This window comes from Achromobacter semiaridum (assembly GCF_053543755.1).
This window is the reverse complement of sequence record NZ_JBLVOL010000066.1, coordinates 25585-82553: the sequence shown is the minus strand read 5'-3', so window position 1 is coordinate 82553 and position 56969 is coordinate 25585. Positions and strand designations below refer to the sequence as shown.

Genomic DNA, 56969 nt, shown 5'->3' with positions numbered 1-56969 from the left:
GAAGGCGTTGCCCACCTTGAGCGAATCATTGATTTGCGCGGTGGTGGACAAGTCCAGCAGTACCTTGGCCACCTGACGGTCGTGGCTGCCCAGGTTGACGCCGCCGATCAGGTCGGCCGCGTTTTCCTTGTCGGCCATCCAACGCGCCTGCGCGCTGGATGCGCCGCGTTGCGACAGCGCAAACACCGACGAGCCGTTGGCCGACGGCTTGACCCAGGCATCGGCGTGGATCGAGATGAACAGGTCGGCATGTACGCGGCGGGCCTTTTGCACGCGCACGTGCAGCGGCACGAAGTAATCGTCGTCGCGGGTCAGGTAGGCGCGCATGTAGGGCTGGCTGTCGATCAGCGCTTTCAGGCGCCGGGCGATGCGCAGCACCACGTCTTTTTCGCGCAGGCCGCTGCTGCCGATGGCGCCAGGGTCTTCGCCGCCGTGGCCGGGGTCCAGTGCGATGGTCAGCATGCGCTGCTTGCCACGGCCGGCGGTGGCCGGGGGCGACTTGGGCGCGGTGGGCAAGGGCGGGGCGGGCTGTTGGCCTCGCACGCGCGGCGGTTCGGGCGGGTCGGCGCGCGTAACCGGGTTGCGCTGGATGTCTTCCAGGATGCGCGCCAGGGGGTCGTCGACGTCCGGGCCGCTTTTGTTCAGGATCGCCACCAGCGGGTCCTGGGCGATCTTCGGGTACAGGTCCAGCACCAGGCGGTACTGGTAGTCGGCCACGGGCTTGAGCGTGAATACCTGCGGCGCCACGGGCTGCTTCAGGTCGAACACCAGCCGAACCACGTTCGGGCGGTTCTGGGCCACGCGCAGGCTTTGAATATAGGGATCGTCGGGGCGAACCTTGGAGACCAGATCGTTCAAGGCCGCGCTAAGGGTCAGTCCCTCGATATCGACGACCAGCCGATGGGGATTTTCAAGCGTGAATTGTTCCGCCTTCAGCTCGCTATCGAGCTCCAGCGTGACCCGGGTGTATTCGTCGGCCGGCCAGGTGCGGACAGCCAGGATCGTTGCCGCCTGCGCCAGGCGCGGCAAAACCGGCAGGACGAGCAGAGTGGCGGCGACGCTGATCAGGCGTCGTCGGGTGGCGCCTGCCGAGGGAAGGGCGCCGTCTTTGGCGGGGGGACAATCGCGTTCAACCATGTTTGTCCTCGTGCGGTGTACGCGGTCAGGGTGGCGTCGCGGCCCTCATCGGCATAAGCCAGGGAAATCAGCAAGTCGGGCGGGGGCAAAAGGCCCTCGGCCCGCTCCGGCCATTCGATCAAAACCACCGCGTCTTCACGCAGTAAATCCCGAAATCCTGCGTCCAACCATTCGCGCGAATCACTAAATCTATAAAAATCAAGATGATAGAAGTATAAGTTAGAAACTTTATAGGATTCAAGCAGCGCGTAGCTGGGACTTTTGATTCGACCGGTGATGCCGCATTCCCGCAACAGGGCGCGTGTGAAGGCCGTTTTACCCGCGCCAAGGTCGCCTTGCAGGTGTATGCAGGCGCCGGCGGGCGCGGTCTGTCCCCCGGAAACCAGAGGGGCAAGCTGCCGCGCCAGCGATTCCGTGGCGGCTTCGTCGGGCAGGTGCAAGGTCAGGCTGCAAAGAGGGGCGGACATGGCGCGGGGCGAGTGGTAAAAAACGGTGAAGGGATTACGGATTTCCGCAATTATAGGAATGCGGGTTTCTGCTAATCTTATTAGTGATTGTCATTCTCAATAAGTCGCTTGCGGCCGACGCCGCGCTTTGCGACTGTCAGCCGCCACGGGAGTTGTACGCGCCATGAAGACCCGCATCGAAAAAGACACGTTTGGGCCTATCGAGGTCCCCGAGGATCACCTCTGGGGCGCCCAAACGCAACGTTCGCTGCATTTTTTCGCGATTTCCACGGAAAAGATGCCTGTCCCGCTGGTCAACGCCATGGCGCGCCTGAAGCGCGCGGCCGCCAAGGTCAATGCCGAGTTGGGCGAGCTGGACCCGAAGATCGCCGACGGCATCATCCGCGCGGCCGACGAAGTCATCGCCGGCAAGTGGCCCAACGAATTTCCGCTGTCGGTCTGGCAGACGGGCTCGGGCACGCAAAGCAACATGAACATGAACGAAGTGCTGGCCAACCGCGCGTCGGAACTGCTGGGCGGCGTGCGCGGCGAAGAGCGCAAGGTGCACCCGAACGACCACGTCAATCGTGGCCAGTCGTCCAACGACACGTTCCCGACCGCCATGCACGTGGCCGCCGCCGTTGAAGTCGAACATCACCTGCTGCCTTCGCTGAAGCAATTGCGCGCCACGCTGGCCGAGAAAAGCGCCGCGTTCTATGACATCGTCAAGATCGGCCGCACGCACTTGCAGGACGCCACGCCGTTGACGCTGGGCCAGGAACTGTCCGGCTATGTCGCCCAGCTGGATCTGGCCGAACAGCAGATCCGCGCCACGCTGCCCGGCCTGCATCAGCTGGCCATCGGCGGCACGGCGGTAGGCACGGGCCTGAACGCGCATCCCGAATTCAGCGCCAAGGTGTCGGCCGACCTGGCGCATGCCACCGGCACCGCCTTCGTGTCGGCGCCCAACAAATTCCAGGCGCTGGCCTCGCACGAGGCCTTGCTGTTCGCGCACGGCGCGTTGAAGTCGCTGGCGGCGGGGTTGATGAAAATCGCCAACGACGTGCGCTGGCTGTCCAGCGGGCCGCGTTCGGGCCTGGGCGAAATCAGCATTCCGGAAAACGAACCGGGCAGCTCGATCATGCCGGGCAAGGTCAACCCCACGCAGTGCGAAGCCATCACCATGCTGGCCGCGCAGGTCTTGGGCAACGACGTCGCCATCAATATCGGCGGCGCCAGCGGCAACTTCGAACTGAACGTGTTCAAGCCGCTCGTGATCCACAACTTCCTGCAATCGGTGCGCCTGCTGACGGACGGCATGGCCAGCTTCAATGCGCACTGCGCGACCGGCATCGAGCCGAACCACGAGCGCATCGCTGAACTGGTCGACCGGTCACTGATGCTGGTGACGGCGCTGAACCCGCACATCGGCTACGACAAGGCCGCGCAGATTGCCAAGAAGGCGCACAAGGAAGGCTTGTCGCTGAAGGAGTCGGCGCTGGCGCTGGGTTACGTGACCGAAGCGCAGTTCGCCGAATGGGTGGTGCCCGGGTCGATGACCAACGCGCGCAAGTCCTAAGCGCCCTGGCCCAAGCCTGGGCCAAGCTTAACCCTGAGAAGGCTGCCATCCCGGCAGCCTTTTTTCGTCGGGTCAGGGCTGCCCGGCCAGCAGCAGCCACATCGGAATCGTGACCGCCGAGAACAGCGTGCCCAGCGAAATCAGCACGGCCACCATGCGCCCGTCGCCGCCCATGCGCATCGCCAGCACATAAGCGGCGGACGCCGTCGGCAGGGCGGCGAACAGCAGCAGCATGCGCGCTTCCAGCGGCGGCAGGCCCAGCAGCAGCGCCACGCCCAGCGCCACGGCGGGCAGGGCGACCAGCTTCACGGCCAGCATCCAGGCAATCAAGGTGCCGTAACCCTTGCCGCCTTCCCAGGCCAGGCTGGCGCCCACGCAAATAATGCCCAGCGCCAGGGCGGCGGCGCCCAGGCGTCCCAACACCGTGTCGACGGGGCCGGGCAGGTGCAGGCCCGCCAGATTGCACGCGAGGCCCAGCAGCGTGGACACGACCAGCGGGTTGCGCGCCAGTTCGCGCAGCAGATTGCCGCCGTTGTGGCGCGCCAGGCCGTAGACGGCGGCCACGTTGGCCATGGGCACGGCAAAGCCGATGATCAGCGCCATCACCGTCTGGCCCTGCGTGCCGGCAAGACTCGCCGACAGCGCCAGGCCGATATACGTGTTGAAGCGATATCCGCATTGGGCCGACGACGCCAGTCCCACCGCCGACGGCCGCAACACCCAGCCGGCCAGCCACGACATTGCCACACCCGCCACCACCACCGCCGCCGTGGCCTGTAGCAACATGGCTGCGTTGCCGGCGGTGATGGGCGTGCGCAGAATCGATTGGAACAGCAGCGCGGGGAACAGGACGAAGTAGACGAGACGCTCGGTGCCGGCAAAAAACTCGCGCGAAAAACCCAGCTTGTGACGCAGCGCCCAGCCGAGCGCTACCAGCATGAAATCAGGGAAAACCAGAAAGGCGACCGACATGAGGAAAGGGTGTTTTAACAGCGCGTTGGCCGGGGATCGGCACGCTATGCGGGTGTAAGCATTTGCTGCTATTCTCCGTCATTCTGGCGGGCGCGTCTGCCACAAGCACCTTATAAAAGCAGCGCCACACACGCTGCACAGAAGCAATGCGCTCCCACCGTTATCTGCTGGCCCGTCCACAGGCGGAGACCATCTCAAAACGGTCCGTTTACATACGGGCTCGCACTCTTGGAGGAAACACACCTATGAATAAAGTTCGCTCCCTGGCCGTGGCTATCGCTTTGGCTACCGGCGCCGCCGGCACGCTTGGCGCCTCTGTTGCGCATGCCGCCGACAAGTACCCCAGCAAGCCCATCCGCGTGATCGTTCCGTTCGCGCCCGGTGGTTCCACCGACATCATCGCGCGCCTCGTGACGCAACGCATGAGCCAGGAACTTGGCCAGCCGATGGTCGTGGAAAACAAGGGTGGCGCGGGTGGCGCCATCGGTGCCTCTGAAGCCGCGCGCGCCGATGCCGACGGCTACACGCTGTCGATCGCCACGGTCTCCACCATGGCCGTCAACCCGGCCTGCCGTCCGAAGGACCTGCCGTACGACCCGATCAAGGACTTCCAGCCGGTCACCAACTTCGCCAACACGGCGAACGTGGTTGCCGTGAACCCGAAGTTCCCGGCCAAGGACTTCAAGGGCTTCATCGAAGAACTGAAGAAGAACCCGGGCAAGTACTCGTATGGCAGCTCGGGCACGTGCGGCGTGCTGCACTTGATGGGCGAATCGTTCAAGATGGCCACGGGCACCGACATCGTGCACGTGCCCTACAAGGGTTCGGGCCCGGCCGTGGCCGACGCCGTCGGCGGCCAGATCGAAATCCTGTTCGACAACCTGCCGTCCTCGATGCCGCAGATCCAGGCGGGCAAGCTGAACGCCATGGCCATCGCCTGGCCCGAGCAGATTCCCGCCGTCAAGGGTGTGCCCACGTTCAAGGACGCCGGCTTCCCGGTGCTGAACCAGCCCGTCTGGTACGGCCTGCTGGCCCCCAAGGGCACGCCGATGGACGTCGTGAACAAGCTGCGTGACGCTGCCGTCGTGGCCCTGAAGGACCCGAAGGTCATCAAGGCGCTGGACGACCAGGGCTCGGCGCCGTCGGGCAACACGCCTGAAGAGTTCGCCAAGGAAATCAAAGAGCAGTACGACTGGGCTCAAGACGTGGTGAAGAAGCAGAACATCAAGCTGGATTGATGCGGCTTGGGGGCTGGCCGCCAAGCCGGTCCTTGATGCTGAAATGAAAACGGGCGCCCGACAGGCGCCCGTTTTTTTATGTCGCGGCGTGATGCGGCCCACGAGGCATGCGGTACGCGCGCACGGGCGCGATGCCGCGACGCCGGGCCACTACGACGCTACCCCGCTACTGCGCCCCATCCAGAGACGCCACGCGGGCGGCGCAGGCCGCGCGCAGCCGCTCGATCAGGTCGCCATGCAACGCCGACAACGGGTCCTGGTTGCGCACCATGATGCTGATGGGCACGCGCAGCGCTGGCTCCAGGCGGCGCAGGTGCATGCCGGGGCGCAGCATGGCCTGCGCGGTGATGGCGTCGACGATAGCGTCGCCGCAACCGGCGTCCACCAGCGCGCAGGCCACGTAATGCGTCTGCACCTGGATGGAGACCTGCGGCGCCAGCCCCTGCGCGTCCAGGGCCATTTGCAGCAACGCGCCAGATGCGTCGCCCGCATCCAGCACGATCAGCGTTTCAGCGGTGGGATCGGCCAGCTCGGCCAGGCGCATGGGCCCCGTGGTCGGCCGGCGGCTCAGGTGCACAAGTTCGGTGTGGCCCAGGCCGGTGCGCGTCAGGCCCGGATAGTCGTTGGTGTCGAAGGTAATGGCCAGGTCCAGTTCACGCGTCAGCAGGCCCTGCACGAGTTCCGCGCTGTGATGGGTGTGGATGTCGAACGTGATGCCGGGCTGCGCGTCGCGGCTGTCGCGCACCACGCCGGGCAGCAGGCCTAGGCCCAGCGCGGGCGCGCAACCCAGCCGCAAATGCCCATGCGGCCGGTCGCGCAGGTTGGCGACCAGCCGGCGCACGCTGTTCAGATCCTGGTTCAGCCGGGCGACCTCTGGCGTCAGGATCTCGGCTTCTCGCGTGGCCACCAGCCGGCCCTTGACGCGATCAAACAACTTGAAGCCCAGCTGCGCCTCGGCATGCGCCAGCAGCTTGCTGGCGGCCGGCTGCGAGATATGCAGCGCGGCTGCGGCCTCGGTCAGGGAACCGGTACGACGGATCGCTTCGAAAATTTCGATGTGGCGCAGGCGCATGGCAGGACGGGATAGGGGGCGGGAACCGGAACCGCGATTCTAAGCGGTTGACGGGGCGCGACCCGCTGGCCGATCATCATGAACGCCTGCCGGACCCCCCGGCGCCACCCTGGAGCTCATCATGCGCGCTTGCCGCCACGCCGCCGCCATCTTGTTTGCCGCCACCCTGGCCGCCAGCGTGGCCCCCGTTCCGGCCGCCTGGGCCCGCACGCCGGCCACCGAAGACATCAACCCCGAAGCCGCCAGCGGTGCCCAAGCGCGCAAACTGGTGCGCGCCTCGCATTACATGATGGTGTCGGCCAACCCGCTGGCCACCGTGGCGGGCGACGCCATGCTGCGCAAGGGCGGCTCGGTGATCGACGCGGCCATCGCGACGCAGCTCGTGCTTAACCTGGTCGAACCGCAATCGTCCGGCATCGGCGGCGGCGCGTTCATCGTGTGGTATTCAGCCAAGTCCGGGCGCATCCAGACCGTCGATAGCCGCGAAACCGCGCCCGCCGCCGCGCGCCCCGACCGTTTCCTGGACGCCGACGGCAAGCCGCTGCCGTTTGCGCAGGCCGTCAACAACGGCATGTCGGTGGGCGTACCGGGCTTGTTGCGCGGCCTGGAGCTGGCCCACAAAGAAGCGGGCGTGCTGCCCTGGGCCGACCTGTTCCAGCCCGCCATCGACCTGGCCGAACAGGGCTTTGCCGTGTCGCCCCGCCTGCACACGCTGCTGGCCGGCAACAAGGCGCTGCCCACGCAGGCCGCCGCCGCGGCGTATTTCTATGCGCCCGATGGCACGCCTTGGCCGGTAGGCCATGTGCTGAAGAATCCTGAATTTGCTCGCACCTTGCGCGCCGTGGCCCAGCAAGGCGCCGACGCTTTCTATCAAGGCGACATTGCGCGCGACATCGTGGCTGCCGTGCGTGGCCACGCCAAGCCGGGCGACCTGACCCTGGCGGACCTGGCCAACTACCGCGCCAAGACGCGCGACCCGGTGTGCGGCCCGTATCGCGGCTACCAGCTGTGCGGCATGGCGCCGCCCAGCAGCGGCGGCATCGCGGTGTTGCAGATGCTGGGCGAGTTGGAACAGTATCCGGTTGCCACCTACGCGCCCGGCTCCACGCAGGCCGTGCATTATTTTTCCGAGGCGGGCCGACTGGCCTTTGCCGACCGCGACTTCTACGTGGCCGACCCGGACTTCGTCAACGTGCCGGTGCGCGCGCTGCTGGATCCGGCCTATCTGCGCGCGCGCGGGGCGTTGATTCAGCCCGACCGCAGCATGAAGGTGGCCCTGCCCGGCGACCCCGAAGGCAAGCTGCTGACCCTGGGCCGCGACAACGCGCTGGAAGTGCCGTCCACCAGCCATCTGGTGGCGGTGGACGCCAAGGGCAACGCGCTGTCCATGACGACGACCATCGAAAGCGAATTCGGCAGCAAGATCTTCGTGCGCGGCTTTTTGCTGAACAACGAAATGACGGATTTTTCTTCGTCGTTCAAAGACCCCGAAGGCCGGCTTGTGGCCAACCGCGTCGAAGCGGGCAAACGCCCGCGCAGTTCGATGGCGCCGATGATCGTGCTGCGTGACGGCAAACCCGTGATGCTGGTGGGATCGCCCGGCGGCAGCGCCATCATCAACTACGTGGCCAAGACCATCGTGGGCGTGCTGGATTGGGGCCTGGACATGCAGGCCGCCATCGCGCTGCCCAACATGGGCAGCCGCAACAAGGAAACCGAACTGGAAAAGGGCACTGCGCTGGAAGCGTTGGCGCCCGCGCTGGAAGCGATGGGCCACCCGGTGCGCATCACTGAATTTCCCAGCGGCATCCACGGCATCGTGATCGATGCCAACGGCTTGCAAGGCGGCGTGGACCCGCGCCGCGAAGGCTTGGCGAAAGGAGGTTGACCCCGAAAGGCCGGACAACGGCGGGCGCGCGATGCGCACCCGCCTCGTCAGTCCAGCAATGCGGGGGCGATCCCGCGATGCCGCATCCACTCCAACGATGCCGCATCAATCCAGCGACGCCGGGTCGATCTCCATGCGCGCTTCCTTGCGGTGCGCCATGTACGTCACGCCCCACATCACCACGCCCAGCAACAGCAACCAGCCCGCCACCTGATATTGGATGACGTCGCGGCCGGTCAGCGGCGTGACCATGAACAGGCAGGCCGCCGCGCCCAGCCACGGCACGATGCGGTTGATGGTGAAGTGCTGATGCTTGACCTTATCGCGGCGCAGGACCAGCACCGCCACGTTGACGAAGGCGAACACGCCCAGCAACAACAGCGCCGTGGTGCCGCCCAACGCGCGGATGGCTTCGGAGTCGGCCAGCGAGACCAGGATGATCAGGCCGAAGGCCAGCACGGTCGTGAACAGAATGGCCGTCCACGGCGTCTGGTTCTTGCGATGCACGTGCGCCAGAAAGGCCGGCAACACGCCCTGACGCGACATGCCGTATAGCAGGCGGCTGGCCATCATCATGTTGATCAGCGCCGAATTCGCCACGGCGAACATCGAGATGATCGGCATGATGTACTCCACCGGCAGGCCCGGCGCGGCGCGCTTGACCACCAGCACCAGCGGGGTCGAGCTCTTGGCCAGTTCGCCCACCGGCACCAGCGCCACCGCGCAGATCGACACCAGCACGTAGATCACGGCCGTAATGCCCAGCCCCGTCAACATCACCTTGGGAAAGATGCGGCTGGGCTCGTGCGTTTCCTCGGCCATGTTGACCGAATCCTCGAAGCCGACCATGGCGAAGAACGCCAGCGCGGTGGCCGACGTCACGGCCAGGAACACGCTTTTATCTTCGGGCGTGTCGAACGCAATCACGCGCGAGAAATCCGCCTGCCCACCCGCGATGGCATAAAAGCCCAGCAGGATCACCATCAGCAGGCCCGTCAGCTCGATCAGCGTCAGCACCACGTTAGCCTTCACGCTTTCGGCCGCGCCGCGCAGGTTCACCAGCATCACCACCAGCATGAAGCCCAGCGCGCCGAACGTAATCCACGTCTTCTCGGCCTTGATGCCGAACGCGGCGAACAGGTTTGCGGCGAAAGCCTGGGACGCCGTGGCCGCGGATGTCAGCCCCGAACACATGACGGTGAAGCAGACGATGAAGGTCAGAAAGTGCACGCCGAACGCCTTGTGCACGTACAGCGCGGCGCCGGCCGCCTTGGGGTATTTCGTGACCAGTTCCAGGTAGGACAGCGCGGTCAACAGCGCGATGGCAAACGCCACCAGGAAGGGCAGCCAGGCGGCGCCGCCAACTTCGGCGGCGACCTGGCCGGTCAATGCATAAACGCCTGTGCCCAGGATGTCGCCAACAATGAACAGCAACAGCAGCTTGGGGCCCATCACGCGCTTGAGCGGCGCGTTTTCCGATTGCGATGGGGCTTTTACATCGGTTGTAGCCATCTTCTTTTTCTCCTCTTTCTTTAACTCGCGGGAGGCGACCCGAAAAGTCTAAGGGGAGGACGTAGCAGCCGATGCTACAGCGGTGCAACGAAATGTCTTAGTTGTTGGTATTCGTTGATGGCGCCTCTTGCAGCGCGGGCGGCAGCTTGCGCAAGGTGGCGGGCGTGCGCGACAGCTTGATGGGCGAACCCACCCCTTTGTAGTCGCCCTGTTCCACCAGCATGCCGCGATGGCGTGTGTGCGGATGCGCCAGCGCCTCGTCCACCGTCTGCACCGCCGCGGCGGGCACGCCGGCGCGCAGCAAGCGGTCGGCCAAGGGCGCGGCGTGTTGCCGCGCCAGCAAGGCCGACAGCGCGTCACGCAAGGCCTGGCGGTTTTGCAGGCGGTCGGCGTTGGTTGCAAAGCGCGGGTCGGCGGCCAGTTCCGGCGCCTCCAGCACCTGCGCCATCAACGCGAATTGGCGGTTGTTGCCCACGGCCAGGAAGATCGGGCCACTGGCGGTGGGCAGGGTTTCGTACGGCGCGATGTTCGGATGCGCATTGCCGCTGCGCTTGGGCACCTTGCCGCTGTAGAAGAAATTGGCGGCGTGCGGATGCAGCAGCGACAGCGCGCAGTCGTACAAAGTGATGTCCAGGAACTGGCCCAGCCCGCTGCGATGGCGTTCGTTCAGCGCCAGCAGGATGGCGACGGCGGCGTTCAGACCGGTCACCATGTCCACCACCGGCAAGCCCACGCGCGTGGCGTCGCCGTCGGCTTCGCCGTTCACGCTCATCAGGCCGCACATGGCTTGCGCGCAGGCGTCGTAGCCGGGCAGGCCGCCCAAGGGGCCATCGGCGCCGAAGCCGCTGACACGGCAATGCACCAGCTTGGGAAACGCCTGGCTCAGCGTGTCAAATCCCAAGCCCCATTTTTCCAGGGTGCCGGGCTTGAAGTTCTCGACCAGCACGTCCGCGTCCGCCAGCAGATGGCGCAGCAGTTCCTGACCGGCCGGTTGCGACAGGTCCAGCGTCATGCCTTCCTTGTTGCGGTTCACGCCGATGAAGTACGAGGCCGTGTCGCCCAGGAAAGGCGGCCCCCAGCCGCGCGTTTCGTCGCCGCCCGGTGGCTCGATCTTCAACACGTCGGCGCCGTGGTCGGCCAGGATCTGCGTGCAATACGGGCCGCCCAGCACGCGCGACAGGTCAATGACTTTGCAGCCGGCAAGCGCGCCGGCGTTCGGTAGGGTAGGGGCCATGGATGTCTGCTTCAGTCGATGGAAACGTTGGCGCTCTTGATCAGCTCGCGCCACTTGGGGACTTCGGTGGTGATGAAGGTGGCCAGCCCTTGCGGCGTCTGGTCCTGCGCGGCAACGATGCCTTGCGAACGCAGCGTCTGTTCCACGGTCGGGTCGGACAGCGCGGTCTTGAACGCGCGGTTCAAGGTATCGACCACGTCGGCCGGCGTGCCCTTGGGCGCGACGATGCCGAAGAAGACGCTGACGTCGTAGCCCGTCAGCCCTTGCTCGGACAAGGTGGGCAGGTCGGGCAACGCGTCAGAGCGCTGCGCACTGGCCAGGCCGATGGCGCGCAGCTTGCCGGCCTTGATGTAGGGCAGCGCGGTCAGGATGTCGGTGAACGACATCGACACCTGCCCGCCAAGCAAATCGTTCAGCGCCGGCCCCGTGCCCTTGTACGGGATGTGCATGATCTTGGTGCCCGCCATCTGGTTGAACAGAATGCCGGCCAGGTGCGACGACGCGCCGTTGCCCGACGAGGCGTAGCTGAGCTTGTCCGGATTCTGCTTGGCGTAGGCGATAAGTTCCTGCGCGTTGTTCACCGGCACCGACGGGTTCACAACCAGGATGTTGGGCAGGTGGCCCAGGCGGATGATCGGGGCGAAGCTGGTCTCGGGGTTGTAGCCCTGCCGCTTGTAAAGGCTGACGTTGATGGCCAGCGGGCCGGACGTGCCGAACAGAATCGTGTAGCCGTCCGGCTTGGCCGACGCCACGTATTCCGAGCCGATGTTGCCGCCCGCGCCGCTGCGGTTTTCGACGATGACGTTCTGCTTGAGCGGTTCACGCAGCTTTTCGGCCAGGCGGCGCGCCATGGCGTCGGTGGGCCCGCCCGGCGGGAACGGCACGATCAACGTGATGGGTTTGGCGCTGGGGTAGGCGTCGGCCGCCAGCGCGGGCGCGGCGGGCGCCACGGCGGTGGCCACGGCTAGCAGCAAGGGGGCAAATAGGCGTTTCATGGTGGTGTCTCCTGTGAGGGGGGCGCGCCGGCTGTGCCGCCGGCGTCGCGGGTTACAGCGCGTATTGCAAGATGGCTTGGCAGGCGGCGCTTTCGTTAGGGGGAATGGCGTAGGGGTCGCGCGGCGCCAGGCGGTGCAGCAGCACCTGGTCGGCCAGTTGCGCGCGGCTTTCCATGCCGGCGCCCGTGGCTTCCCAGCGCAGCGCGGCCATGGACACGGCGTGATAAAGCAGGGACGCCGCCTGGCGGGCCAGTTCGGCGTGGTCCCCCATGGCGGCGTGCTCGGCCAGCGCAAAGGTCTTGGCCAGCGCATCGGACTGCAACGCGGCCAGCGCGGGCGGGCAGGGCGCGCCATCGGCCAGCAGTTGGTCGATGTGGCCGCGCAGCGCGGGCAGTGAATTTTCTTTCTTGATGGCGCGCAGCACATCCAGCGCGACGATGTTGCTGGTGCCTTCCCAGATGGAACCCAGGTGCGCATCGCGCACCAGGCGCGGCTCGGTCCATTCTTCGATATAGCCGCAGCCGCCGCGCACTTCCATCGCGTCGCCCGTCACCTTGCGCGCATCGCGGCAGGCGCGGAACTTGATCAGTGGGGTCAGGATGCGTGCCAGCGCCGGGTCGGCCGTGCCCTGGTCGGCGTCGGCCAGCGCGCGCGCCGTCTGGAACATGACGCTGCGCGCCTGCTCGGCCCATACCGTCATCTTGACCAGCTGGCGCTGCATCAGCGGCATGTCGACCAGCCGCTTGCCGAAGGCACGGCGCTGCTGCGATACGAAGATCGCTTCGGTCACCGCGCGGCGCATCAGCCCGGCCGCGCGCATGCCGTTGGACAGGCGCGAGTTATTGATCATGTCGGCCATGTGCTTGAAGCCCCGGCCGCGCTCGCCCACCAGCCAGGCCACGGCGCCTTCCAGGCGGATTTCACCGCTGGCCATGGAGCGCGTGCCCAGCTTGTCTTTCAGGCGCAGGATGCGGTAGTGGTTGTGGCTGCCGTCGGCCAGGTCGCGCGGCAACAGGAACAGCGAGACGCCCTTCAGGCCGGGCGCGGTTTCGCTGCGCGCCAGCACCATCGCGAAACCCGCGTCGGGATTCGAGCAAAACCATTTGTCGCCATGGATGCGCCAGGTGCCGTCCGCTTGCAGGTCGGCGGTGACTTCGGTGGCGCTGACGTCCGAGCCCGCGCCTTGTTCCGTCATGAACATGGCGCCTTGGCGCAGCGCGTCGAAATCCTGCGTGGTGACCTGCGGCAGCACGCGTTCGACCAGCGCCGGGTCGCCGAACTTGCGCAGCGTGCGAGCCAGCGAATCGGTCATGCTGACCGGGCAGCACAGGCCGAATTCCGCCTGCACGAACAAATGGCTCAGCGCGTACTTGGCGGCGGCCGGCATGGGCTCGGGCCAGCCCAGCACGCCGCCGCGATGCGACAGCGCGGCCAGGCCGAATTCGCTATAGGCCAGCCGTTCCAGTTCCACATAGGCGGGGTGCTTGTCCACCCGCGATTCGTCCGCGCCGGCCCGGCTGCGCACCGACAGCGTGGGCGGATGCTTGTCCGCCGTGGCGGCCAGCTCATCCATGACGCCACCCGCCAGGCCGCCCAGGCGTTCCAGGTGGGGCAGCAGATGGGCGTGCAGCGGTGCGGGCAGGTAGCGCTGGCTGAGGGCGGCGGCGTAGGGGTCGGCGGTGAACAGGTTCAGGCCGCGCGAATCCGGGACCGGAGTGGAGGCGGAAGTGGCAGCCAGACCGGAGGCGGAAGCAGAAGCAAAAGCAGAGGCGGAAATACGGGGGCGGGCAGTGGCGTCCATGGCGGCATCCTGCGAAAAATCGGGAAGATGGCCGATGTTGCGCGGGTGGATTAATCTATGCAAATACCGTTTTGGTGTAGAACAATCCATAAAAAATATAGATAGGGGGAGACCATGGATCTGGATCCGCGCCTGTTGCGCTACTTCATCGCGGTGGCCGAAGAACGCCATTTCAGCCGCGCCGCCACCCGCCTGCATATCTCGCAGCCGCCGCTCAGCTACGCCATCCGCCAGCTGGAAGACAACGTGGGCGCGCGCCTGCTTGCCCGCACCAGCCGCCATGTGGAACTGACCGACGCCGGCCACGTGCTGTACCGCGAGGCGCTGACACTGCTGCGGCAGGCCGAGGAAGTGCGTACGCTGGTGCGCCGGGTAGACGCGGGGCTGCGCGGGCGGCTGCGCATCGGCTTCGTGGGGTCGATGCTGTATCGCGGCCTGCCGGTGCTGCTGAACGCCATGCGCGCCGAACTGCCCGATGTGGAGCACGTGCTGACGGAGCTGAATTCGCACGAGCAGATTGAAGCCGTGCGGCGCGGCGAGCAGGACCTGGGGTTCATTCATGCCAACCCGGTGCCCGATGAAGTGCTGGCGCGCGACCTGATCGCGGAGCCCTTCGTCGTGTGTCTGCCGGATTCCCATCCGCTGGCCACGCGCGCGTCCTTGCGGCTGGCCGATCTGGCGCGCGACGACTTTGTCTTCTTCGCCCGCGCGGCGTCACCCAGCTATTACGAAACCGTGTTGTCGATGTGCGTGGCGGCGGGCTTCATGCCCGTGGTGCGCCACGAGGTGCGGCATTGGCTTAGCGTGGCGTCGCTGGTGTCGCAGGGGCTGGGCGTGTCCATCGTGCCGTCCTGCCTGTCGCGCAGCGGGCTGGCCGGCACGCGTTTCATTGCGTTCGATCACGAGGCGCGCTCGGTCAGCCAGGTGATCTGGCAAGCCGGCGCGCAGTCGCCTTTGCAGCGTCGGGCCATGGCGCTGGTGACGCGGCAATTTCCGCCGCCTTCGGGCCAGCTGGCAGCGCTTGCCCCGGACGGCGCCGCGGCTAACGAGCAGCTTTAGCGCTGGATCAGCCCGCCTGTCCGGGCCTGGCCAGGCTTAGCGGAACACGACGGTCTTGTTGCGGTTCAGCAGGATGCGGTGTTCGACATGGCTGCGCACCGCGCGCGACAGCACCAGCGATTCGATATCGCTGCCCACCTGGGTCAGGTCGGCCGCCGTCATGGTGTGGTCCACGCGTTCGATGTCCTGGTCGATGATCGGGCCTTCGTCCAGGTCCGACGTCACGTAGTGGGCGGTGGCGCCGATGATCTTCACCCCGCGAGCATGCGCCTGGTGATACGGGCGCGCGCCCTTGAAGCTGGGCAGGAAGCTGTGGTGGATGTTGATGGCGCGGCCGTTCAGCGCGCGGCACATGTCCGCCGACAGGATCTGCATGTAGCGGGCCAGCACCACCAGATCGGTGTTGGACTGGTCGGCAATCTGCAAGACCTGCTTTTCCTGCTCGGCCTTCGTGTCGGCGGTAACGGGCAGGTAATGGAACGGGATGCCGTAGGACGCCGCCAGGCTGGCGTAGTCGTTGTGGTTCGACACGATGGCGGCCACTTCGGCGTGCAAATGCCCGCTATGCACGCGAAACAGCAGGTCGTTCAGGCAGTGGCCCTGCTTGCTGACCATGATCAACAGGCGCTGCTTGCGGCGCGCGTCATGCAGTTTCAGGTCCATGCCGTAGTCCGCCGACAGCGTATCCAGCCGGCCGCGCAGGTCGCCGGGGTTCACGGCCACGGGCAGGTCAAAGTGCACGCGCAGGAAGAACTGGCCCGTTTCCTCGTCGCCGAATTGCTGCGAATCCAGGATGTTGCAACCCAATTCGAACAACAGGCCGCTGACGCGGTAGACGATGCCGGTGCGGTCGGGGCAGGACAGGGTCAGGATGTAGTCGTTGTGCTGCATGGTGCGGGAATAGGCCGAGGTAAGGATAAGGGGGGTGGGCGGAATCAGGCGGTCAGGCGCGCCAGGGTTTCTTCCGCCAGGGCCAGGCTGGAGGTCAGCCCGGGGGATTCAATGCCGAACAGGTTCACCAGGCCGGGCACGCCATGCACGGCGGGGCCGGCAATGACGAAGTCGGCGGCGGGTTCGTGCGGGCCCGAGATCTTGGGCCGGATGCCGGTGTAGCCGGGCGCCAGCGCATTGTCCGGCAGCGCCGGCCAGTAGCTGCGCACCGCGTCGTAGAACACTTCGGCGCGGGCCGGGTCCAGCGTGTAGTCTTCGGTGCCGATCCATTCGGTATCGGGGCCGAACTTGGCCTGGCCGCCCATGTCCAGCGTCAGGTGCACGCCCAGGCCGGCATGTTGCGGCACAGGGTAGATCAGGCGCGTGAAGGGCGCGCGGCCGGCCAGCGTGAAGTAGCTGCCCTTGCACAGGTAATCGGTCGGGATGGTGGCGGGCGGCACGCCGTCAAGGCGGCGGGCCAGCGCGGGCGCTTGCAGCCCGGCCGAATTGATCAGCACGTTACAGGTCAGCGTCATGGCTTCGTCGCCGCCGAATTGCAGCTCGAAGCCGCCCTCGGGGCGCACGCGGCCGGACACTAGGGGCGTATGGAAAACACACTGCGCACCGGCGTTTTCGGCGTCGCCCTGGAATGACAGCATCAGGGCATGGCTGTCGACGATGCCGGTGGATGGCGACACCAGCGCGGCCGTGCATTGCAGCGCGGGCTCCAGGCGCATGGCTTCTTCGCCGGAAATGAATTGCAAGTCGTCCACGCCGTTGGTGCGCGCGCGCTGCGCAATGCCTTCAAGTTGGGCGGCCTGTTCGCGGTTGGTGGCTACGATCAGCTTGCCCAGGCGCTTGTGCGGCACGCCGCGTTCGGCGCAGTACGCGTACAGCAGGTGTTTGCCACGCACGCACAGGCGCGCCTTCAGGCTGCCCGCCGGGTAATAAATGCCGGCGTGGATCACTTCGGAATTGCGCGAGCTGGTGCCCGTGCCGATGGCTTCGGTGGCTTCGGCCACCAGCACTTCGCGGCCGGCCTGCGCCAGCGAGCGGGCCACGGCCAGCCCTACCACGCCCGCGCCGATGACGACGCAATCTACGTCCACGCTCATGGCGTCTTCCTTTCGGACCGGCTGCCCGCGGGCGTCAGGTCAAAGCCGCCGGCGTGAAAGACCAGCGGCGGTTCGTTGCTGTGGCCGCAGCGTTCCACTTCGCCCACCATGATGATGTGATCGCCTTCTTCGTAGCGGCTGCGGTTGCGGCATTCGAACCAGGCGGCGCAATGGCCGTCCAGCATCGGCGTGCCGCCCGGCGCGTAATGCACCGTCAGGCCGGCGTAGCGGTCGGGCGTCTTGCCCGTGGCGAAACGGCGCGCCAGCGCGATCTGCTCGGCGCTAAGCACGTTGACCACGTAGCGTTCGCACTGTTCGAACGCCGCCAGCGAGGACGACGTGCGCGACAGGCTCCACAGGATCAGCGGCGGGTTCAGCGATACCGAATTGAACGAGCTGACCGTCAGGCCAATGGGGGCGCCATCAAGCCCGGCGGCCGTCACGACCGTTACGCCCGTGGCGTAGCGGCCCAGCGCGGTGCGGAAAAAAGCGGCGTCAAAATCAGGGGAGGAGGCGGGCATGCAATCGGTAATTGGGCGGGCGCGCAAACGCGCCCGACATCAGGGCGACAGGCGTTCGATCTTCCAGGCCGGGCCGTCGGCGACATAGCGCAGGCGGTCGTGCAGGCGCGACGGCCTGCCTTGCCAGAATTCGATGGCGGTGGGCTTCAAGCGGTAACCGCCCCAGTGCGGCGGGCGCGGGGGCTGATCGCCAAAGCGTTCGCGGAAGTCCTTTTCACGGGCTTCCAGCGCTTCGCGGGTAATGGGCTGGCTCTGGGGGGACGCCCACGCGCCGATGCGCGATCCGGCGGGGCGGCTGTGATAGTAGGCGTCCGACTCTTCGGGGGCCACTTTTTCCACCACGCCTTCAATCCGGACCTGGCGTTCCAGCGGCTGCCAGAAAAACAGCAGGCTGGCGCGCGGCTCGGCCAACAGGTCTTGCCCCTTGCGGGACTCGTAGTTGGTGAAGAACGTGAAGCCGCGCTCGTCAAAACCCTTGATGAGGACGATGCGGGCGCTGGGCTGGCCGGTTGCGTCAACCGTGGCCAACGTCATCGCGTTGGGCTCGGGCACCTTGGCGGCCAGGGCTTCGTCGAACCAGCGGGAAAATTGCTCGAACGGCGAGGCGGCGGCCTGGTTTTCCAACAGGACGTTCTTTTCGTAGCTTTGACGCAGATCGGAGACGGACATGAGGATGGGGATTCAGGGTGGATAACAGGGAGTTTATACCGCCCGCACTACCACCCGCCCTTTGACCCCGCGCAGACCTCGGGATGTTTCCTGCCCGGGCGCGCCCTGGCCACGCTTCGGGCCACCTGTCAGGCCGCCCTTCAGGTGCCTTCAGGAGCTTTCAGGCGCCTTCAGGCCCCTTCAGGCAGCCTGTGTCCGTCTTCTTCCAGCAGCCGCGCGACGGCGTCCAGCCGGGCATCGTGGATGCCCGCCGCTCGCAGCGCCTGGGCCGTCTGCACCACGTATTCCGTGCAGGGGCCGTAGCGGCCGGCCGCCCGGCGCACGATGGCCAGCAGCTCGTCCTGGGGCAGCGCGCGGATGTATGCGGGGTTGTCACGGTTCATGATGAACACCAGCGCGCGGACGGTGCCGGCGTCGGTGGTGCAGTTGATCCAGCGGGGCAGGTAGGCGCCCGTGGACATCTCGCGTTCCCACAAGGCAGGGAAATACGTGGGCACCTGGTCGCCCGCCAGGCGGTAGACGACGCCGCGGCAGGAGCCGCCCCGGTCCAGCCCAAACACCAGGCCGGGGCATTCCGGCGTGCCCCGGTTGACCCGCGACCACAGGCACAGCGCCCGGTGGTGGCCGCGCAAGGTCGCCAGCCGGCGCTCCATGAAGTCAAAGTCCGGGCGCCAGATCAGTGACCCATATCCATATACCCAGACGTCGTCCCCTGCCTGCCAGTGGCGCAGCGCGTCGTCCAGCGAGGCCTGTCTTTCTTCGGGCGTCCACAGGCGAAATGGCAAGCTGGCGCCGGCGACGCCGGGGGCGGAGGGAGGGGACTGCGTGTTCACTTAAGGCTTCCGGTCAGACTCGAGCGGGGGATTTCGATTGGCCCACCCGCCCGCCATCAGGGCCAGCGAATAGGCCCAGAACAGGGGGGCAACGCCAATTACCGCACCCAGCGCGCCGAAGGTCAACGGCAGGGACACCTGAGAACCGTTGATCAGCGCCATGCGCAGGCCCACGGCTTCGGCCGCGCGGCCGGGCGGGCAATGCTGGTGCAAGAGCGACAGCATACTCGGTTGGCAGCAGCCCAGCGCCAGCCCAAGAATAAACGACAGCACGATCAGCACGGTAACGTCGGTGAATAGCGGGTAAAGCATGAAGTCGATGGCGGCCGTGGCCATCGCCACGCGCACCAGCGTCCACGAACGCACCCGGCGCATGATCAGCGGCAATACCAACCGGATGACGAACGTTGCCGCCGCGAAGGACGCCAGAATGACGCCGATGGTGGTGGCGGACAGCCCGATCGCCACGCCGAAGATCGGCACCACGAAAAGATGCGTATCCCAGGCGCCCGACAAAATCGTGTTGACCATCAGGATGCGGCGCAACGCCGGCACCGCCAGCAGTTCCGTCACGCGGCGGCGCTGCGCTTCCTTGGCGCCGGACAACTGCGAATCCACCGCCTTTAACTGGTGGCGCAAGGCATACAGCCCGATGCCGGACAGGATCGGGCCCAGGGCCAACAGGCCGAACGCGGTCCGCGTGCCCAGGTTGTCGATTGCCAGACCCGCAATCAGCGGCCCAGAAAACCCGGAACCGGCCAGGGCCAGCGACATGAAGGAAAAATTGCGCAGCCGCTGCGCCGGCTCGGCGTGGCCCAGCAGGTCTTGCGTGGCAACCTGGTGCAGCATGAAACCGATGCCGATACAGCAGGACGCCACCAGCAGCGCCGTCTGGGTCTGGAAGATAAACGGCAAAGCGGTGCCGATGGCGACCAAAGACGTGCCGATGACCAGCGGGCGCACGATGCCCACGCGATCCACCCAGCGGCCCGCACGCACCGAAAACAGCATCGGCAGCACGGCAAACACCGCCACCAGCGTGCCGACCTTGAAGGTGGACAGGCCCATTTGCAGCGCGGTCAGCGACACGGTGATCCGGCCGCCCGTCAGCGCCACGTGGTTCATCATCGCCAACAGACACAGCAGGACCGCCCCGGAAAATTCCGGGGAACCAGAGGGCAAGGAGGGGGATCTGTTGGAGGTAGACACGGCGTTAACTGCAATCATTCTGTGCGGATCGTCGGTCTATGTCGAGGCGCGGTTATTTTGCGGCGCGGCAAAATGTTTCAGGCGGCGCGAACAAGATAGCGGCCATCTAGCGGCCAAGTCGCGGCCTTACGCATCAAGATGCGGCACGTTGGCCGCACGATCCGGGCAGGCGTGGCGCGGCGGTTTCGTTCCTGCGCCGTCGCCGTTGTATCGTTCACGCAACGGAACAATCATTCATTCCGGTGTTCAGACTGGAACCCGCTTTACTGTTTTTCACCGTTTCGCCGCAATCGGTCATCGCAACACACCCTTGCCCCGTTTAGGATGGCGGCCCGGCGTGGCGCGATGGCGTGGCGCTGCGATGGCGTGGCGTTACGTTATGGCCGCCCCGCCGGTCACTCATTCTCAGGTGCAATGAAAAAGTCCCGCAGTAAGTTCAAGCGTTATGCGTTGATCGCCGTCGTCGTCGTGTTGGGGGGGCTGGCGGTGCGCGCCATGTTCTTCTCGGCCCCGCCGCCGCCCACCTTCGCCGCGGCCGAGGTCACCCGCGCCAACCTGGAAGACAGCGTACTGGCCAGCGGCACGCTGGACGCCATCGAGCGCGTCAGCGTCGGCGCGCAGGCCACCGGCCAGCTCAAATCCCTGAAAGTGCAACTGGGCGACCGCGTCAAGAAAGGGCAGCTGGTTGCCGAAATCGACGACCTGACCCAGCAGAACGATTTGCGCAACGCCGAAGCCGCCCTCCAGACCCGGCGCGCCGAACGGGCAGCCAAGGTCGCGATGCTGAAGCAGGCCGAACTGGCGTTCAAGCGTCAGCGCCAGATGCTGGCCGCCGACGCCAGTTCGCGCGAAGCCTATGAATCGGCCGAGGCCACGCTGGGCGTGACCCGCGCCGAGATCGCGTCGCTGGATGCGCAGATCGCGCAGGCCGAGATCCAGGTGGACACGGCCAAGGTCAACCTGGGCTACACCCGCATCGTCTCGCCCATCGACGGCATGGTGGTGGCCGTGGTGACCAAGGAAGGGCAGACGGTCAACTCGATCCAAAGCGCGCCCACCATCATCAAGGTGGCCCAGGTGGACACCATGACGATCAAGGCGCAGATCTCCGAAGCCGACGTCACCCGCGTCAAGCCCGGCCTGCCCGTGTACTTCACGATTCTTGGCGAGCCCGACCAGCGCTATCACGCGACCTTGCGCGCCGTGGAACCCGCGCCCGATTCCATCCAGAAAGACGACGCCACCACCTCGCTGACCGCGTCAAGCGGCAGCTCGACCACCGCCGCCGTCTACTACAACGGCCTGTTCGATGTGCCCAACCCCGACGAAAAACTGCGCATCTCGATGACCACGCAGGTCTTCATCGTGCTGGGCGAGGCGCGCGACGCCGTCGTGGTGCCGGCCTCGGCGCTGGGCAAGCGCGGCGAAGACGGCCGTTATGCCGTGCGTGTTGTTTTGAAGGACAACAAGACCGAGGTGCGCCACGTCAAGATCGGCATGAACAACAACGTGCAGGCGCAGGTGCTGGAAGGGCTGGAGGTAGGCGAGCGGGTCGTGTCGGCGGATTCCGCCCCGGCCGCCGCTGCCGCGCCGGGGGCCTGACATGAGCGGTCCGCTGATTGCGTTGTCCGGCGTACGGCGTGAATTTCCCGCCGGCGACCAGACCATCGCCGTCCTGAAAGACGTCAACCTGACCATCGAGGCCGGCGAGATGGTTGCCATCGTGGGCGCATCCGGCTCCGGCAAATCCACGCTGATGAACATCCTGGGCTGCCTGGACCGCCCCACCCGGGGCGACTACCGCGTGGGCGGCCGCGGCACCGGCGAGCTGGGTCCGGACGAGCTTGCCGAACTACGCCGCGAACATTTCGGCTTTATCTTCCAGCGCTATCACCTGCTGTCGGACCTGACCGCGCAGGGCAACGTCGAAATGCCCGCCGTGTATGCCGGCAAGCGCCGCGAGGCCCGCATGGACCGCGCCGAACAACTGCTGGCGCGGCTGGGCCTGGCTGACCGGTCCGAGCACCGGCCCGGACAATTGTCCGGCGGCCAGCAGCAGCGCGTGAGCATTGCGCGCGCGCTGATGAATGGCGGCGACATCATCCTGGCCGACGAGCCCACCGGCGCGCTGGACACGCACACCGGCCAGGAAGTGCTGCGCATCCTGGAAGAGCTGAATGCGGCCGGGCACACCATCATCATCGTCACGCACGACATGAACGTGGCGCGCCACGCGCAGCGCATCATCGAGATCAGCGACGGCGAAATCGTGGCGGACAAGCGCAACCCCGACGCCCCGCACCGGGACGCCGCGCGCGATGCACCCCCCGAACTGCCCAAGCGCCCCGCGTGGCAGGCGTACCTGGACCGCTGCGGCGAAGCCTTGCGCATGGCGCTGTTGTCCATGAACGCGCACCGCCTGCGCACCTCGTTGACCATGCTGGGCATCATCATCGGCATTGCCGCCGTGGTGTCGGTGGTGGCGCTGGGCGAAGGGTCGCGCCGCAAGATCCTGGAAGACATCAGCGCCATCGGCACGAACACGGTGGAAGTCTTTCCCGGCAAGGACTTTGGCGACGAAAAGGCCGTCAACATCCGCACGCTGGGCGCGGCGGACGCCGACGCCCTGGCGCGCGAGCCCTATGTGGACAGCGTCACGCCCGAGGTCGCCACCAGCAACACGCTGCGCTATCGCAACGTGTCGGTGAACGGGTCGATCCAGGGCGTGGGCGAACAGTACTTCCGCGTGCGCGCCATCAAGCTGGCGCAAGGCAAGTTCTTCGACGAGACCAGCGTGGTGCGCCGCGCGCAGGAAGTGGTGATCGACGAGGGCACGCGGCGCGCGCTGTTCGGCTCGCACACCGAGCCCATCGGGCAGGTGGTGTTCCTGGGGTCCATGCCCGCGCGCGTGATCGGCGTGACCGCCAAGAAAGATTCGGTGTTCGGCAACAACGAATCGCTGAACGTCTGGATTCCCTACACCACGGCCTTGTCGCGTGTGCTGGGGCAACAGCATCTGAAAAGCATCACGGTGCGCGTCAGCGACGCCACGCCGCCGGCCGCCGCCGAGAAATCCATTGAACGGCTGCTGATGCGCCGCCACGTCGTGAAGGATTTCTTCGTGTTCAACACGGACGCCATCCGCAAGACCATCGAGCGCACCACGGCCACGATGACGCTGCTGGTGTCACTGATTGCGTTGATTTCGCTGATGGTCGGCGGGATCGGGGTCATGAACATCATGCTGGTGTCCGTCACCGAACGCACGCGCGAGATCGGCGTGCGCATGGCGGTGGGCGCGCGGCGCAGCGACATCATGCAGCAGTTTCTGATTGAAGCCGTGCTGGTCTGCCTGATCGGCGGTGCGGTGGGCATCATGCTGTCGCTGGCCTTGGGCGTGCTGGTGTCCAAGGCCACGGGCGGCTCGTTCCAGATGATTTATTCCACGGCATCGATGGTGGCGGCATTTACGTGCTCGACGCTGATCGGTGTGCTTTTTGGCTATTTGCCGGCGCGCAACGCGGCGCGCCTGGATCCCGTCGAGGCCTTGGCCCGGGAATGAGGACGATGAAAGCGGTTTCCCCGATTTGCAAACCCGTCGCGCTGGCGCTGCTTGTTGCCCTGGGCGGATGCGGCAGCCTGCTGCGCAGTGACTACGAGCCCCCCATGACCCAGACGCCCGCCGCCTGGACCCACGGCGGCTTGGAAAACCTGCACGCGCCCCTGGCCCAGGGCGGCCAGTGGTGGCGCAACTTCAACGACCCGGTGCTGAACGGCTTGATCGACGCCGTACTGGCGCGCAACAACGATCTGGCGGCCGCCGCGATCCGCGTGCGCCGGGCGCAATACCAGGCCGGCTTGACCGAAGACCAGTTGATGCCGCAACTGGGCGGCGACGCCAGCGTGACGCGCAACCGCAACCTGTATGGCGACCGCCTCATCACGCGCAACAACCAGGCCCAGCTGACGGTCAGCTACGAAGCGGACCTGTGGGGCAAGCTGTCGCGCCAGCGCGATGCCGCCCAGTGGGAAGCGCTGGCCACCGAGCAGGACCGCCAGTCCGCCGCCTTGTCGCTGGTGGGCACCACCGCCACGCTGTATTGGCAGACGGCGTTCATCAACCAGCGCATCGCCAGCAGCGAGGAAAGCATCGCCTACGCACGCCGCACGCAGGACCTGGTGCGCGCGCAGTACGCAGCGGGCGGCGCGTCGGCGCTGGAACTGGCCGAAGCCGAACAGACCGTGGCCAGCCAGCAGGCGGCGCACACGCTGTTGGTGCAGCAGCGCGTGGAATACACCAACGCGCTGGCCATCCTGTTCGACGGCCCGCCCGACCGCAGCATGGCCAACCCGCCGCGCCTGCTGCCGTACCCGTTGCCCGAGGCCCGCGCCGGCGTGCCCGCCGATTTGCTGGGCCGTCGCCCCGATCTGCGCGCCGCCGAGCTGCGCCTGCGCGAGGCGCTGGCCACCGTGGACGCCACCCGCGCCAGCTTCTATCCGCCCGTGACGCTCACGGGCGCGGTGGGCAGCGCCAGCCCCACGCTGTCCAACGTGCTGCAAAACCCCGTCGCCGCCTTGGGCGTGGGCCTGACGCTGCCGTTCCTGCAATGGAATCAGATGCAGCTGAACATCAAGATATCCAAGGCCGACTACGAAGAGCGCGTTGTCAATTTCCGGCAGACGCTGTATCAGGCCATGGCTGACGTGGAAAACGCCTTGTCGAACCGGACGCAGTTGAGCTTGCAGGCCGAGCAGCTGGCGGTGTCGCTGCGCGCGGCGCGCGATGCCGAACGCCTGTATGAAGTGCGGTACCGGGCAGGGGCGGTGTCGCTCAAGGACTGGCTGGACGCGCAGGAAAAGCGCCGCACCGCCGAGATCGCGCGCGATGAGAACGGCTTGAACCGCCTGGTGAATCAGGTGACGGTGTACCGGGCGCTGGGCGGGGACGATCAGACTCAGGCTCAGGCTCAGACTCAGGCTCCGGTTCCGGCTCCGGCTCCGGCTCCGGCTCCGGCTTTGGCCCGGCCCTTGCCCTAAAATAGCCGCCATGGACTTTCCCGACCCCACCCCAGCCCCCGCCGCCGACCTGGACCGCCGTTTCGGCGGCCTTTCCCGTTTGTACGGCCCGCAAGCGCCCGCGCACTTGCAGCGCGCGCACGTGGCCGTGGCCGGCTTGGGCGGCGTAGGATCGTGGACGGTCGAGGCGCTGGCGCGTTGCGGAGTGGGCGCCTTGACGTTGATCGACCTGGACCATATCGCGGAATCCAACGTCAACCGGCAATTGCACGCGCTGACGTCCACGCTGGGCAAGTCCAAGGTGGACGCAATGGCCGAGCGGGTGCTGGAGATCAACCCCGAATGCCGGCTGACGCGGGTGGATGACTTCGTGTCGCCCGAGAACGTGGCCGAGGTGCTGCCCGGCCCCTATACCGTGATCATCGATTGCACCGACCAGGCCGCCGCCAAGATCGCGATGATCCTGCACGCGCGTGCGCTGGGCGTGCCGATGCTGCTGTGCGGCGGCGCGGGCGGCAAGACCGATCCGCTGGCGTTGCGGGCAGGGGATTTGTCGGCGGCGGTGAACGACGCCTTGCTGTCCAAGCTGCGCAACAAGTTGCGCCGCGAACACGGGTTTCCGCGCGCGTCCGACCAGAACGGCAAGGCGCTCAAGCGCGTGCCGAAGATGGGCGTGCATGCGCTGTGGTTCGACCAGCCGGCCATTTTGCCCGACGCCTGGACGCGCCCCACTGAAGGCGAGGACGATGTCGGCGCAGCCGGTCAGGCGGTGGCCCCGCAAGGCTTGTCTTGCGCGGGCTATGGTTCGGTGGTCACGGTGACGGCGGCCATGGGAATGGCGGCGGCCAACGAAGCGTTGCGCATGGCGATCTGAACGCGGCGTTACAGCGCCACGAACACCATTCCGTCCTCGATCCTGACCGGATAAGTGGCCACGTTCTCGCGCAAGGGCGAACACAACGCCCGGCCGTCGCGCACGTCGAAACGCCCCTGGTGCAGCGGGCATTCAATTTCATGGCCGGTTAGAAAACCGTCGCACAGACGGGCATTGCCGTGCGTACAGAGGTTGTCGGTGGCGTAGACCTGGCCGTCCACGCCGTACAGCGCAATTTCGCGGTCGCCGGCCTGCACGGCAATCACGTCGTCTTCCGGCACATCGGCATGGGCGATGGCCTGGATCCATTGGGTAGTCATGGTCATGGCGGTGGTCCTGTCCGGTCAGATGGGGTAGATCAGCGAATTGGGCACCAGCTCGCTGTCGAAGATGCACAGGCGCGATTCAAACTTGAGGCCGTCCGGCGTGTCGCGCACCACGTCCAGGTAGCGGCCCACGTTGAATACCGTGGTCAGCTGGTCGGGCTTGGTGCGAAAGACGGCGTAGTTGGCTTCGGATTCGATGCGGTCGCCCTGTATGGACAGCACGCGCGGCGCGCCCACGACATGGCGCTGGTAGTACGGGTCGTGAAAGATCGTTTCGGTGGCGCCGTAAATGCGGTCTTTCAGCATGCCCCGGCTTTCGAACGCCATGGTGGCCAGCGGGTAACCGCGCTCGTGGTTTTCACGGGGCAGCACCTTGTAGACGCAGTCTTCCAGGAAAAAGTCCGGCCACTTGTCCCAGTGCTCTGCGTCCAGCGCGGCGGCGTAGTCGGTGTACAGGCAGGTCAGCCGGTAATAAAGCGGAAAGTCCAGCATGCTCATGCCTCCATCACGCGGCGCCAATACGCGTACATGCCGCGTATCAGCGTTTCCGTCACCATGTGGTCGGTGTTCTCGGCCGTCTTGCCGCCCAGTTCCGCCACGCTGCGGTGCCACGGCTTCTGTTGAAAACCCGATTGCGAAAATTCGATCACTTCGCCGTCGTCCGCCGACACGAAGCCGGCCGGGCCAAACAGGTTTGCCTGGCGCAGCCGCCGCTGCGTCATCTCGGGCGTGTCGTCGGCAAAGCCGAAGTGCGTCCAGACAAAGTCGAAGGCGTCGTGGCCCACGGGCTGGATGTGGCGGGTGGACAGCGAATTGACCTGCTGCTGGATGATCACGCTGGGAAACAGGGTCATCAGCACGGCGGTGGGGCCGTTCCACCAGGGCTCCGGCACGATGTCCAGGAAGCGATCGTCGTTCAGCGACATTTGTTCCTTGAAGCTGGACACGCCGCTGGTCACGCTGCCCTTGCCGCCCTGGCCGCGCGTGGAAATCATGGCGGCGTGGCGGAAATGGCGATCCATCTTCAATTCGGACCGGTTGTCGGCGCGCCACAGGCCAAAGGTGACGAACCAGGTGTGCAGCAGGCCCGGATGATAGGGGTCCTTGATGTTTTCCTGCATCAGCTTCCAGTTGCCGGGGATGCGCTGGCGGCTGTAGCCGTGGATGACCAGCCGGCGGCCGTCGAACACGCGGTCGAAGTAATGCAGGATGTCGGGGCCCAGATAGTCTTCCAGCGGTTCGGCGTCGTGGTCGAACGAGGCGAACACCACGCCGTTGCGACAGGCCACCGCCAGCTTGGTCAGGCCGTGCTCTTCCGTGTTGAAGTCGGGCGGCATGCCGCCGTTGACCTTGCCGTCCTGCTTGACGCCGCGCCGAAAGGGCACGCCGATCAGGTTGCCTTGCAGGTCGTAGTTCCATTGGTGGTACGGGCAGACGAATTCGCTGCGGTTGCCGGAACGTTCGCGGCAGAACTGCACGCCACGGTGGGCGCATACGTTTTCCACCACGCGGACCTGGCCGTCGTTGTCGCGCAGCAGGATGACGGATCGTTCGCCGACGGCGGTGCGCTTGAAGTCGCCGGGGTTGGGGATTTCGGCTTCCAGGCCGACATAGCACCAGTGCGCCTGGTAGAAAAAACGTTCCAGTTCGCGCTGGTGGAGCGCGGCGTCGGTGTAGACGCCAAACGGAATACGGTGGGAACCGTCGTCCGCCCAGGCGGGGTCGAGGGGCATGATTTGTCTCCGGGTCTTTGTCGCGGCGTTTGTCGCAGCTTTTATCGCTTCATCTTCCGCCACGCGCGGAAATAAATAAATAGAATCTGCTCAATAGAACGCATCACCAGAATCAATATTGGTGGAGACAAGCGCATGAACCTCAAAGACGTGGACCTGAACCTGCTGGTGGTCTTCAACGAACTGCACAGGCATGGCCGGGTGTCTGCCGCCGCGCACAGCCTGGGTATCTCGCAGCCGGGCGTCAGCAACGCGCTGACCCGTCTGCGCAAGCTGCTGGGCGATGAGCTGTTCCTGCGCACGTCGCGCGGCATGGTGCCCACGCCCTACGCCGAGTCGCTGGCCCAGCCCATCGCGGACGCGCTGGCCGCGCTGCATGGCACGCTGAACGCGCGCGCCTTGTTCGACCCGGCGCGCAGCGAACGGGCCTTTGTGATCGGCGTGAACGATGTGGGTGAAACCTATTTCCTGCCGCGCCTGATGCGGGCGCTGGACGCCGCTGCGCCGGGCGTCACCATCCGCACGGTGCGCACCACGTCGATTGACGTGCGCGACGAAATGGAGCGCGGCCGCATCGATGTGGCGATGGGTTTTTTGCCCGGCCTGCAAAGCGGTTTTTTCCAACGCAAGCTGTTCAGCCAGCCCTATGTGTGCATTTTTCGGCGCGACCATCCGCTGGCGCATTCGGGCGTGTCAGCCAGGCAATTCCGCGCGGCCGAGCATGTGGCCATCGTGTCCGAGGGCACGGGGCATGGCGTGGTGGACGAGGTGATCGCGCGCGCCGGCATCCAGCGCCGCTTGCGGCTGACGGTGCCGCACTTCATTGCGGTGGGGCCGGTGTTGCAGGCCACGGACATGATCGCGGTGGTGCCGCAGCGCTTTGCCGATTGCGCCTGTGCTCCCTTCGGGCTGGCGACGGCGCCCTGTCCGGTAAAGATTCCGGAATCGGTCATCAATGTGTTCTGGCACGCGCGCAACCATCGTGATCCCGCCAATCAGTGGCTGCGGCAGGTGGTGGTGGAGCAGTTCGCGGACCCGGACGGGCGGGTCAGGCTTCCCGCAGCGTGACGTTGAACCAGCCGCGCAACGCATTCGACAGCCGGATTTCGTCGGCGGCATGCAGGTCGGCCAGCGTCAGCACGCGTTCGCGCACGTTGGCCGTGTCCAGCAGTTCGCCGCGTTGCACGCCGGGCAGGCAGCCGCTGTCCACCGGTGGCGTGTACCAGCGGCCGTCCAGGCGCAGGTACACGTTGCTGCGGCTGCCTTCGCACAGTTCGCCGCGTTCATTCAGATAGAGCAGGTCAAAGATGTGCGGATGCGCCGGCAGCCATTCGATGGTCTTGGTGTACCAGGGGCGGTGCGTGGTTTTGTAGCGCAACAGCGGCTCGGTCGAGCGCAGCGTTTCGGGCGCCAGCATCACTTCCTGCACGGCGGGCAGCGGCGGCAGCATGGCGGTCTGGATCTGGCGGCTGCCGTCGCGGGCCACCAGCAGGCGCAGCCGATGCGCGCCCGGGGTCACCAGGCTGGTGGCGGCGATCATGATGTCGCCTTCCACGGCGCGCCGCCCGGCCCAGGCGTAGCCCAGGTCCTTGCAGGATGCCTCCAGCCGCTTCAGGTGGCGGTCCAGCAAGGGCACGCGCTGTTCGGCATCAACCAGGATGGTCTCGATCAATTCGGGTTGCATGGGACGCTCCTGGTAGTTCGCGGGTGTGGCCGGGCTCTATGCTACTACCGCCGTCACCGGAAGTTCCAGCGCGGTGTCAGACGCGCAGGATCCGGGCTTTCCAATGGCACTCCTGCCATTCCTCGGCGGGGTCCGAATCGTGCACGATGCCGCCGCCCACGCTGTAGACGCCGTGGCCGGCGTCATCCAGCACCAGGGTGCGGATCGCCACGTTCAACGAAAAATCCCCATCCGGCGCCAGCCAGCCCACGCTGCCGCAATACAGCCCGCGCGGGCCCGTTTCCATCTGGCGGATGCGGCGCATGGCCGCGACCTTGGGGGCGCCGGTAATCGAACCGCAGGGGAACAGCGCGCGCAGCACGTCTTCCAGGGTGGCGTCGGGCGCCTGTGCCGACACGGTGGACGTCATGGTCCAGACGGTGGGATAGCGCTCCAGCGAAAACAACGCATCGACCTTGACCGAGCCCGGCTGGGCCAGCCGGCCCAGGTCGTTGCGCAGCAGGTCCACGATCATCAGGTTTTCGGCGCGGTTTTTCTCGCTGGCCAGCAGGGCCTGCCCCAGCCGCGTGTCTTCCCCGGCATCGGCATGGCGTGGCGCGGTGCCCTTCATGGGGCGGGTCGTCAGCCGCGAGCCGTCTCGCCGTACAAAAAGCTCGGGCGAAAACGACAGCACCGTGCGCGCGCCGTCCTGGATGAAGGCGGCGTGGGCGACCGGGTTGCGGGCGGCGATGCGCCGGTAAAGGGCGGTGGCATCTTCCTGGACTTGCACGTCCAGCGGCTGGGTGTAGTTGACTTGGTAGAGCTCGCCGTCTTCGATAAGGCCCCGAATGGCGTTGACCTGGCGCACGTAGTCGGCTTGGGTCATGCGCGGCGCGGGCAGGCTGATAGCCGCCTCGACGCTTGTCGCCGTGGCGCTGGCCGCGTCGGCGCTGGCCGCGTCGGGTGCGTCCCACGGCGCTTCGTCCACCTTGCGTTCGAACACCAGCGCGGTCAGGCGCGGGCGGCCGTCGTCTTGCGGGGGGGTCCAAGAGCCGGCCGGCGCCGCCCGCGTGGCTTCGGGCAGCAGCCATTCGCCCAATTCGTAGTCCAGCAACAGGGCCACCCAGCGGTCCTGTTGCCGCGCGGCCTCGATGGCGGCCAGCGCGGGGCCGACCTGGGCGGCGCTGCGCGCCTCAATTCGCGAGCAAAAGCCCTCGAACTTCAGCGCGCGACCGGCCAGCCGGTCTTCAAAACGACAATGCATGCTTGCTACGGATGTTGATGAGCCAGGAATTCCGTCAGGACGCGTCCCGTGTGGGAATGGTCGGCCAGGGTCATCACATGTTCCGGCGAGCCTTCGGCAACCAGCTGCCCGCCGCCCGTGCCGCCTTCGGGGCCCAGGTCCAGCAGCCAGTCGGCTTCGGCGATGACGTCCAGATTATGCTCGATCACCACCACCGTATTGCCGGCTTCCACCAGGCGATGCAGCACGTGGATCAACTTTTCAACGTCGGCCATCGACAGGCCCACCGTGGGCTCGTCCAGCACGTACAGGGTGTGCGGGATGCGGGATGCGCGGCCGGTCTTGATCAGCCCGTCGGTCAGGCGCGCCTTGGATAGCTCGGTCACCAGCTTGATGCGCTGCGCCTCGCCGCCCGACAGCGTGGGCGACGGCTGGCCCAGCGTCAGGTAACCCAGGCCCACGTCCTGCATCAATTGCAGCGGGCGATGGATCTTCGGGTGCGCGGCGAAGTAGCCGATGGCGTCGTCTACTTCCATGGACAGCAGCTCGCCGGCGTTCTTGCCGCGCATCTGCACGCTGAGCGTGTCGCTGTTGAAGCGCGCGCCGTTGCAGGCGTCGCACGGCACTTTGACGTCGGGCAGGAAGTTCATTTCAATGGTGCGCATGCCCTGGCCTTCGCAGATGGGGCAGCGGCCATCGCCGGTGTTGAACGAGAAGCGCGCCGCCGTCCAACCGCGCATGCGGGCTTCGCGGGTGTCGGCGAACTGCTTGCGCACGTCGTCCCAGAAGCCCACATACGTGGCCGGGCACGAGCGCGGCGTCTTGCCGATGGGGGTCTGGTCCACTTCCAGCACGCGGTCGATGGCTTCCCAGCCCTTGATGCTTTCGCAGCCCGCCCAGCCCGGGGCCTTGCCCTGCGACACGGCTTGCGTCAGGTTATCCAGCAGCACTTCGCGCGCCAGCGTGGACTTGCCTGAACCGGACACCCCGGTCACGACGCTCAAACGGCCCACCGGAATCTTGGCGTCCACGCTGCGCAGGTTATGCAGGCGCGCGCCGCGGATTTCGATCATGGGCGTGTCGGCCTCGACCGGACGGCGGCCTTGCAACGGATGCGCCAGCGGCGTCTTCAGGTAGCGGCCGGTGATGGATTCCGGCGCGTTCATGACGTCTTCCACGGTGCCTTGCGCCACGACCCGGCCGCCACGGATGCCCGCGCCCGGCCCGATGTCGATCACGTGCGAGGCGCGGCGGATGGTGTCGTCGTCATGTTCCACGACCACCAGCGTGTTGCCGTTGCCTTCCAGGCGCGCCAGCGCGTCCAGCAGGATGCGGTTGTCGCGCGGGTGCAGGCCGATGGTGGGCTCGTCCAGCACATAGCAAACGCCTTGCAGGTTGGAACCCAGCTGCGCGGCCAGACGGATGCGCTGCGCTTCGCCGCCGGACAGCGTGGGCGCGGCGCGGTCCAGCGCCAGGTAGTTCAGGCCCACTTCCTGCATGAAGTTCAGGCGGCCACGGATCTCGGTCAGGATGTCGCGGGCGATCTCGCCTTCGCGTCCACGCGCCACCAGTCCGGTAAAGAAGGTGTGCGCGTCCGACACCGGTAGCGACGCCAGTTCGGCAATGGACTTGTCGCGCCAGCGCACGGCGCGCGCCACGCGGTTCAGGCGTTGCCCGTCGCACTGCGTGCACGCCTTGGCCTCGCCTTCGTACCAGGCGTTCCAGGCGGTTTCCTCGCCCGTCTGCTCTTCGTCAAAGCCCTGCAATTGCAGGCCCGTGCCGTAGCAGCCCGTGCACCAGCCGTGCTTGGAGTTGTACGAGAACAGGCGCGGATCGGGTTCCGGGAAGCTGGTGCCGCAGGACGGGCACGCGCGCTTGACTGAAAAATGCTGCTGCTGCAATTCGCTGTTCAGCGCTTCGTGCAGCTTGTTCACCGGCCACACCACCGACATCACGCCCTGGCCGTTTTCCAGCGCGCTTTTAACGGCGGCGCGCAGGTCGGCCTCGTTGGCCGGGTCCACCACCACGTCCGCCACGGGCAGCTCGATAGTGTGTTCCTTGTAGCGGTCCAGGCGGGGCCACGGGGCCACGGGGATGAACTCGCCGTCCACGCGCAGATGTGAATGGCCCTTCGAACCGGCCCACTTGGCCAGGTCCGTGTAATAGCCCTTGCGCGCGGTGACCAGCGGGGCCAGCAGCCCGATGTGCACGCCCTTGTGGTCGCGCAGCAGCCGGGCCACGATCTGGTCCGTATTCTGCGGTTCAACGGCCACGTTGCAATCCGGGCAGTACTGCGTGCCCAGCTTCACATAGAGCAGGCGCAGGAAATGGTGGATTTCCGTCATCGTGGCCACGGTGGACTTGCGGCCGCCACGGCTGGTGCGCTGTTCGATGGCGACGGTGGGCGGAATGCCGAAGATGGCGTCCACGTCGGGCTTGCCGGCCGGCTGCACGATGGCGCGCGCGTAGGCGTTCAGCGATTCCAGGTAGCGGCGCTGGCCTTCGTTGAACAGGATGTCGAATGCCAGCGTTGACTTGCCCGAGCCCGACACGCCCGTGATCACGGTGAATTTGTCGTGCGGGATTTCAACGCTGATGTTCTTCAGGTTGTGCTCGCGCGCGTTGCGGATCTCGATGGCCATGTTGCCTTGGCGGCGCGCGCGCATCACCGACTGCAACGGCGTGCCTTCGCCGGCGCCGGGGCCGGCGGCATCGGTGGCCACGTCGGCGCCGTTGTAGACGGCGGCGGGCTCGGCGATGCGGGCGGTCAGGCCGGCTTGTTCGACTTCCTGCGCGTCGATGTCGCTGGTGACCACCACGTCGGCCGGCAGGATGCTGACTTCGTAGTCACGCAGCGCCGCGCCGGTATGCGACTTGGGGTTGTCCATCAGGTCTTGCGGGGTGCCCACGCCGATCAGCAGGCCGCCGGCGTCGCCGCCTTCGGGGCCCAGGTCGATCAGCCAGTCGGCCGCGCGGATCACGTCCAGATTGTGTTCGATGACCAGCAGCGTGTGGCCGGCGGCCAGCAGCTTGCGGAACGCGCGCATCAGCCGCGCGACGTCGTCAAAGTGCAGGCCGGTGGTGGGCTCGTCGAACAGGAACAGGCTGCCCTTCTTGGCGACCTTGGCCGTGGAAATGCCGCTGCGCGCGGCCTCGGCCAGGTGGCCGGCCAGCTTCAGGCGCTGCGCCTCGCCACCGGACAGCGTGGGCACGGGTTGCCCCAGCCGCACGTATTCCAGGCCCACGTCGGCCAGCGGCGCCAGGCCGGTCTGCACGTCGCGCAGGCCCTTGAAGAAGTCCAGCGCTTCGCTGACCGTCATGGCCAGCACTTCGTCGATGGACGCGCTTTTGCCCAGGTGCTCGACGCGCACTTCCAGCACTTCGGGGCGGAAGCGCTTGCCGTCGCAGTCGGGGCAACGCAGGTAGACGTCGGACAGGAACTGCATTTCGACGTGTTCGAAGCCGGTGCCGCCGCAGGTGGGGCAGCGGCCGTCGCCACCGTTAAAGCTGAACGTGCCGGCCGTGTAGGCGCGTTCGCGCGCCAGCGGGGCCTGGGCAAACAGCTTGCGGATGGCGTCGAACGCGCCCACGTAGCTGGCGGGGTTGGAGCGCGCCGTCTTGCCGATGGGCGTCTGGTCCACCATGACCACGTCGGCGATCTGCTCGGCGCCCAACAGGCGGTCGAACGCGCCGGGCGTTTCCGACGGCTTGCCCTTCTGCTTGAGCAGCGCGGGGTACAGCACGTCTTGCACCAGCGTGGACTTGCCTGAGCCGGACACGCCGGTCACGCAGACCAGCCGGCCCAGCGGCAGTTCGACGGACACGTTTTTCAGGTTGTGGGCGTTGACGCCTTCCAGCAGCAGGCGCGGCGTGTTTGCCGCCACCGGCATGGGGCGCGGCGCTTCCACGCGCTGGCGTCCGCCCAGGTAGTTGCCCGTCAGCGTTTCGGCCGCGCGCAGCTGCTTGGGCGTGCCGTCAAACACGATGTAGCCGCCGCGTTCGCCCGGGCCGGGGCCGATGTCGATGATGCGATCGGCCGCCACCATGACTTGCGGGTCATGTTCCACCACCACCAGCGTGTTGCCGGCGTTGCGCAGCCGGTGCATGACTTCGACCACGCGGTGCATGTCGCGCGGGTGCAGGCCGATGGACGGCTCGTCCAGCACGAACAGCGTGTTCACCAGCGACGTGCCCAGCGCGGTGGTCAGGTTGATGCGCTGCACTTCGCCGCCGGACAGCGTGCGGCTCTGGCGGTCCAGCGTCAGGTAGCCCAGGCCCACGTCGCACAGGAACTTCAGGCGTGCGCGCACCTCGGTCATGAGCAGGTCGGTGGCTGCATCCAGCGCGCCCGAGAACGACAGCCCGTCAAAGAAGCGCCGTACCCGTTCGATGGGCAGCAGCATCACGTCATGAATCGACAGGCCGCCGATGTTGTTGAGCTGATCGCGCGACCAATTGGCCCCGACCGGCATGAAGCGCTGATAGCGGCCGTCTTCGGGCGGCAGCACGGTGTCGGCCTCTCCCTTGGTGCCCAGGCGCCACAGCAGCGCATCCGGTTTCAGGCGCGCGCCGTTGCAGGTGGGGCAGGGCGTGTAGCTGCGGTACTTGGACAGCAGCACGCGCACGTGCATCTTGTACGCCTTGGTTTCCAGCCAGTCGAAAAAGCGCTGCACGCCGTACCACTGGTGCTTCCAGGCATCGTTGCCGCCCTTCCAGTCGGGCGTGCCGTACAGCACCCAGCGCTTGTGTTCTTCGCTAAGGCTTTTCCAGGGCACGCCCAGCGGCACGCCCGCGCGCGGGGCGTACTTTTGCAGTTCGTCCTGGCATTCCTTGTAGGACGGCGTGGTCCACGGCTTGATGGCGCCTTCCATCAGCGTCTTGTTTTCGTCGGGGATGACCAGCCCGAAGTCGATGCCGATCACGCGGCCAAAGCCGCGGCACGCCTCGCAGGCGCCCAGCGGGGAATTGAACGAAAAGCTGCTGGGCAGCGGGTCGGTGTATTCGATGTTGCAGTCGGCGCAGTGCAGGCGGTCGCTGTATTTCCAGATGTCCGCGTTCTGGCCCTCGGCGTTCATGACGTAGACGGCCAAATGCCCGGCGCCCATGCGCAGCGCCGTGTCCAGCGCTTCCATCACGCGTTCGCGTTCGGTGCCGGCGAAGCGGAAACGGTCTTGGATAACGTGCAGGATGCGGCGTTCTTCGCCGGCGTCCTTGGTGGCCTTGCCCTTCTTGGCGCCTTTGGCCGGCTTGGCCACGGTGGCGCGCGGTACGGCCGTTTCTTCGGCGTGCACGCGGGTGTAGCCCTGCTGCTCAAGAAAGCCGCGCACTTCGTCTTCGGTGAAGTTGGCGGGCACGGCAATGGGAAAGGTCACCACCAGGCGCGGGTCGCCGGCAACGGCGGCGCGTTCGGCCAGCGAGTGATAGACGGATTCGGGCGTGTCGCGCCGGACCAGCTTGCCGCAGCCCCGGCAGTACAGCCGCGCGCCGCGCGCAAACAGCAGCTTCAGGTGATCGTTCAGTTCGGTCATCGTGCCGACCGTGCTGCGCGAGCTGCGCACCGGGTTGGTCTGGTCGATGGCGATGGCGGGCAGGATGCCTTCGATGCGGTCTACCTGGGGCTTGTCCATGCGGTCCAGGAACTGGCGCGCGTAGGGCGAGAAGGTTTCCACGTAGCGCCGTTGGCCCTCGGCGTACAGGGTGTCGAAAGCCAGCGAACTTTTGCCGGACCCCGACACGCCGGTCACAACGACCAATTCGCCGGTGGCGAGGGTCAGGTCCAGGTTTTTAAGGTTGTTCTGGCGTGCGCCAACGATGCGGATTTGGGAGCTCATGGACGGTATCGTAGCCTGAGGAAGCCGCCTGCCCGAGCGATAACCCATCGCTGGTTCCAAGCGCGGCGATATGGAATAATTGCCTATATTGTGATGCGGCTGTCCACATTATGGACACCGCCAGGCGGTCTAGCTGTACAAATAAACAGTATCGCAGATTCGTCTGAAATCCGCGCTGCCTGCATTTCGAATCTGTGGCGTTCTTAGGACTTCTTCGAATTTCTAAGTTGAAGGTCTACGCCGTTCCATGTGCCGTCCAAGAACGGCGCATTCGTCTTATCTGGGGATGTTCTTGTCGGAAACCAAGGTCGCGGGCGCTGCCGCGTTCGGGAAATTCATGGCCGTGCTGCAAGCCGTTGCCGACGCGCCCGAGCCGCCCACGGCCGCCGCGCTGGCGCGCGTTTGCGGTTATCCCCGTCCCACCGTCTACCGCATCGTGGCCGCGCTGGCCGAGCAGGGCATGGTGGCCGAAACGGGCGGCGCCTATCGGCTGGGCACGCGGCTGATGTCGCTGGCCAGCCGGGCGTGGTCGCGGTTTGACCTGCGCGCCGCACTGGCGCCCGCCCTGCAAGCCCTGCGCGATGCCACCGGCGAAACGGTTCACCTGGCCGTGCCGGCGGGCCACGAAATGATCTATATCGACAAACTGGAAAGCCCGGGGCCCGTTCGCATGGTCTCGCGCGTGGGCGCGTCCGTGGCGCTGCATTCCAGCGCGGTGGGCAAGGCCTATCTGGCCGCGCTGGACGAGGGTGCCCGCGAACAATTGCTGCGCGGCCTGCCCCTGCCGGCGCGCATGCCGGGCACCGTCACCAGCCTGCCGGCGCTGCGCGCCGTGCTGGACGAAGCGCGAGGCCGGGGCTACGCCATGGACGACGAAGAAAACGAAGCCGGTATCGTCTGCTATGGCGTGGCGCTGTGCGACGCGGCCGGCCGGCCGGTGGCGGGCGTCAGCGTCAGCACCCTGCTGTTCCGGCGCCAAGACGACCCGCAATCCGCTTATATCGACCCCTTGCTGCGGCTGCGCGATGCCGCCGTGGCCAAACTTGCCGTGTTGCCGGTGTCCACCGGCGGCGCCTGACCGTCAGCCTTAGAGGAATCCCATGACCGCATCCGCTCCCCTCGCGTCCAAGCTATCCGCCTTGCTGGCGGCCCGGGTCGTGCCCGTGCTGCGCTATACCGACGCCGCCACCGCCGCCTATGCCGCCGAAGTGGCGGTGGCGGCCGGTTGCCGCACCCTGGAATTGACCTGGACGATTCCCGGCGTGACCGACCTGGTGCGCGCGCTGCGTGACAAGCACGGCCCCAGCCTGCTGTTGGGCGTAGGCACCGTGCTGGATGACACCCAGGCGCGCGAAGCGCTGGTGGCGGGGGCCGATTTCCTGGTGTCGCCGGGCCTGGCCACCGATATTGTCGACATGGCCCATGCGGCTGACGCCCTGTGCCTGTTGGGCGCCTTCACCCCCACCGAAGTGTTGGCGGCGCGGCGCGCGGGCGTAGACGTGGTGAAGGTTTTTCCGGCCGACACGGGCGGCCCCAAGCATCTGGCCGCACTGAAATCCGTGTTTCCCGACACCATCTTCTGCCCCACGGGCGGCGTCACGCAGGAAAACATGGGCACGTATTTCGCGGCCGGCGCCGGCCTGGTCGGCATTGGCAGCAACCTGTATGACAAGGCGGCCTTCGCCGCGCGCGATACGGCCGCGCTGGTGGCACAGATCACCCGCACCCTGGAGGCTTCCCATGGCTGACTTCGACTTCGATATCGTCGCGCTGGGCGAACCGCTGATCGAACTGAACCAGACCCACAAGGGCCAGCTTCAATACCTGCAAGGCTTTGGCGGCGATACCTCCAACGCGGCCATCGCGGCGGCCCGGCAAGGCGCGCGCTGCGCCTATCTGACCCGGGTGGGCAACGACGCCTTCGGCGCGCAGTTCCTGGACCTGTGGCAGGCGGAAGGCCTGGACACGTCCGGCGTGCAGCATGACGACGACGCGCACACCGGCCTGTATTTCGTGCAGCACGGCCCCGACGGCCATGCGTTCAGCTACCTGCGCCGGGGCTCGGCCGCCAGTCAGATGACGCCGGCCCTGCTGGACAGCGGGCTGATCGAACGCAGCCGCTTCCTGCATGTGTCGGGCATCAGCATGGCGATCAGCACCAGCGCCTGCGACACGGTATTTGCGGCCATGCAACGGGCCAGGGCGGCGGGCACCCAGATCAGCCTGGATTCGAACTTGCGCCTGCGTCTGTGGCCCGTGGATCGCGCCCGCGCCATCCTGCGCGAAACGATGCGGCAGGCCGATCTGTTCCTGCCCAGCATGGACGACATGCAGCACCTGACGGGCAATGACGACCCCGAACGCACGCTGGACTGGATCCGCGACGGCGGCGCGAGCGGCGTGGTCGTGCTGAAACTGGGCAAGGACGGCTCCATCATCGACGACGGCAAGACCCGCACGCCGATGGCCGCCCTGCGCGTGGACGCCGTGGACGCCACCGGGGCGGGCGACTGCTTTGCCGGCAGCCTGCTGGCACGCCGCTGCCAGGGCGATAGTTGGGAAGAGGCGGTGCGCTATGCCAACGCGGCGGCTGCATTGTCCACGCTGGGCTATGGCGCGGTGGACCCGCTGCCGCGCGCCGAACAGGTTCGGGAACGCCTGGCGTCGCTGGCGGGGCAGGGCGCGGCGGCGGTGCGGCAAGCCTGAGGGGCGGTAGCACGGGCGAAGGCGGTTGATGCGGTTTGGGCTGATTCGGGGACGGATCTCGTCGCGTCCCAACGTGCCCCAAACATCCACCATTGGCGCGGGCCGGAAATTTCAGGCTAAAATGCCAAGTTATCCAAATTTTTTCCGCCAGCCTGATCCCCGGTTGTGCGGTGACTTTTTTTCCGCAAATTCAACAGGAGAATCAACATGGCTGAACGCAAACGCGTGCGTCGTAACACCCTGGAACGCCGTTGCTTGGGCAAGGCCTTCAAGCGCTTGTTCGTCAAGTCGCCCAAGGGTGTTTTCAAGATGCTGGAAAAGATCAAGCGCGTCTAATCGACGTTCTGGATCTGAAAAATCCCCGCAGGGCTTCGTGCCTTGCGGGGATTTTTTTATGTAGGGTCCGATGCAGCGGCAAGGTCCGATGCAGGCGCAGGGCCAAGCTTGGGCTTGATGAAGTCCATGAACGCGCGCGTCTTGGCTGGTTGAATGCTTGACGGGTACACCGCGTAGATCGAGATCGGGTCCACCGACCAGCCCGGCAGCACGCGGCGTAGCGAATTGCGCTTGATGATCGGGTCCAGCGCCAGGCAGTTCGGCATGCGCGTGATCGCCAGGTCCAGGCCGGCAAGCGTGCCCGCGATGCTCATGTTGTTGGCCGCCAGATGCCCGCTGACCGGCACCACTTCACTGACCGTGCCGTCGTGCAGCGTCCAGTACGAATGCGCGTCGTCGATCGTGGTGCGCAGGCACTGGTGTTGCGTCAATTCCCGCGGTGTCCTGGGTTCGCCATGGCGTTGCAGGTAGCGCTCGGACGCGTACAGGTAGTTGTCCAGGGACACCAGTTCCTGCACCACGGCGCCCACCGGACGCCCCGCGTCGCCGCCGTTGCCATTGCCGTTGCCGGAATCAAGCGTCGTCGGCGAAATATCCCCATCGCGGCCAAACCGCAGCACCACGTCGAACGGCGTGCCTTGCGCGTCGGACGCCGTCATCATGCTCAGGTCGAATTCGCATTCGACGTCGGGGTACTGGTCGGTGAAGTCCTTGATGGTTTCCGGCAGCAGCCACATGGCCAGGCTGTACGGCATCGACACCCGCAGGTTGCCCGACGGGCCGCCGGATAGCGACAGCAGCTGCTCGTGCGCCAGCCGGGCTTCGTCGATCAGGCCCTGGCAGCGGCGCATATAGGCGGCGCCTGCTTCGGTCAGGTCCAGCCGCCGGGTGTTGCGGTTGATCAGCCGCAAGCCGATCGCGCGTTCCAGTTCGTTGATGCGCCGCGACAGCGTGGAGGTGGGCATGTCCAGCGCGCGCGCGGCCATGCTGAAGCTCTTGCGCTTGGCGACCTCTACAAACAAGGCAATGTCATTGAGCTGGACGGTCGAAGCTTCCATAGGCGTTCCGGATTTGGCCGCACGAGTTTACGCCAAGCGCGCACGGCAGCGCTTGGTCAAAAGATCGCGATAAATCCGCCAACGCCGCGCCACAACCGCGCGATATTGCCTAAAAAGCGCATGGGTTGACAGATTTGATTGCAAATTTGAATGCCGTGGCATCGGTTCACGTTGGCATATCCCCTACACTTCAGGCGAAAACAGACAGACCAAGACCGCAGCGGTGGCACGGAGATCGCAAAGGGGCATAGCAGGCATGACCGATACACCAACGTTTTTCACCGTTCTGACGCCCACCTACAACCGGGCGGGTACGCTGCACCGGGTGTACGAATCTCTTTCCCGGCAGACATTCAGGGACTTCGAATGGGTGGTGGTGGACGACGGCTCCACCGACAACACCCACGAATCCATCCTGGACTGGCAGACGCGCGCGGATTTTCCCATCCGCTACATCTGGCAGAACAACCAGCACAAGAAAACCGCCTTCAATCGGGGCGTGCGCGAGGCCCACGGCCAGATGATCGTCGGACTGGACAGCGACGACGAAATGCCGCCCGATGCGCTGGCCATCTTCAAGGAAGCCTGGGACGCCATCCCGCCCGCGCGCCGCGATTCCTATGTGGCGGTGACGGGGCTGTGCGCGCGGCCCAATGGCAGCATCGTCGGCGACCGCTATCCACAAGACGTGTTCGACAGCACCGCCGTGGACGTGTACTTCCGCTATCGCATCAAGGGCGAGAAGTTCGGCTGTATGCGCACCGACATCCTGCGCAAATATCCCTTCCCTGAAGACGTGGCCGGCTTCGTGCCGGAAAGCCTGGTGTGGTGGGCGATTGCGCGCGCGGGCTATCTCAGCCGCTTCATCAACCGCGTGGTGCGCACGTACCACGACACCCCGGGCGGCTTGTCCCAGGGCGCGGTGTCAGTCAGCAACAACGCCCAGGGCCTGTACCTGCTGGCCTGGGACATGCTGCAACATCACCTGGAATTCTTCCGCTACCGGCCGCGCGAATTCATCATGGCGGCCGCGCGCTACACGCGCTTTCGGCTGCACCTGAAGCATTCCGGCGTGCCCACGGCAGTGGGCGCCTATCGCCTGACCAACCCCATGGCGACCTTCATGGTGGCGGCGATGTGGCCGGTGGGCTATGCCCTGTACCGGCGGGACCGGCGCCGCGGCGTGGCCTAGGCCGCCGTGGGGGCGGCGGGCACGACAGGCGCGGTTGCGCCATGCCCCAGGCCCAGATACACCTCGACCACGCGCGGGTCCACCGCAACCTCTGCGGCAGGGCCTTCCAGCGTGACGGCGCCCGTTTCCAGCACGTAGGCGTAGTCGGCCACTTGCAGCGCCGCGCGGGCGTTCTGTTCGATCAGCAGGATCGACACGCCCATCTCGCGCAGCCGCGCCACGATCTTGAACACTTCACGCACGATGCGCGGCGCCAGCCCCAGGCTGGGTTCGTCCAGCATCAGCAGGCGCGGCTTGGCCATCAACGCGCGTCCCACGGCCAGCATCTGGCGTTCACCGCCCGACAGCGTGCCGGCCAGTTGCGCATGGCGTTCCTTCAGGCGCGGGAACAGCTCGTAGACCTCGGCCAGCGTCTTGTCCTGGTCGCGCAAGCCTGTGCGAAAACGGTGAAAACCACCCAGCATCAGGTTGTCGTGCACCGTCATTTCAGAAAACAGCTCGCGCTTTTCGGGCACCAGGTTCATGCCGGCCGCCACCATTTCCTCGATCTCGGCGTGCGCTTGCTGCTTCCCGCCAAACACGATCTGGCCCGTGCAGGGCAGCACGCCCATGATGGCCGACAGCAAGGTGGTCTTGCCCGCGCCGTTGGGCCCGATCACGGTCACGATCTGGCCTTCGCCCACCGTCAGGCTCACGCCCGACACCGCTTCGACCTTGTCGTACGCCACGCGCAAGTCGCGCACTTCCAGCAGATTCGTGCTCATCATTCCACTCCGCCCAGATAGGCTTCAAGCACCGCGGGGTTGTGCTGGATCTCGGCCGGCAGACCCTCGGCGATTTTTTCGCCGAAGTCCATGACCACAACGCGATCCACCAAGCCCATCACGAAGTCCATGTCGTGCTCGACCAGCAAGATGGCCATGCCTTCCGAACGCAGCTTCTTCAGCAGCTCGGCCAGTTCGCATTTTTCCTGATAGCGCAGCCCGGCGGCCGGCTCGTCCAGCAGCAGGATGCAAGGGTCCGACGCCAGCGCCCGCGCGATTTCAAGAATGCGCTGCTGCCCCAAAGCCAGCGATCCAGCTTCGTCGTGCAGGTGCTTGCCCAGCCCCACGCGTTCGACCTGCCGCGCGGCCTCGGCCAGCAGGCGCGCTTCCTCGGCCCGGTCCAGGCGCCAGGCAGCCGGGAGCACGCCACGATGGCCGCGCAGATGCGCGCCGATGGCCACGTTTTCCAGCACGCTCATGCGGCCCAGCAGGCGCACATGCTGGAACGTGCGCGACAGGCCCAGGCGTGCAATATTGCGCGCACCGGCGCCCGCCACCGATTGCCCCAGCAGCGTGACCTGGCCCGAGGTGGGCGTGTCCACGCCCGAAATCTGGTTGAACATCGTGCTCTTGCCGGCGCCGTTGGGGCCGATCAGCGCCAGGATCTCACCAGCGCGTATCTCCAGGTTCATGGCATTGTTGGCGACCAGGCCGCCGAACTTGCGCGTCACGTCCACCGCTTTCAGCACCACCTCGCCGCGCGCCGGCATGGGCTTGCGCGGCAGGGGCTCGGCGTTCATGTCCACGCGGCGCACCGCTTTCTTCACGCGGACCCAGCGCGTCAGCACCGGCCACAGGCCGCTGCGTGCGCGGTGCAGCAACAGCACCATGCCGAAGCCGAACACGATGACTTCAAAGTTGCCCGTCTGCCCCAGTACCTTAGGCAACCAGTCTTGCAACCATTGTTTGGCCACCGTGAACACGCCGGCGCCCACCAACGCGCCCCAGACCTGGCCCGCGCCGCCGATCACCGTCATGAACAGGTATTCGATACCCATTTGCAGTCCGAACGGATTCGGGTTCACGAAGCGCTGCATGTGCGCGTACAGCCAGCCGGACGCGCAGGCTTGCAACGCCGCGATGATGAAGATCACCATGCGCGAGCGCGCCGTGTTCACGCCCATGGATTCGGCCATGACGCGGCCCCCTTTCAGCGCGCGGATGGCGCGGCCTTCGCGCGAATCCAGCAGGTTCTGCGTGGACCAGACGGCCACCATCAGAAACGCCCAGATCAGGTAATAGATGTTGCCGCCCTGGTTCAGCGTCCAGCCGAACAGGTTGATGGCCGGGATGTCCGGGATGCCGGTATGGCCGCCCAACCCTTCCACCGAGCCGAACGCAAAGTACAGCGACAGGCCCCAGGCGATGGTACCCAGCGGCAGGAAGTGGCCAGACAGCTTCAGCGTGATCGCGCCCAGCAGGTAGGCGATGACCAGCGTCAGCAACAGGCCGGCCAGCAGCGTCAGCCAGGGCGAGGCGCCCAGCCAGGCCAGCCACGACGGCAGCGTGTCGGCGCGGGTGGTCAGCAGCGCCGTGGTGTAGGCGCCCACGCCCACGAAGGCAGCCTGGCCGAAGCTGGTCAGGCCGCCCACGCCGGTCAACAGCACCAGGCCCAGCGCCACCAGCGCGTACAGGCCGATGTAGTTCAGCAGCGTGATATAGAACGGCGGCAGGGCCAGCGGCCCCAGCGCCAGCAGCGCCAGGAACGCGACGAGGATGATGCGGGGGTTCATTCGTCTTCTTCCTCGACGTGATGGCTTTTCAACGAGCGCCAGAGCAGCACGGGAATGATCAGCGTGAATACGATGATTTCCTTGTACGCGCTGGCCCAGAACGACGAGAACGCTTCGATCAACCCAACCAGCACCGCGCCGGCCGCCGCCAAGGGGTAGCTGACCAGGCCGCCGATGATGGCGCCCACGAAGCCCTTCAGGCTGACCATGAAGCCGGAATCGAAATACATGGTGGTGATGGGGGCGATGAGAATCCCCGACACCGTGCCGATCAGCGCGGCAAGAAAGAAGGTGGCGCGGCCGGCGAAGACGGGTGAAATGCCCATCAGCCGCGCGCCCAGCCGGTTGAACGCCGCGGCGCGCAGCGCCTTGCCGTACATCGACCGTTCAAAGAACTGGTACAGCACCACGATCAGCACCACCGACACCGCCACCACCCAGAGCGCCTGGCTGTTGACGTTGATGGGGCCCAGCGCCAGGCTGGCGTCGGAAAACGGCGCGGTGCGCGCGCCCTCGGCGCCGAACGCCAGCAGGCCCAGGCCCACCAGCGCCAGGTGCACGGCAATGGACACGATCAGCAGCACCAGCGTGGACGCCGAGGCAATCGGCTGATAGAACAGCCGATACAGCTGCGGCCCCATCGGCACCACCAGCAGCAGCGTCAACAGCGCCTGCACGGCCATCGGCAGCTGCGCCAGCGGCAGTTGGTACAACAGCCCCGCCAGGATCAGCGGGTAGATCGCCTTGGCCGCGATGCGCCAAAGCCCACGCGAGCGGCCCGGGCGCTTGGCCCGCGCCATCAGGTCGGCCACGGCTTCGGCCAGCGCAAAGGCCAGCAGCAGCCACACCAGCAGCACGGGCTTGCCGGCCTGGATGGCCGCCATGGTCAGCGCGCCAAAGGCGACAAACTCGCCCTGGGGGATGAACAGCACGCGGGTAACGGTAAAAACCAGCAGGATCGACAACGCCAGCAACGCATAGATAGCGCCGTTGGTGATGCCGTCCTGCCCGAGTATCAAGGCGATCTGAGCATTCATGCGAAAAGGTCCAGGCCGTTACTTCACCAGCGTCCAGTTGCCGTCCTTGACGGTGATGAGCTCGCGGCCGCGATCATCGAAACCGCTGTGGTCGGCCGCGCTCATGTTGTAGACGCCTTGCGTGCCCACCAGCTCCTTGGTCTGTTCCAGCGCATCGCGCAAGGCGCTGCGGAATTCCTTGGTGCCCGGCTTGCCGGCCTTCTCGGCAATCGGCACGGCCTTTTCCAGCAGCAGGCCGGCGTCGTAGACGTTGGCGCCGAAGGTGGCGGGCTTGGAACCGTTCAGCTTTTCGTACGCGGCGATGTAGTCGGTGGCGACTTTCTTGGACGGGTTGCTGTCCGGCATTTCCGGCAGCACCAGCATCAGGCTGGCGGCCAGCACCGTGCCTTCGACCTTCTTGCCGCCCAGTTTCAGGAAGTCGGGCAGCGCCGCGCCGTGGGTCTGGTAGAACTTGCCCTTGTAGCCCTGATCGAACAGCGTCGTCTGCGGCAGCACGCTGGCGGCGCCGGGGGCGGCCACCAGCACGGCGTCCGGCTTGGCGGCCAGGATCTTCAAGGCTTGGCCCGTGACCGAACTGTCAAAGCGCAGATAGCGCTCGTTGGCGGTGATCTTGATGCCTTTCTCGGTGGCCAGGCCCGAGAAGACCTTGTACCAATTCTCGCCATACGGATCGTTCAGGCCGATGAAGCCCACCGTCTTGATGCCGGTCTTGGCCATGTGGTCGACCAGCGCGCGCGCGATGATGTCGTCGTTCTGCGTGGTCTTGAACACCCACTTCTTTTGCTCGTTCATCGGCAGCACCACGGCCGCCGTGCCCACCGGCGCCAGCATCGGCACGCCGGCCTCGGCGGCAAACTGGATCACGCCCATGGCGTTGGGCGACCCCGACGGGCCGATCAGCGCGTCCACGTTCTGCTCAGAAATCAGCTTCTTGAACGCCGTCACCGAGTTGGTGGAATCGCTGGCGTCGTCCAGCGAAATGTATTCCACCGTCAGGTCGCCGATTTTCTTGGGCAACAGCGGCACGGTGTTCTTCTGGGGAATGCCGACCAGCGCGGTCGGGCCCGTGGACGAGGTGACGACGCCGACCTTCACTTGGGCCAACGCGGGCAGGGCGAACAGGGCGGCAACGGCAGCGGCCGCGGCCAGGGGGAGCTTCTTCGACAGCATGGCAAAACCTCCGGATAGGGAGCAGGGTGGGGGTGCAGCTGAAAAGCGGAGAAAACGGGAACAGCGAAAATCTTGGGAATCGCAGAATTACTTGTTGCTTAAAATTTCTAACCTGCAAGGATCAGCACTGTAGACGGGCTCTTGGTGCTTACCTATCCGTCAAAACCCGAAGCATGCATGGCGCAACGACCGCTAGATGGTGATGGAACTGACGCTGGCGCCGCCGCAGACGAACAGCGTCTGGCCGGTCACGAAGCTGTTGGCCGGGTCGGCGAAGAACATCACGGCGCGCGCCACGTCGTCGGAGCGGCCCAGGCGCTTGACCGGAATGCCGTTGGCCAGCTGCTTTTCGCGTTCGCTGCCGGGCTCGATCACCTCGTAGAACATGTCCGTCTGGATCGGGCCGGGCGCCACCACGTTGACCGTGATGCCATGGGGCGCCAGTTCCAGCGACCAGGTGCGCGCCATGCCGACCATGCCGGCCTTGGTGGCCGAATAGGCGGTGCGCGTGGGCAGGCCCAATGCGCCGCGCGAGGACATCATCACGATGCGGCCGAAATGGCGTTCCTGCATGCCGGGCAGCGCTGCCTGCACCAGGCTGATCGCGGCGCCCAGGTGAATCTGCGTCAGACCGTGCAGTTCTTCCTGCGTGACTTGCGGCAGCAGGTTGGGCCAGATCACGCCCGCGTTGTGGATAACGTGGCTGATCGGAAATCGGGACGCGGCTTCCTGGCCGGCCTGCGCCGTGGCGTCCGCATCCAGCAGGTCCACCTGCATGTTGTGCAGGCGCGGGTGGCTGAAGTCCGCCGCGCGGCGCGCCATCGAAATCACTTCATAGCCGGCGTCCAGCATGCTGCGGCAGATCTCGGCGCCTATGCCGGCGCTGCCGCCGGTGACCAGCGCTACGTGTTGTGGTGTCATGCGTGTCCTTGGTTGGGTTGCCGTATAGGCCAGGTCCGGCGGGGCTCAGGCGCGGGGCGCCAGCGCCAGCACGCGCAGCGGGCTGCCCGAGCCGCTGCGGATCTTCAGCGGGGCCGAGAAAATCACGGCGCCGGTGGGCGGCAACTGGTCCAGGTTGGTCAGGCATTGCAGGCCGTAGCGGTTATTGCCGTGCATGTAGTAGTGGCAGGGGTAGGGCGGGTTCAGGTGGTGGGCCTGCCCCGCATCGGTGCCCACCGATTCCGTGCCGAAACCATGCACGTCGCGTTCCTTGATCAGCCACGGCACCACATCGGCGTCGGGGCCGGGCGAATGCGCGCCGTCTTCCTGCATGTTCAGGTATTCAACGGGCTTGGCGCGCTTGGACCAGTCGGTGCGCATCAACACCCACGAACGCGCGGGGATGCGGCCGTGCTTTTCCTCCCAGGCCTTGACGACGTCGATGGTCAGCAGAAAGTCGGGGTTGTCGCGGGCCTCGGAGGAACAGTCGATGACGCATGCGCTGGCGATGAAGGCGTCGATGGGAATCGTGTCGACCGTGTTGTCGGGCTGATCCTTGCCGCTGACCCAGTGGGCGGGCGCGTCGAAGTGCGTGCCGGTGTGTTCGGAACACGAAAAGTTGTTCCAGTACCAAGCCGGGCCACGCTCGTCATAGCGCGAGATTTCTTCCATGCGGAAAGGCCACGCCTGGCCGAATTCCGGCGGCAGGACGATGGTGGGAAATTCCGGCGTCAGCGTCTCGGTCAAGTCCACCAGGCCGATGCGGCCGGTGACAAGTTCCGTCATGAATTGGGCAAGAATGTTCTGGCTCATGCTGCGGCTCCTGGGTGTGGGCGCGTCGCGTTGCGATGCGCCGGAGGGAATCTGGGGCGTTGTCTTGGGCGAGGCGGCGGGATCGTGGCGGGCGCGCCTAGGCGCCCAGCTCGCGTTCCAGCCCCTTCGGGTTGTCGGCCAGCCGGACGCGGAATTCCTGCGCCACGTCGCCTACATACACGTCTTCCACGCCGTCCCTCAGCGCGCGCACGATGGCGGCGGCGATGGCGGCGGGCGCGACGCGGGGCGGCGGCGTGCGCTGTTCCCATTCGTGATCGACCGGGCCGGGAAACACGTTCACCACACGCACGCCGGCGCCGCGCATTTCCGCGCGCAGGCATTGCGCCAGCGACAAGGCGGCGGCTTTCGATGCCGACCACATGCCGCGCGACGGCAGGTTCATGTGCGCGTAGATGGACAGCACGTTGACCCAGGCGGTGGCGTTGTTGACGCCGTCGGCGGCGCGGCCGCACAGGGCGGGGCCGAAGCTCTGCGCCAGGCGCATCAGCCCCAGCACGTTCACGTCCATGGCGTCGCGCGCCGTGTTGACGTCCTTGCGGTCAAGCAGGCCGCCTTCGCGTTCCAGGTCGGCCGTGTTCACCAGGATTTCCACCTTGCCGCCGATGGACGCCGCCAGGCGGTCGACGGAATTGGAATCGGTCACGTCCAAGGCCACCGATTGCACGCGCGGGTCTTGTGCCAGCGCGTCGAAGGCGGCGTCGCGCTTCCAGGCTTGCGCATCGCCCAGGAACACCGTGGGGCAGCCCGCGTCCAGCAGCGCGCGCGCCACGGCCTGGCCCACCGCCGATTTGCCGTCGGTGACCAGCGCGCGGCGGAACTTCGGGTCGCACGAGGTTTCGCGCAGAGTCTTGTCGTCTTCCATGTTGGGCGTATTCCTTTCAGGCAGGGCGATCATCACGGCTTGGCCGCTGCGGTCCAGCTTCAGCGCCAGCCGCACGCGGGCGCCGTCGGCGCAGTCCTGGTGCACGTGCGCAACCACGGAGGGGCCGGCATCCATCACCACCGTGCCCACGCGCCACGGCAGGCGTTCGCGGAAGTACAGGTCGTTGCTGTGATGCAGCGTGGTGCTGACCAGCAACGTGCCGTTAGGGTCGGCCGGCCGCCAGGGCAGGTGTTCGGACAGGCAGTGGCCGCACACTTCGCGCGGCGGATACTGCACCGCGCCGCAATCGGCGCAGGTCTGCAAATCAAAGCGGCCTTCGGCGGCGGCGGCCGTCAGGCCCAGCGCCGCGCGGCTGCGCGAGCCGGGCGGCAGCGTGGGCTGGCGGGTGCGCGCAACGGGGTTCTTCCGGGGCGGCTTGGCTAGCGGCTCGGTCATGCGTCGCTCCTTGCCAGGATGGCTGCGGCGGTGCACAGGCCGCGGTCGTAATTGATCATGCCGAAACCGCTGACCATGCCCAGGCGCGCGTCGGCCACTTGCGTACCGCCCGCCGTGCCGGTCAATTGCCGCAGCGCTTCGACCATGCCCAGGTAGCCACCGGCCGCGCCCGCCTGACCCACGGACAGTTGGCCGCCGTTGGTGTTGAAGGGAAAGCTGCCGTCCACGGTGAAGGTGTGAGCGCGGATGAACGCCGGCGCGTCGCCCTTGTTGCAAAAGCCCAGGTCTTCGATCTGCATCAGGTTGATGACGGGGTAGTCGTCATAGGCTTGCAGGAAGTCCATGTCGGCCGGCGTGGCATTGGCCAGGCCGTACAGTTCGTCCACGTCCATGGTCCAGCCGCCGCGCGTCTGGATGGGGTCCTCGATCCAGGCGTTGTGGCGCTCGATGGTGGACAGGATGCGGGCAAAGGGCAGGTTCAAGGCGCGGGCCTGCTCTTCACGCATGACCAGGAAGGCATCGGCGCCCGCGCAGGGCATCACACAGTCGAACAGATGGATGGGGTCGGTGATGACACGCGCGTCCAGGTACTGTTGCAGGCTCAGCGGCTTTTTCATCAGCGCGTGCGGGTAGCGCAAGGCGTTGTCGCGCTGCGCCACGCACAGCTTGCCGAAATCCTCGCGCGTGGCGCCGGTGGTGCGCATGTAGTGCGCCGTCAGCAGCGCGAAGCTGGCGTTCGGACCGCCCGCGCCATAGGGGTAGACGGCGTCTTGCGCAAAGCGCGAGAACTGGCTGACGGTATTGCGGAACGAGTCCACGTGGTTGGTGTCACCCGCGATGCAGGCGACGATGTTCGCGTCGCGCGCCTGCACCGCGCGGGCCGCGCGGCGCAGGGCGGCCACGCCGCTGGCGCCGCCCATGGGAATGTGATCCAGCCAGCGCGGGCTCATGCCCAGGTGCTGGACCAGGCCGACGGCGGTGTCCGGCGCCAAGGTGAAGCTGGACACGCACAGGCCATCGACATCGGTCTTGGCCACGCCGGATTGCCGGATCAGCGCGCCTAGCGCGCGACCCAGCCACCAGTGGGCAGCGTGCGTGGAATAGCGTTCGTACGGAATGGTGACGGGCAGGGCCGCCACGATGCCGTCATAGCCCAGGCGGCTCATCGGGCGGGCTCCTGGCGCTTTTTCATGGCGTTGGTGTCAATGCAGCGCGCCGTGCCGGGCAGGGTCGGCGCCAGCGTTTTCATTTCGCCGCGCTGGATCTTGTTGGTGGTGGTCAGCGGCAGGCTGTCCACAAAGGCCACATAGCCGGGCGCTTTGTAATAGGCCAGCTGTTGCAGGCACCACTGCACGATATCGCGCGCGGCATCGGCCATGGCGGCGTCATCGGCGGGCAGGGCGTCGGCCACGACGCAGGCCAGCACTTCGTCGCCGCGCACCGGGTCGGGCACGGCGGCCACGGCCACGGCCTTGACCAGCGGGTGCTGCATCAGCACGCTTTCCACTTCCACGGCCGAGATGTTCTCGCCGCTGCGGCGGATCACGTTTTTCTTGCGGTCCACAAAGCGCAGTGCGCCGTCGGCTTCGCGGCGCACGATGTCGCCGGTATGGAACCAGCCGTCTTGCCAGGCCTCGTCGGTGGCGGCCTCGTCTTTCAGATAGCCGGCGAAGAAGCCGTAGCGGGGGTCGTCGCCGGCGTGCCGCACCAGCAGTTCACCGGGTTCCCCCACGGCGGCGGGCTGGCCCGCGTCGGTCACGATGCGCACCTGCACGTCGTCTTCTTCGCGGCCGAAGCTGCTGGTGCCGACGTGGCGCGGTTCCTGGTTGGCGATGATGACGGCGCCCGCGCCGGTTTCGGTCATGGCCCAGGCTTCCAGCAGGGGGAAGCCGAAGCGCGCTTCGAACGGCGCATGCAGCTTGCGGTCCACGCCCGCGCCGAAGCCGAAGCGGATGGCCGGTTGCAGGTCGCGGTCGGACGGCGGCGCCTTCATCAGAATAGCGGGCATCACGCCCAGGTAATGCAACACGGTGGCGCCGGAGTCGCGCACGCTGTCCCACCACGTCTTGGGGTGGAAGCGGTCAAGCGGAATCAGGCAGCCGCCGGTCAGCACCATGGCCATGGCCGAATACGCCATGGCGTTCATGTGCACCAGGGGTAGCGGCGTCAGCATGCGTTCCTGGCCGGGGCGCAGCGTTGCCAGCCCGCCGATGCGCGCATACCAGCCGCCCGCGTGCAGGAAATAGCGGTTGGGCAGGATGCAGCCCTTGGGCCGGCCGGTGGTGCCGGATGTGTACAGCAGGGCGCATTCCGTCAGTTCGGTGGGCGCGGTGTCGGCCAGCGGCGCGGTGAAGGGCGCGGGCGGCGGTGCGTCGTCGGGGCCCATCACGCGCAAGGGGCGGCCGGCGCGTTCGGCGGCGGCCAGCAGGTCGGCGTGGCGGTGGGGCAGGGCAACGGCCAGGGCGATCTCGGAATGGCCGGTCAGGTATTCAAGTTCGGCCGCGCGCAGGTCCGGGTTGATCGGCACGACGGACACGCCCAGCGCGTTCAAGGCGAACCAATGCAGGAAGAAGGCAGGGCGATTTTCCAGCAGCAGCCCCACGCGGTGGCCGTGGCCGTAGCCCGCCGCCACATAGGCGGCGCGTAGCGTTTCAATCGCGTCGGCCGCGCGGCCATACGATAGTTCGCCGGCGGTTATGCCATAGACGCTTGCCGTTTCCGGCAGGATGCACAGGAAGGGCTGCGCGCCGTAGCGCGAAGCGGTGTCGGCGAATGCCTGGTGGACAGTGGTGCTCACAAGCCGCTCCTACATGAACAATTGGATGTTGCCGAAGGCGGCGTCGCAGTTGACCAGGTCAACGCGCTTCAAACGGATGCGCAGTGCGCCGTCCTGTTCCACCAGGTGGTGCGTGGCCCAGCCGGCGTACAGCGTCTGCATGTCCTGGCGCGTTTCAACATAGTGAAAGGCGGTGCGCACCACATGCCGGCCTTCTTCGGGCGCGGCATCGGGGTGGCCGTGTTCGACGGTGGGCGCTTGCAGCAGGTGATGGCAGCGGCTTTTTGGCTGCTGCGAAAACGTGCGCTGGCCCGCCAGCCGCTCCACGCGCACGCGCAGCAGCAGCTTGTCTTCGTACATCAGGGACGCGTGCAGCTTGGCGTCTGTCTGGCCATGCGCCAGCGGCATCCAGTAATAGCCGTCTTCGGTGTACAGGTTCAGCCAGTCTTCAAAGCGCAGCTCGTCCAGCAGCCGCGCTTCGGCGTAGACAAAGTCGATCAACTCGCGGTCGCTTGCGCTCATACCGACTCCGATCCGGTCATGTAGCGGCCCCATGCGCGGTACTGGTTGCGCATCTGCCATTCGTTGGTGCCGTTGGTGGTGACGTTTTTCTGGCCGGCTTCGTCGGGCGTATACAGCCGGCCCACGTTGACCCAGTCGCGGGCGCGGGAGTTCAGGCCGTCTTGCGCGCGTTCGTACATTTCCAGGTCGTCATGGCCGACAACGGAGGTGGGCGCGTTGATCAGCCGGTTGTACATCAGCGTGCGTTCCAGCAGCAGGTCAGGCGCGCCGACCAGGCGGAATGTCCAGGATTCGACCAGTGTGCGGTCGGCGGCAAGGGGCTTGAAGATGCGCAGCGTCTGGATGGGGCCCTTCACCATGATGTTGGGGAAATACACGGTGTTGTGGCGCACGTCGCCCAGGATCTGCTTGGCGCGTTCCTCGCCGTAGGCGGCCACCATGGATTCCCAGTAGCCCGGTACGCCGGAGTACGACGCGTGAATCGAATCCGACACGCCGGTATGGCCGTGGCCGTTTTCCCAGACGCGGATGCCCATGTTTTCAAAGAACTCGTACGGCGAGATAAAGGGCGCGAACAGTTCCACCGCCATCGGCTTGGGCGTGCCTTCGGGCGCTTGCTCCCAGACCTTCACGGCCGTGCCCGCCGACGATTCGTGCGCCACCATCGGGTGGCAGGTGTCGGTCTGGTTATCGACCAGCATTTTCCAGTTGCAGCGGTGCATGTAGCGCAGCACGCCGCCGGCCACTTCCAGCCGGCCCTCGGGCGAGCGGTCGACCATGTTGTCCAGCGTGGACAAGGAATCGCCGAAGAAATCCTCGAACGACTGGCCTTCCGGATTCAGGCGGCAGAACACAAAGCCGCGATGATTCTTTACGTCTTTGACGGCGGCCATGCCCTGGCTGGCTTCGCAGTTTTCCAGGCCGGTGTTCTCGTAGCCTTTCTTCAGCGGGATCGACAGCAGGCTGCCGTCGGTCTTGAACGTCCAGGCGTGGTACGGGCAGCGAAAGAACTTGCCGGTGTTGCCGCAGGCGTCGCCGGCCACCATCGTGCCTTTGTGCGGGCAGCGGTTGTGCAGCACGCGCACGGTCTTGTCGCTGTGGCGCACCATCACCACGGGCTGGTTGCCGACAGTGGTGGTGATGTAGTCCCCGTTGTTGGGCACCTGGCTATCGTGGCCGACGTAGACCCAGGTGTTGGCGTACAGGCGCTCCATTTCCAGGTCGAACAGTTCCTGGTCGATGAACAGGTCCTTGTGCACTTCGGTGTCGCGCACCAGGGCGCGGATGGCGTCGGGGTTGTCACGGTATTTGGCCATGGTCGCTTCCTTGTCGTCGGGGCGGCAGCGTTACAGGTCCAGCACCAGGCGGGCGGATTTCGCGCGCGAGATGCAAATCTGGATGATCTTGCCGCTGGCCTTCTCGGTGTCCGAAAGGTAGTAGTCGCGATGATCGGGCTCGCCTTCCAGCACCGTTGCCTGGCACACGCCGCATTCGCCGCGCTTGCAGTCGTACATCGGGTCGCAGCCTTCTTCTTCCATGACGTCGACGATGGTCTTGTCGGCCGGAATGGTCAGCGTGCGGCCGGACTGGCGCAGTTCGACTTCAAAGGCCTGGTCGCCGGCTTGCGCGGCGGCGGTGACGAAGAGCTCGAAGTGGATGTGGGCGTCGGGCCAGTGGCGGGCCTTGGCGCCGGCGATGACGGCGTCGATCAATCCCTTGGGGCCGCACACGTACAGGTGCTGGCGGGGGTTGGAGGCAGCCAGCAGCGCTTGCAGGTCGAAGCGGCAGGAAGGGTCGTCATCCGCGTGTACGGTCAGGTGGCCGCCCGCCAGCGCTTCAAGCTCGCCCAGGAACGCCAGCTGGTCCTTGCTGCGGCCACAGTAGTGCAGATGGAAGGCGCGGCCGGCGGCTTTCAAGGCGGCGGCCATCGAGGCCACCGGCGTGATGCCGATGCCGCCCGCGATCAGCACCACGGGTTCGTCGCCCGCCGGGGATTCATGCAGCGGAAAATCGTTCTTGGGGCCTTCCACGCTAAGCGTGTCGCCTTCGGCCAGCGCATGCATGTGGCGCGAGCCGCCCTGGCTGGTTTCTTCCAGCCGTACGCCCAGCCGGTATTCGGTGGGCTGCGCGAACTGGCCGGCCTCCGGCGTCAGCTGCACCAGCGAATAGCAGCGCGGTTCCCGCAAACCGGGCACGGTGACCTTCAGGTGCGCGCCGGGGCCGAAGGCGGGCAGCGGCCCCGCGTCCTCGCGCGCCAGCCGGAACGATCGGATCAACGGCGATTCTTGCCGGACTTCCCGGACGATCAGTTTCAGTGTCTGCACGGCGTTTGTCTCTTTCGGTGTTCCGGTATTCCGGTATTCGGGTATCTGGATCAGGCCGCCAGCTTTTCGGCCATCTGGCGTTCCATCGGGGCGCAGCTTTCGTTGGCCAGCGCGGTTTCGCGCAGCCCGCGAAGCGTCTGGGCGGCATCGGGACGGCCAACCAACTGCGCCGCCGCCGCGATCAGCTGCCGGTATTTGCCGCCGCCACGCACGTGCGTATCGCTATAGCCCTTGACCAGGCGCCGGCAGTTAACGGTTTCAACGGCCAGTGCATAGTCCTGCGGCACCAGCCGGGCGATCAGGTCCAGCCATTGCTGCAAGCCTTCCGATTCGATTTGATGTCGCAACGTACGGCGGCGAAAGCGGCGCATGCCGGCCAGCGAATACAGCATCAGGAAGCCGCTCAGCGTGCCGCTTTGCATCAAGCGGCCTTTGCCCAGGCGGCGTTCCACAAAGCCGCCGAAGGCCTTGGACCCTTCCAGCCAGCGGCCCATGCGGGTGGGCATCGTGCCGCAGATTTCTTCCAGGCGTGGGTGCATGTAGTCGGTGGTCATGACCAGCTGTTCGGGGCGCGCGCCCACTTCACGGCGGACGCGTTCGAAGCGGGTGCCGCGCGTTTTTAGGTCGGCCACGCGGATCACGTCGTCGTAAGCCATGGCGGTGGCCACGTAGCGCGCCGCGGCACAGGTCAGGGCCCAGCCTTGGGCGTCGCCGCCGTGCCGGGCGTCCAGATCGCGCAGCGCTTTCATGTGGCGCAGGTAATCGGCGGCGTAGGCGGCGTCCTGGAATTCCAGCTGGCGGCGCACGCCGGCCGTCAGCATGGGCTGGGCACAGGCGGGGAAGTCACGTTTGATGGTGTCCAGCAGCGCCTGCGTGCGCGGGCTGGCGGCGCGTTCGGGCACGTCGGCCACGGGGCGCGTCAGGTCGATGGCCGCGGGTTGGGCGGGCGCGGCATGGGCGGCGTCAAAGCCCAGCGCAAAGGCGCGCAGGCTGGCTTCCACGCCCAGGCCCGCGCGGCGCACCGTGGCCTCGTAGTCTTCGCGCGTGAAGGGCAGGGCGCCGCTGCCGGCCACCGCGCCAAACAGGCTGGCGCTGATGACGCTGCCGGCGCGGTCGGCCAGGTCTTGCAAGTCGAAGCACAGGAAGCGCTTGGCGGCGGCGCGGCCGGCTTCCAGCACTTTGTTGGGGTCGGCAATGCCGTTGCCGGGCGCGGACTTTTCGCTGACGGCGTAGCTGCGGTGGGACGAGGACAACAGCACGGTGCGTTCCGGCGTGACCAGGCCACGCTGGATGGCGCGGGCGCC

The 56969-nt window shown here is 66.4% G+C and carries 48 protein-coding genes (1 of these 48 running past the window's edge); 14 read left to right on the top strand and 34 right to left on the bottom strand.

Annotated features, from left to right (window positions below; genetic code table 11):
• Together ACNPP0_RS18505 and tsaE are read right to left on the bottom strand one after the other, a co-directional pair.
• On the bottom strand, positions 1 to 1137 hold the 5' portion of the coding sequence (locus ACNPP0_RS18505; protein WP_332612843.1) for an N-acetylmuramoyl-L-alanine amidase. The gene continues 246 nt to the left of window position 1, outside the view; only the first 1137 of its 1383 coding nucleotides appear in the window; the start codon lies at positions 1135 to 1137; the stop codon falls past the left edge of the window.
• Complete coding sequence (tsaE, locus tag ACNPP0_RS18500; RefSeq protein ID WP_332612842.1) at positions 1065 to 1604, bottom strand: tRNA (adenosine(37)-N6)-threonylcarbamoyltransferase complex ATPase subunit type 1 TsaE; 540 nt, start codon at positions 1602 to 1604, stop codon at positions 1065 to 1067. Before tsaE ends, ACNPP0_RS18505 begins: the two co-directional genes overlap by 73 nt.
• Positions 1605 to 1767: 163 nt before the next feature.
• Here tsaE and fumC point away from each other — a divergent pair, with 163 nt between their 5' ends.
• Complete coding sequence (gene fumC, locus ACNPP0_RS18495; protein WP_448706654.1) at positions 1768 to 3162, top strand: class II fumarate hydratase; 1395 nt, start codon at positions 1768 to 1770, stop codon at positions 3160 to 3162.
• A gap of 72 nt (positions 3163 to 3234) precedes the next feature.
• Here fumC and ACNPP0_RS18490 read toward each other — a convergent pair whose 3' ends face one another.
• Positions 3235 to 4134 carry an AEC family transporter gene (locus ACNPP0_RS18490; RefSeq protein ID WP_448706653.1) on the bottom strand — a complete coding sequence of 300 codons (900 nt, stop codon included), beginning with the start codon at positions 4132 to 4134 and terminating at the stop codon, positions 3235 to 3237.
• A gap of 245 nt (positions 4135 to 4379) precedes the next feature.
• Here ACNPP0_RS18490 and ACNPP0_RS18485 point away from each other — a divergent pair, with 245 nt between their 5' ends.
• On the top strand, positions 4380 to 5372 hold the full coding sequence (locus ACNPP0_RS18485; protein ID WP_332612839.1) for a tripartite tricarboxylate transporter substrate binding protein BugE: 993 nt from the start codon (positions 4380 to 4382) through the stop codon (positions 5370 to 5372).
• Positions 5373 to 5538: 166 nt separating this feature from the next.
• On the opposite strand, the gene ACNPP0_RS18480 is transcribed toward ACNPP0_RS18485, so the two are convergent.
• Positions 5539 to 6444, bottom strand: a complete 906-nt coding sequence (locus ACNPP0_RS18480; RefSeq protein ID WP_332612838.1) for a LysR family transcriptional regulator — start codon at positions 6442 to 6444, stop codon at positions 5539 to 5541.
• Between the two features lie 121 nt (positions 6445 to 6565).
• On the opposite strand from ACNPP0_RS18480, the gene ggt reads away from it, so the two are divergent.
• Positions 6566 to 8332: a gamma-glutamyltransferase gene (ggt, locus tag ACNPP0_RS18475; RefSeq protein WP_448706652.1), complete on the top strand. Its 1767-nt coding sequence runs from the start codon at positions 6566 to 6568 to the stop codon at positions 8330 to 8332.
• Positions 8333 to 8437: 105 nt separating this feature from the next.
• On the opposite strand, the gene ACNPP0_RS18470 is transcribed toward ggt, so the two are convergent.
• The 4 genes from ACNPP0_RS18470 to ACNPP0_RS18455 form a co-directional block, all read right to left on the bottom strand.
• Positions 8438 to 9844, bottom strand: a complete 1407-nt coding sequence (locus ACNPP0_RS18470; protein ID WP_332612835.1) for an APC family permease — start codon at positions 9842 to 9844, stop codon at positions 8438 to 8440.
• A gap of 97 nt (positions 9845 to 9941) precedes the next feature.
• A complete protein-coding gene (locus ACNPP0_RS18465) occupies positions 9942 to 11078 on the bottom strand; it encodes a CaiB/BaiF CoA transferase family protein (protein ID WP_332612834.1) in 1137 nt (378 codons plus the stop codon).
• Between the two features lie 11 nt (positions 11079 to 11089).
• The gene (locus ACNPP0_RS18460) at positions 11090 to 12073 is read right to left on the bottom strand and encodes a Bug family tripartite tricarboxylate transporter substrate binding protein (protein ID WP_332612833.1); all 984 of its coding nucleotides are present in this window, start codon (positions 12071 to 12073) and stop codon (positions 11090 to 11092) included.
• 52 nt (positions 12074 to 12125) lie between these two features.
• A complete protein-coding gene (locus ACNPP0_RS18455; protein ID WP_448706651.1) occupies positions 12126 to 13874 on the bottom strand; it encodes an acyl-CoA dehydrogenase family protein in 1749 nt (582 codons plus the stop codon).
• A gap of 114 nt (positions 13875 to 13988) precedes the next feature.
• Between ACNPP0_RS18455 and ACNPP0_RS18450 the strand changes: the two genes are divergently transcribed.
• Positions 13989 to 14933 carry a LysR family transcriptional regulator gene (locus ACNPP0_RS18450; protein WP_448706650.1) on the top strand — a complete coding sequence of 315 codons (945 nt, stop codon included), beginning with the start codon at positions 13989 to 13991 and terminating at the stop codon, positions 14931 to 14933.
• Between the two features lie 36 nt (positions 14934 to 14969).
• Here ACNPP0_RS18450 and purU read toward each other — a convergent pair whose 3' ends face one another.
• The 6 genes from purU to ACNPP0_RS18420 form a co-directional block, all read right to left on the bottom strand.
• Complete coding sequence (gene purU, locus ACNPP0_RS18445) at positions 14970 to 15824, bottom strand: formyltetrahydrofolate deformylase (RefSeq protein ID WP_448706649.1); 855 nt, start codon at positions 15822 to 15824, stop codon at positions 14970 to 14972.
• Between the two features lie 44 nt (positions 15825 to 15868).
• Positions 15869 to 16978 carry an L-2-hydroxyglutarate dehydrogenase LghO gene (gene lhgO / locus ACNPP0_RS18440; RefSeq protein WP_448706648.1) on the bottom strand — a complete coding sequence of 370 codons (1110 nt, stop codon included), beginning with the start codon at positions 16976 to 16978 and terminating at the stop codon, positions 15869 to 15871.
• Complete coding sequence (locus ACNPP0_RS18435; RefSeq protein ID WP_332612825.1) at positions 16975 to 17499, bottom strand: flavin reductase family protein; 525 nt, start codon at positions 17497 to 17499, stop codon at positions 16975 to 16977. Before ACNPP0_RS18435 ends, lhgO begins: the two co-directional genes overlap by 4 nt.
• Before the next feature lie 39 nt (positions 17500 to 17538).
• On the bottom strand, positions 17539 to 18168 hold the full coding sequence (gene pdxH, locus ACNPP0_RS18430; RefSeq protein WP_332612823.1) for a pyridoxamine 5'-phosphate oxidase: 630 nt from the start codon (positions 18166 to 18168) through the stop codon (positions 17539 to 17541).
• Between the two features lie 170 nt (positions 18169 to 18338).
• Entirely contained in the window at positions 18339 to 19001 is a 663-nt protein-coding gene (locus ACNPP0_RS18425; protein ID WP_448706647.1) for a gamma-glutamylcyclotransferase, read from the bottom strand.
• A complete protein-coding gene (locus tag ACNPP0_RS18420; protein ID WP_448706646.1) occupies positions 19002 to 20210 on the bottom strand; it encodes an MFS transporter in 1209 nt (402 codons plus the stop codon). It abuts the gene before it with no gap.
• 414 nt (positions 20211 to 20624) lie between these two features.
• Here ACNPP0_RS18420 and ACNPP0_RS18415 point away from each other — a divergent pair, with 414 nt between their 5' ends.
• Genes ACNPP0_RS18415 through ACNPP0_RS18400 form a run of 4 tightly spaced genes read left to right on the top strand, consistent with a single transcriptional unit; the run spans position 20625 to position 26100 of the window.
• Positions 20625 to 21812, top strand: a complete 1188-nt coding sequence (locus ACNPP0_RS18415; protein ID WP_448706645.1) for an efflux RND transporter periplasmic adaptor subunit — start codon at positions 20625 to 20627, stop codon at positions 21810 to 21812.
• Between the two features lies 1 nt (position 21813).
• Complete coding sequence (locus tag ACNPP0_RS18410) at positions 21814 to 23772, top strand: MacB family efflux pump subunit (protein ID WP_448706644.1); 1959 nt, start codon at positions 21814 to 21816, stop codon at positions 23770 to 23772.
• Between the two features lie 5 nt (positions 23773 to 23777).
• Entirely contained in the window at positions 23778 to 25247 is a 1470-nt protein-coding gene (locus tag ACNPP0_RS18405; protein ID WP_448706643.1) for an efflux transporter outer membrane subunit, read from the top strand.
• A 10-nt stretch (positions 25248 to 25257) separates the two neighbouring features.
• Complete coding sequence (locus ACNPP0_RS18400; protein WP_332612812.1) at positions 25258 to 26100, top strand: tRNA threonylcarbamoyladenosine dehydratase; 843 nt, start codon at positions 25258 to 25260, stop codon at positions 26098 to 26100.
• 8 nt (positions 26101 to 26108) lie between these two features.
• On the opposite strand, the gene ACNPP0_RS18395 is transcribed toward ACNPP0_RS18400, so the two are convergent.
• From ACNPP0_RS18395 to ACNPP0_RS18385, 3 genes are read right to left on the bottom strand one after another with little or no spacing between them, the layout of a single operon-like run.
• The gene (locus ACNPP0_RS18395; RefSeq protein WP_046803552.1) at positions 26109 to 26420 is read right to left on the bottom strand and encodes a non-heme iron oxygenase ferredoxin subunit; all 312 of its coding nucleotides are present in this window, start codon (positions 26418 to 26420) and stop codon (positions 26109 to 26111) included.
• Positions 26421 to 26444: 24 nt separating this feature from the next.
• The gene (locus ACNPP0_RS18390) at positions 26445 to 26918 is read right to left on the bottom strand and encodes an aromatic-ring-hydroxylating dioxygenase subunit beta (RefSeq protein ID WP_448706678.1); all 474 of its coding nucleotides are present in this window, start codon (positions 26916 to 26918) and stop codon (positions 26445 to 26447) included.
• Positions 26919 to 26920: 2 nt separating this feature from the next.
• A complete protein-coding gene (locus tag ACNPP0_RS18385) occupies positions 26921 to 28159 on the bottom strand; it encodes an aromatic ring-hydroxylating dioxygenase subunit alpha (protein WP_448706642.1) in 1239 nt (412 codons plus the stop codon).
• Between the two features lie 135 nt (positions 28160 to 28294).
• Here ACNPP0_RS18385 and ACNPP0_RS18380 point away from each other — a divergent pair, with 135 nt between their 5' ends.
• Complete coding sequence (locus ACNPP0_RS18380; protein ID WP_332612810.1) at positions 28295 to 29227, top strand: LysR family transcriptional regulator; 933 nt, start codon at positions 28295 to 28297, stop codon at positions 29225 to 29227.
• Here ACNPP0_RS18380 and ACNPP0_RS18375 read toward each other — a convergent pair.
• The 3 genes from ACNPP0_RS18375 to uvrA all read right to left on the bottom strand — a co-directional run bounded on the left by ACNPP0_RS18375 (position 29208) and on the right by uvrA (position 36896).
• Positions 29208 to 29843: an aminotransferase class IV family protein gene (locus ACNPP0_RS18375; RefSeq protein ID WP_332612809.1), complete on the bottom strand. Its 636-nt coding sequence runs from the start codon at positions 29841 to 29843 to the stop codon at positions 29208 to 29210. The two genes, ACNPP0_RS18380 and ACNPP0_RS18375, sit on opposite strands and share 20 nt — an antisense overlap.
• 76 nt (positions 29844 to 29919) lie before the next feature.
• Positions 29920 to 31086: an aminodeoxychorismate synthase component I gene (locus tag ACNPP0_RS18370; RefSeq protein WP_448706641.1), complete on the bottom strand. Its 1167-nt coding sequence runs from the start codon at positions 31084 to 31086 to the stop codon at positions 29920 to 29922.
• Between the two features lie 5 nt (positions 31087 to 31091).
• Positions 31092 to 36896, bottom strand: coding sequence for an excinuclease ABC subunit UvrA (uvrA, locus tag ACNPP0_RS18365; protein ID WP_448706640.1), 5805 nt, complete (start codon positions 36894 to 36896; stop codon positions 31092 to 31094).
• Positions 36897 to 37182: 286 nt separating this feature from the next.
• Here uvrA and ACNPP0_RS18360 point away from each other — a divergent pair, with 286 nt between their 5' ends.
• The 4 genes from ACNPP0_RS18360 to ACNPP0_RS18345 all read left to right on the top strand — a co-directional run bounded on the left by ACNPP0_RS18360 (position 37183) and on the right by ACNPP0_RS18345 (position 39938).
• On the top strand, positions 37183 to 37974 hold the full coding sequence (locus tag ACNPP0_RS18360; RefSeq protein ID WP_448706677.1) for an IclR family transcriptional regulator: 792 nt from the start codon (positions 37183 to 37185) through the stop codon (positions 37972 to 37974).
• Between the two features lie 22 nt (positions 37975 to 37996).
• The gene (locus ACNPP0_RS18355) at positions 37997 to 38644 is read left to right on the top strand and encodes a bifunctional 4-hydroxy-2-oxoglutarate aldolase/2-dehydro-3-deoxy-phosphogluconate aldolase (RefSeq protein ID WP_332612804.1); all 648 of its coding nucleotides are present in this window, start codon (positions 37997 to 37999) and stop codon (positions 38642 to 38644) included.
• Positions 38637 to 39602: a sugar kinase gene (locus ACNPP0_RS18350; RefSeq protein ID WP_448706639.1), complete on the top strand. Its 966-nt coding sequence runs from the start codon at positions 38637 to 38639 to the stop codon at positions 39600 to 39602. The genes ACNPP0_RS18355 and ACNPP0_RS18350 overlap by 8 nt, the downstream gene beginning before the upstream one ends.
• Positions 39603 to 39809: 207 nt before the next feature.
• Positions 39810 to 39938: a hypothetical protein gene (locus tag ACNPP0_RS18345; RefSeq protein ID WP_006226408.1), complete on the top strand. Its 129-nt coding sequence runs from the start codon at positions 39810 to 39812 to the stop codon at positions 39936 to 39938.
• A 56-nt stretch (positions 39939 to 39994) separates the two neighbouring features.
• Here ACNPP0_RS18345 and ACNPP0_RS18340 read toward each other — a convergent pair whose 3' ends face one another.
• The gene (locus tag ACNPP0_RS18340) at positions 39995 to 40996 is read right to left on the bottom strand and encodes a LysR family transcriptional regulator (RefSeq protein WP_448706638.1); all 1002 of its coding nucleotides are present in this window, start codon (positions 40994 to 40996) and stop codon (positions 39995 to 39997) included.
• Positions 40997 to 41252: 256 nt separating this feature from the next.
• On the opposite strand from ACNPP0_RS18340, the gene ACNPP0_RS18335 reads away from it, so the two are divergent.
• Positions 41253 to 42188 carry a glycosyltransferase family 2 protein gene (locus ACNPP0_RS18335; protein ID WP_332612800.1) on the top strand — a complete coding sequence of 312 codons (936 nt, stop codon included), beginning with the start codon at positions 41253 to 41255 and terminating at the stop codon, positions 42186 to 42188.
• Here ACNPP0_RS18335 and ACNPP0_RS18330 read toward each other — a convergent pair.
• From ACNPP0_RS18330 to ACNPP0_RS18270, 13 genes are all read right to left on the bottom strand, one after another.
• Positions 42185 to 42952, bottom strand: coding sequence for an ABC transporter ATP-binding protein (locus tag ACNPP0_RS18330; protein WP_448706637.1), 768 nt, complete (start codon positions 42950 to 42952; stop codon positions 42185 to 42187). The two genes, ACNPP0_RS18335 and ACNPP0_RS18330, sit on opposite strands and share 4 nt — an antisense overlap.
• Positions 42952 to 44745 carry a branched-chain amino acid ABC transporter ATP-binding protein/permease gene (locus ACNPP0_RS18325; protein WP_448706636.1) on the bottom strand — a complete coding sequence of 598 codons (1794 nt, stop codon included), beginning with the start codon at positions 44743 to 44745 and terminating at the stop codon, positions 42952 to 42954. Before ACNPP0_RS18325 ends, ACNPP0_RS18330 begins: the two co-directional genes overlap by 1 nt.
• Complete coding sequence (locus ACNPP0_RS18320) at positions 44742 to 45782, bottom strand: branched-chain amino acid ABC transporter permease (RefSeq protein ID WP_448706635.1); 1041 nt, start codon at positions 45780 to 45782, stop codon at positions 44742 to 44744. The genes ACNPP0_RS18325 and ACNPP0_RS18320 overlap by 4 nt, the downstream gene beginning before the upstream one ends.
• 18 nt (positions 45783 to 45800) lie before the next feature.
• Positions 45801 to 46952, bottom strand: coding sequence for an ABC transporter substrate-binding protein (locus ACNPP0_RS18315; RefSeq protein ID WP_448706634.1), 1152 nt, complete (start codon positions 46950 to 46952; stop codon positions 45801 to 45803).
• Between the two features lie 192 nt (positions 46953 to 47144).
• Positions 47145 to 47873, bottom strand: coding sequence for an SDR family NAD(P)-dependent oxidoreductase (locus ACNPP0_RS18310; RefSeq protein WP_332612794.1), 729 nt, complete (start codon positions 47871 to 47873; stop codon positions 47145 to 47147).
• A gap of 45 nt (positions 47874 to 47918) precedes the next feature.
• Entirely contained in the window at positions 47919 to 48704 is a 786-nt protein-coding gene (locus tag ACNPP0_RS18305) for a cyclase family protein (protein ID WP_332612793.1), read from the bottom strand.
• A gap of 97 nt (positions 48705 to 48801) precedes the next feature.
• Positions 48802 to 50043 (bottom strand): SDR family NAD(P)-dependent oxidoreductase, encoded by a 1242-nt coding sequence (locus ACNPP0_RS18300; protein WP_448706633.1) that lies wholly within the window; start codon positions 50041 to 50043, stop codon positions 48802 to 48804.
• The gene (locus ACNPP0_RS18295) at positions 50040 to 51209 is read right to left on the bottom strand and encodes a thiolase family protein (protein WP_448706632.1); all 1170 of its coding nucleotides are present in this window, start codon (positions 51207 to 51209) and stop codon (positions 50040 to 50042) included. The genes ACNPP0_RS18300 and ACNPP0_RS18295 overlap by 4 nt, the downstream gene beginning before the upstream one ends.
• Complete coding sequence (locus ACNPP0_RS18290; RefSeq protein WP_448706631.1) at positions 51206 to 52840, bottom strand: AMP-binding protein; 1635 nt, start codon at positions 52838 to 52840, stop codon at positions 51206 to 51208. The genes ACNPP0_RS18295 and ACNPP0_RS18290 overlap by 4 nt, the downstream gene beginning before the upstream one ends.
• Before the next feature lie 9 nt (positions 52841 to 52849).
• Entirely contained in the window at positions 52850 to 53341 is a 492-nt protein-coding gene (locus tag ACNPP0_RS18285) for an aromatic-ring-hydroxylating dioxygenase subunit beta (protein WP_313464295.1), read from the bottom strand.
• Positions 53338 to 54657, bottom strand: coding sequence for an aromatic ring-hydroxylating dioxygenase subunit alpha (locus ACNPP0_RS18280; RefSeq protein WP_046803509.1), 1320 nt, complete (start codon positions 54655 to 54657; stop codon positions 53338 to 53340). Before ACNPP0_RS18280 ends, ACNPP0_RS18285 begins: the two co-directional genes overlap by 4 nt.
• 30 nt (positions 54658 to 54687) lie before the next feature.
• On the bottom strand, positions 54688 to 55665 hold the full coding sequence (locus ACNPP0_RS18275) for a PDR/VanB family oxidoreductase (protein WP_448706630.1): 978 nt from the start codon (positions 55663 to 55665) through the stop codon (positions 54688 to 54690).
• 50 nt (positions 55666 to 55715) lie between these two features.
• Positions 55716 to 56969 (bottom strand): indolepyruvate oxidoreductase subunit beta family protein (locus tag ACNPP0_RS18270; protein WP_448706629.1); only part of this gene is annotated, 1254 nt, incomplete at its 5' end.

Bases quoted from the DNA above. Each gene is read 5' to 3' on its own strand.
- tsaE (WP_332612842.1), bottom strand. From the start codon at position 1,604: ATGTCCGCCCCTCTTTGCAGCCTGACCTTGCACCTGCCCGACGAAGCC.
- fumC (WP_448706654.1), top strand. From the start codon at position 1,768: ATGAAGACCCGCATCGAAAAAGACACGTTTGGGCCTATCGAGGTCCCC.
- ACNPP0_RS18490 (WP_448706653.1), bottom strand. From the start codon at position 4,134: ATGTCGGTCGCCTTTCTGGTTTTCCCTGATTTCATGCTGGTAGCGCTC.
- ACNPP0_RS18485 (WP_332612839.1), top strand. From the start codon at position 4,380: ATGAATAAAGTTCGCTCCCTGGCCGTGGCTATCGCTTTGGCTACCGGC.
- ACNPP0_RS18480 (WP_332612838.1), bottom strand. From the start codon at position 6,444: ATGCGCCTGCGCCACATCGAAATTTTCGAAGCGATCCGTCGTACCGGT.
- ggt (WP_448706652.1), top strand. From the start codon at position 6,566: ATGCGCGCTTGCCGCCACGCCGCCGCCATCTTGTTTGCCGCCACCCTG.
- ACNPP0_RS18470 (WP_332612835.1), bottom strand. From the start codon at position 9,844: ATGGCTACAACCGATGTAAAAGCCCCATCGCAATCGGAAAACGCGCCG.
- ACNPP0_RS18465 (WP_332612834.1), bottom strand. From the start codon at position 11,078: ATGGCCCCTACCCTACCGAACGCCGGCGCGCTTGCCGGCTGCAAAGTC.
- ACNPP0_RS18460 (WP_332612833.1), bottom strand. From the start codon at position 12,073: ATGAAACGCCTATTTGCCCCCTTGCTGCTAGCCGTGGCCACCGCCGTG.
- ACNPP0_RS18455 (WP_448706651.1), bottom strand. From the start codon at position 13,874: ATGGACGCCACTGCCCGCCCCCGTATTTCCGCCTCTGCTTTTGCTTCT.
- ACNPP0_RS18450 (WP_448706650.1), top strand. From the start codon at position 13,989: ATGGATCTGGATCCGCGCCTGTTGCGCTACTTCATCGCGGTGGCCGAA.
- purU (WP_448706649.1), bottom strand. From the start codon at position 15,824: ATGCAGCACAACGACTACATCCTGACCCTGTCCTGCCCCGACCGCACC.
- lhgO (WP_448706648.1), bottom strand. From the start codon at position 16,978: ATGAGCGTGGACGTAGATTGCGTCGTCATCGGCGCGGGCGTGGTAGGG.
- ACNPP0_RS18435 (WP_332612825.1), bottom strand. From the start codon at position 17,499: ATGCCCGCCTCCTCCCCTGATTTTGACGCCGCTTTTTTCCGCACCGCG.
- pdxH (WP_332612823.1), bottom strand. From the start codon at position 18,168: ATGTCCGTCTCCGATCTGCGTCAAAGCTACGAAAAGAACGTCCTGTTG.
- ACNPP0_RS18415 (WP_448706645.1), top strand. From the start codon at position 20,625: ATGAAAAAGTCCCGCAGTAAGTTCAAGCGTTATGCGTTGATCGCCGTC.
- ACNPP0_RS18410 (WP_448706644.1), top strand. From the start codon at position 21,814: ATGAGCGGTCCGCTGATTGCGTTGTCCGGCGTACGGCGTGAATTTCCC.
- ACNPP0_RS18405 (WP_448706643.1), top strand. From the start codon at position 23,778: ATGAAAGCGGTTTCCCCGATTTGCAAACCCGTCGCGCTGGCGCTGCTT.
- ACNPP0_RS18400 (WP_332612812.1), top strand. From the start codon at position 25,258: ATGGACTTTCCCGACCCCACCCCAGCCCCCGCCGCCGACCTGGACCGC.
- ACNPP0_RS18395 (WP_046803552.1), bottom strand. From the start codon at position 26,420: ATGACTACCCAATGGATCCAGGCCATCGCCCATGCCGATGTGCCGGAA.
- ACNPP0_RS18390 (WP_448706678.1), bottom strand. From the start codon at position 26,918: ATGCTGGACTTTCCGCTTTATTACCGGCTGACCTGCCTGTACACCGAC.
- ACNPP0_RS18385 (WP_448706642.1), bottom strand. From the start codon at position 28,159: ATGCCCCTCGACCCCGCCTGGGCGGACGACGGTTCCCACCGTATTCCG.
- ACNPP0_RS18380 (WP_332612810.1), top strand. From the start codon at position 28,295: ATGAACCTCAAAGACGTGGACCTGAACCTGCTGGTGGTCTTCAACGAA.
- ACNPP0_RS18375 (WP_332612809.1), bottom strand. From the start codon at position 29,843: ATGCAACCCGAATTGATCGAGACCATCCTGGTTGATGCCGAACAGCGC.
- ACNPP0_RS18370 (WP_448706641.1), bottom strand. From the start codon at position 31,086: ATGCATTGTCGTTTTGAAGACCGGCTGGCCGGTCGCGCGCTGAAGTTC.
- uvrA (WP_448706640.1), bottom strand. From the start codon at position 36,896: ATGAGCTCCCAAATCCGCATCGTTGGCGCACGCCAGAACAACCTTAAA.
- ACNPP0_RS18360 (WP_448706677.1), top strand. From the start codon at position 37,183: ATGTTCTTGTCGGAAACCAAGGTCGCGGGCGCTGCCGCGTTCGGGAAA.
- ACNPP0_RS18355 (WP_332612804.1), top strand. From the start codon at position 37,997: ATGACCGCATCCGCTCCCCTCGCGTCCAAGCTATCCGCCTTGCTGGCG.
- ACNPP0_RS18350 (WP_448706639.1), top strand. From the start codon at position 38,637: ATGGCTGACTTCGACTTCGATATCGTCGCGCTGGGCGAACCGCTGATC.
- ACNPP0_RS18345 (WP_006226408.1), top strand. From the start codon at position 39,810: ATGGCTGAACGCAAACGCGTGCGTCGTAACACCCTGGAACGCCGTTGC.
- ACNPP0_RS18340 (WP_448706638.1), bottom strand. From the start codon at position 40,996: ATGGAAGCTTCGACCGTCCAGCTCAATGACATTGCCTTGTTTGTAGAG.
- ACNPP0_RS18335 (WP_332612800.1), top strand. From the start codon at position 41,253: ATGACCGATACACCAACGTTTTTCACCGTTCTGACGCCCACCTACAAC.
- ACNPP0_RS18330 (WP_448706637.1), bottom strand. From the start codon at position 42,952: ATGAGCACGAATCTGCTGGAAGTGCGCGACTTGCGCGTGGCGTACGAC.
- ACNPP0_RS18325 (WP_448706636.1), bottom strand. From the start codon at position 44,745: ATGAACCCCCGCATCATCCTCGTCGCGTTCCTGGCGCTGCTGGCGCTG.
- ACNPP0_RS18320 (WP_448706635.1), bottom strand. From the start codon at position 45,782: ATGAATGCTCAGATCGCCTTGATACTCGGGCAGGACGGCATCACCAAC.
- ACNPP0_RS18315 (WP_448706634.1), bottom strand. From the start codon at position 46,952: ATGCTGTCGAAGAAGCTCCCCCTGGCCGCGGCCGCTGCCGTTGCCGCC.
- ACNPP0_RS18310 (WP_332612794.1), bottom strand. From the start codon at position 47,873: ATGACACCACAACACGTAGCGCTGGTCACCGGCGGCAGCGCCGGCATA.
- ACNPP0_RS18305 (WP_332612793.1), bottom strand. From the start codon at position 48,704: ATGAGCCAGAACATTCTTGCCCAATTCATGACGGAACTTGTCACCGGC.
- ACNPP0_RS18300 (WP_448706633.1), bottom strand. From the start codon at position 50,043: ATGACCGAGCCGCTAGCCAAGCCGCCCCGGAAGAACCCCGTTGCGCGC.
- ACNPP0_RS18295 (WP_448706632.1), bottom strand. From the start codon at position 51,209: ATGAGCCGCCTGGGCTATGACGGCATCGTGGCGGCCCTGCCCGTCACC.
- ACNPP0_RS18285 (WP_313464295.1), bottom strand. From the start codon at position 53,341: ATGAGCGCAAGCGACCGCGAGTTGATCGACTTTGTCTACGCCGAAGCG.
- ACNPP0_RS18280 (WP_046803509.1), bottom strand. From the start codon at position 54,657: ATGGCCAAATACCGTGACAACCCCGACGCCATCCGCGCCCTGGTGCGC.